The following is a 54935-nucleotide window of genomic DNA, read 5'->3' on the forward strand; positions in this document are numbered from 1 at the left end:
CAAGATGCCCGGCGAGCCGATGCGGGTGCAGCCGAGCCGGGCCAGGTCCGGCAAGGAGGAATAGACCACGCGCCCTGGCCGTGCGGCCGGCTCTTGGGAGACAAACGACGGCCGGCTGCGGCGCGCGGCCGGTGTGTCGTGACGGTCAGCGTACGAGGTGGTGCGGGACCAGCTCGCGCACCTCGCCCCTCTTCAGGTAGACGACCTTGTCGGACAGTCCGGCCTGCTCGATGTGGTGGCGGAAGTCGTCCAGCGGCGAGCTGAACACGGAGTAGTCGTCGTAGTGCACGGGCACGACGGTGTGCGGGTGGATCAGGTCCACCCAGGCGGCCCCCTGCTCGCCGTCCATGGTGACCAGCATCGTGCCGAGCAGCTTCGTGCCGCCCAGGTGCACGACGGCCAGGTCGATGTCGGGGAAGCGGCGCGGGATCGCGTCGAGGTGGCGGTCGAGCAGGGTGTCGCCGCTGATGTGCATGGTCAGCTCCACCCGCTCGTCCCGGTTGCAGAACTCCAGCATCGTGCCGATCACCGGCGGCAGCAGTGCCTCGGCCGGGCCTGGCGCGTGTTTGGCCGGCAAGGCGGTGATCTTCACCAGGCCGCCGGGGCCGTGCAGTTCGTGCTGCTGCCACTGCTCCAGCCCCACGCTCGCGCGGAAGCCGCCGCGGCGCAGCCGACGGGCCGCCGCGGTCGTCGTGATGACCGGCGTCGCCTTGTCCAGGCCCTTGCGTGCCACCCGGTCCCAGTGGTCGCCGTGCATGTGGGACAACACCACCGCGTCGAGCGGCGGCACATCCTCGATCTCGACGGCGGGGTCGGCGAGGCGGCGCGAGGCCAGACCGTAGCCGAGGTAGGCGAGCTGTCCCCGGTGCAGGAAGTTGGGATCCGTCAGCAGCGTGAAGCCGTTGTAGCGGATCAGCACGGTCGCGTTGCCGATGAACTGCAGGCTGCCCTTCACGGCGGCTCACCCCTGACCTTCGTCCCCTCGCGGCCTTCTCTCCTGCCACCTCAGGGACGGCCCAAACCCTCCGTGTCCGGTCGGTTTCACTTCGATCACACAACTTGACTCTCGATCTAATAGTTCGCAAGGCTCTCTTGTGTATCGGGGGACGTCCAACCGATCTTGGAGCCTTCACATGGCAAGAGCGCGACGTCTCGTGGCCGGCGCGATGACCGCCTTCGCGATCGCGGGCGCGAGCCTGGCAGCAGGCCTCAGCCCCGCTGCCGCCTCGTCCGACGATCTGCTGCCGGTCGAGCTGCCCACCTGCCTCCTCCCTCTGCCGGTCCTCTGCGACGAGCCCTCCGGCGATCCCGTGCCCGAGCCGGCGCCGGACGAGCACGAGTCCGAGGAGTCCTGGTCGCACGAGCCGAAACCGGCCGATTCCTGGCCGGGAACGGTGGAGTCCGGCGAACCCTGGCGTCCGGCCGCCGAACACGAGCACCGGGTTCCGGAAGGGCATCCGGAGACCGGTGGCGGAGCGCTCGCGTCCGGCGAGCCGGTGTGGCCGTTCGCCCTGGGCGGGACGGCGCTGCTGGCCGGAGCCGGGCTCGCCGGGCTCGCCATCCGCCGTCGCAAGGGTGTCGCCTAGGGTGGCCGGACCCGCCGGGGGCCGCGCGCCGGGACAGCGGACGATCGTGCTGGTCGCGACGGTCGTGTCGCTGGCCGGAGTGCTGCTGATCGGGCTCGGGCTCAGCGGCATCGTGGGCGGACGGCAGGAGCCCGCCGCCGTACGTCACGAGTCGCCGGCACCGACCAGCGGCGTGCCCCTCAAGGACGTGCCGCTGTCCAAGGTGGCCGAACCCATGCGGGCAGCCCGGCCCACGGCCGTCTACATCCCGTCCATCGGCGTGGCCGCCCCGCTCATGGAGCTGGGCCTGGACGCCGGCGGGGCCATCGAGAACCCGCCGTTCGACCCGCCGAACCAGGCCGGCTGGTACCGCTACGGGCCTGTCCCCGGCCAGCGCGGCGCGGCCGTGATCACCGGCCACCTGGACACCAGGACCGGCCCCGCCGTCTTCGCGAGCCTGAAGAAGGTCAAGCGCGGTGACCAGGTGCAGGTGCTGCGAGCCGACCGCTCGGTGGCCGTCTTCGTCGTCGACAAGGTCGAGCACACCCCGAAGCGCCGCTTCCCCGCGAAGAAGGTCTACGCCAGGCTCTCTTACCCGGGGTTGCGGCTGGTGACCTGTGGCGGGGCGTTCGACCGGCGGGCGCACAGCTATGAGGACAACACGATCGTGTACGCGCACCTGGCGGCGCCGTACTATCCCGCAGGCTGATCACGGCGAAAACCATTCGCGGCCGCCAGGCCACGACCGTTACCCTCGCTGCTGTCCTGACAGTGACGTCTGTGGGCCGCCGTGCCCGGGAAGCGGGGGATGAATGCCTGCCGTCGCGCCATGCGCGCCTCGCCGTACCATGGGCGGCTCCTGCTTCTGAGGTCTCCGCTGACCTGCCGGACCGCCTGCCGTATCCAGCGTGCCCGCGAGGCCCGCTTGGCGCACCTTGCTGCTCTTTCATGATTCATTCGGCAAGGAGTTCCCAGGTTGTCCACCCATCGTTCCATCACGACCACTGAGACGTTCCCGTGCGTACGCTGCGGCCTGACCGTGACCGCGAACGCGCCCGACGGCACCCGGCGCAACCACTGCCCGAGCTGCCTGCACTCGCAGCACGTGCTCGACCACGTGGAAGGCGGCCCGTCGGAGTGCGGGTCGAGGATGATCCCGATCTCGATCGCCGTCCTGCGCACCGGCGACTGGATGCTCATCCACCGCTGCACCCGGTGCGGTGAGCTGACGTCAAACCCCATCTGCGGGGACGACAACCAGCTCATCCTCATGCGCATGGCGGTACGCCCGCTGGCGCAGCCGCCGTTCCCGCTCGAAGCGTTCGGCGACCTCTGATGCCGCGCAGGAGAACGGACCGGGAACGGCCGCAGCGGCGCAAGGCACACCACCAGGCCCCCGGCGACGCGTTCCGCTGCGTCGGGTGCCGCCTTGACGTGCCGGTCATCGCGCCGGGCACCGCGCACCGCAACCACTGCCCGCACTGCCTGACCAGCCTGCACGTCGACCACCGGATCCCCGGCGACAGGCGGGCCGCCTGCCGGGGCCGGATGGCGGCGCTGAGCGTCAGCGTCCGCCAGGACGGGGAGTGGCTGATCATCCATCACTGCCAGTCCTGCGGCGAGCTCAGCGCCAACCGCATCGCGGGCGACGACAACGCGCTGGCGCTGCTGCGCATCGCCATCCGCCCGCTGTACGACACCCGCCTGCCGGTCAGCGCCCTGCTGGCTCTTTGACGGGTCCGCGATCAGGGCCTCCGTACCTCGTCCGTACGGAGGCCCGCTTTCTGCCGGCCCGTGACGGTGGGGGCAGGGTGTTCCGGAGGTGGGCGGGGTAGGGGCCGGGCATGGAGGTGCTGAGCAGCCGGATCCTGCTGCGGCCGAACGACCTCGACCGCAGCCGCCGTTTCTACGCCGAGACGCTCGGGCTGGCCGTCTACCGCGAGTTCGGCCCGCCCGACCATCCGGGCGTCGTGTTCTTCCTCGGCCAGGGATTCCTGGAACTGTCCGGCAGCGGGGGCACGGGCGCGGGGGCGGCGCTCTGGTTGCAGGTGCGCGACGTGGCGGCCGAGGAGCAGCGGCTGCGGCGGGCGGGAGTGACCGTCCTGCGCGAGGCCCGCACCGAGCCGTGGGGGCTCATCGAGACGTGGATCGCCGATCCCGACGGCCACCGCATCGTGCTGGTGCAGGTGCCGCCCGGCCATCCCCTGCGCCGCGACCCGCGCTGACCGGCTCGCTCGCCGCGGCCGCCGGCCCGGCTCAGTCGCCGAACTCCAGGTGCAGGGCCTGGGAGAAGTCGGCCACCGCCTCCTCGTGGCGGTCCAGCTCCTGCAGGATCTCGCCCCGCACCCGGTACGCCCAGATGTAGCCGGCGTCCAGCTCGATCGCCCGGTTCAGGTCCTTCAGCGCCGCCTCGTCGTCGCCCATCTCGCTCAGCACGGCACCCCGGCTGCCGTAGGCGCGGTCGTTCTCCGGGTCCAGCTCCAGCGCGCGGTTGAGGTCGGCCAGCGCCTCGTCGTACTGGTCGGTCATGCGGTACGCCTCGCCCCTCCGGCTCAGCGCGCGCACGTATTCGGGGTCGGCCTCCAGCGCCTTCGTGTAGTCGTCGATGGCCTCGGCGTACAGGTTGATCCGCTGGTAGAGGTCGCCGCGGGCCACCCAGGAGTAGGCCAGGTCCTCGTCCAAGGCGATGATCTTCGCGTGCTCGGCCAGGGCCTCGTCGGTCCGGCCCAGGCCCACCAGGGCGTCCGCCTTCGCCTCCAGGATCCACAACGAACCGGGGGAGAGGGTGAGCGCGTGCTCGAAGTCGGCCATGGCGTCGTCCAGGCGGTCGAGCGCGGCGTAGGTCTGGCCCCGCGAGCCCAGGGCGTACGCGCTGTCCGGCTCCAGCTTCAGCGCCTCGTCGAAGTCCTCCAGCGCGGCGTCGTACCGTTCGATGACGCGGTGGCTCTCGCCGCGCAGCCGCCAGGCGCGGGCGTTGTCCGGCACCAGCGTGATCGCCTCGGTCAGGTCCGCGATCGCGGCGTCGTGCCGCGACAGGGCGATGTACGACTCCGCGCGGCTGCGCAGCACCGACGCGCGCGACTGGGCGGCCGCCTCCGACAGCCCGGGCTCTTCCTTGATCCCCTCGCTCATGGGAGGTAAATCTATCCGACTAGATCTGGATAATGGCCGCCTTCTCGCGGGTGAACTCGAGCACCGAGTCGTGGCCGTACCCGCTGTCCTTCACGCCGCCGAAAGGGAGCCCCGGCGGCATCTGGCGGAAGGTGTTCACCCACACCGTGCCGCTGCGCAGATCGCGCACGAAGCGGTGCGCGCGGCCGAGGTCGCGCGTCCACACGCCGGCCGCCAGCCCGTACGGCGAGTCGTTCGCGATGGCCAGCGCCTCTTCGTCTGACCCGAACGGGATGGCCACCGCCACCGGCCCGAAGATCTCCTCCTGGCAGACGCGCAGCCCGTTGTCCGTGGTCGTGTAGAGGGTGGGCTCGACCCAGTAGCCGCCGGGCAGATGGGGCACCACGTCGGCGCCGGTCCGGCCGCCGAAGACGCGTTCGGCGCCTTCCTTCTCGGCCAGCTCGAGGTACGACGTCACGCGCTCGTACTGGCCGGCGGAGACGATCGGCCCCATCGTGGTCCGCAGGTCGAGCGGGTCGTCCAGGACGAGGCCCGCGCAGATGTGCCTGATCCGGGCGAGCATCTCGTCCCAGACCGAGTGGTGGACGAGGATGCGCGAGCCGGCCACGCACACCTGGCCGGCGTTGCCGGTGTACACGGAGTTCACGGTCACGCCCTGGGCGGCCGCGTCCAGGTCGGCGTCGGGGAAGACGATGTTGGGCGACTTGCCGCCCAGCTCGAACGTCAGCGGCTTCAGCGCGTCGGCGGAGGCGCGCGTGATCGCCTGGCCGGTTGCGGTCGATCCGGTGAGGCTGACCTTGCCGACGCCGCGGTGGCGCACCAGGGCGTCTCCGACGTCTTCGCCCAGGCCGCTGACGATGTTCAGCACGCCGGGCGGGAATACGTCCGCCAGCAGCTCGCCGAGTCGCAGTACGGAGGCGCTCGCCTGCTCCGCGGGTTTGACGATCACCGTGTTGCCGGCGGCCAGCGCGTAGGCGGCCTTGGCCGAGAAGGTCGAGATGGGGGAGTTCCACGGGATGATGCAGACCACCACACCGTAGGGCTCGCGCCGGGTCAGCCCGAGCGCGTCGGGGCCGAGCAGGACGGTGTCGCCCTTGACCGCGTCGAGGCACTGTCCGGCGGCGAGCTGCCACAGGTACGCCATGCCCGGCAGGTCACGTTCGAGGGTGTCGCGCAGGATCCGGCCGTTGTCGCGGGTCTCCAGCCGGGCCAGTTCCTCGGTGTGGCGGCCGAACAGCTCGGAGACCTTGCGCAGGACGTGCGCCCTGGCCGCCGCGGGCCGGCTCGACCAGGCGGGGAACGCCTGCGTGGCCGCCGCCACGGCGGCCTGCGCCTCGGCGGCGCCGCCGGCCGGGACGCGGGCCCACACCTCGCCGGTGGCCGGGTTGACCGAGTCGATCGTCCGGGTGGCGGCCACCAGCTCGCCCCCGATGAGATTCCGATAGTCAGGCACGTGACCAAGCATATGCTTGCTTGGATTTGAGGGCCAGCGCGACGGACGGAAGGCACGTACGCCAAAGATCACGTAAAGCGCTCGAAACTGGACGCATCAGGTCGTCACCGTGAGGGCAGAACGCCCGCAGGGTGGTGGAGATGACAAAAAAGTTGCTAGGCCGGCTGATGTACGGCAAACGGTACAACCGCGTTCCCTGGGGCCAGCGGGTCTATGTCCGGCCCGGGGAACGGCTGATCAGGGAGGTGCAGTGGAAGCGGCTGATCAGGAACGCCCCGATCATGCCGCTGGCCGACTATGAGCGCAGCAGGCCGCTGGGCGAGATCGAGGAATTCCTGACCTGCATGATGTGCGGGGAGTCCCGCCAGCAACCGCTCTTCGAGCCCACCGGAGGCAACGGCTGGCGCTATCACGTCGTCCGCTGCCCCTCCTGCGGCTTCCTCTACCGCAACCCGAACATCCGCCCCGAACGCCTCGGCGACCTGTACGCCAACGGCTACAACTCGTTCCTGACCGGCAAGTACGCCGCCAACCGGCAGCGTCGCTACGACCTGACCATGAAGGCGTTCTCGCCGGTCTTCGACGAGGGCAAGGAGCGGCGGCTGCTCGACTTCGGCTCGGGCGTCGGCCTGTTCCTCGAACTGGCCGAGCAGCGCGGGTTCGAGGCCTTCGGGGTGGACCTGTCGCCCGAGTCCGTCGCCCAGGCGAACGAGCGGCTGAGCAAGGCGAAAACCTTCCACGGCGCGCCCGAGGACGTGCCGGAGATCGCCGCGGGCGGGTTCGACGTGATCACCCTCTGGTCGGTGCTCGCGCACCTGCCCAGGCCGCTGGACGACTTCACGAAGTTCCGCGGCCTGCTCGCGCCCGGCGGGGTGCTGCTCATCCTGACCGTGAACGCCCGGTCGCTGCTGCTCAAGGCGTACGGGAACGGGTGGAGCGGCTTCACCAAGAACCACCTGATGTTCTACTCCTCCGAGACCGTGCCCACGCTGCTGCGCCGCACCGGCTTCGCGGGCGTCGCCTTCGCCCCGCACTACGGCGACACGATCGAGGCGGGCACCACCGCCCTCCCGGAGGACCTGCGCCGGCGGCTGCGCCGCAACGTGGAGCTCAGCGACGGCGGCAACATGATGCGCGTGCTGGCCTTCGCCGACGAGGAGGCGATCGGCCGCTGGGGCGGCGGCCCGCTCACGGTCCACCGGTTCGCCTGAACCCCCGCCGCACGACCACCGGCTCAAGACGCGCCGCTCGGGGCGCTCAGATCACCGGCACGCCCAGGTCGGCCGCGGGCCCGCCGACCGGCCGCCGCAGCTCGGGGTCGAGCTGCTCGATCAGCCGCCGCACCAGCGCCGCCCGGCGCACCCGCTCGCGGCCCAGCTCCTTCGGCACCACGCCGAGGTGCCCGCCCGACGGGTAGATGTTCGGTGCGTTCCGCAGCCCCATCTTGAGGTAGACCGGGGCCGCGGCGCGTACGATCTCGACCGCCTCGTAGAAGCGTACGAACCCGCCCTGGTCGTCGGGCACCTCCAGGTAGAGGTCGATCGGCAGCCGGGTGGCGGCCCTGATCTCGGCCAGCTGGGGCACGGTCAGGTCGGTGCCGACGTTGACCGTGGTCGCGCCCAGGCGCTCGTAGACCGCCGCGGTGGGCGCGTTCGTGAGCGGCATCAGCACGGACGTCTTCAGCACCAGGCCGGCCGGCAGCGTGCCGTCCTCCTTGAGCTCCCGCAGCACCTCCAGCACGCCCAGGTCGCCGACGAGCAGGCTGCGGATGCCGAGCGAGCAGGCCCGCAGGGCGTCGGCCACGCACGCCGCCACCATGGCGTTCCCGCGCGCCGCCGCGCTCACGGCCTGCGTCAGCTTGGCCTGCCCGCCCGTGTCCCAGGCGGCCCTCGGGCCGAGGAACAGGTTCACCTCCATGCCGCGCTCGGCGCCGATCCGCGCCATCCGCGCGATCTCGGCGTCGGTCAGCATCATCACGCCGCTGCCCTGCGAGGTCCTGGCGACCGGCACGCCGAGCCTGTCGGCCTCGGCGACGACCGCCTCCAGCACCTCGGGCCCCTCGACGCTGGGGATCTCGAACCGGTAGGGGGCGCCGTCCGCGAACCGGGACGCCGAGGGGAGGGCGGCCTGCACCACGGGGTGCCCGAGCCTGGCCATCAGCGCGTGCAGGTCGGCGAGGCTGGTCATCGGGGTCTCCTCCCGCGTAGCTCCGCGCCGGCCGGTGCCGCCCCGGCCTGTCCGCGGGTCCATGTGACCGGCCGCTCCACGGACGGGCGGCCGGTGCGCCGTGCCGGAGCATCCTCAAGGCCCGTACGCGCTGCCACGGTAGCTCACCTGCCGCGCGGGCGGCCGGCGCGTCCCTGCCTCTAAGATCGAGGCATGCTGCTGGCCCCTGGAGTGTATGTCGCCGTCACCGACCGGCACGGAGGGGTCAGTGCCCCGCCCTACGGTTCGCGCAATCTCGGCGGCATGGTCGGCGACGACCCGGCGGCCGTGCGGGCCAACCGCGCGGCCCTGGCAGCCGAGCTGCGGGTGCGCGCCGTCGTCTACATGCGCCAGGTCCACGGCACCGACGTCGCCTTCGTGAACGAGCCGTTCGGCGACGAGCCGCCCGCGCTCGACGGGGTGTTCACCACCGAGCCGGGGCTGGCGCTGGCCTCGCTCGGTGCCGACTGCCCGGCGGTGCTGGTGGCCGACCCGGCGGCGCGCCTGGTCGGCGCCGCGCATTCGGGACGCCCGGGCACCGAGGCGGGCATCGCGACCGCCCTGGTGGAGGCGATGGCGGGCAAGGGCGCCGACCCGGCGCGGATGGTCGCGCTGATCGGGCCCGGCGCCTGCGGCCGCTGCTACGAGGTGCCGGCCGAGCTGCGCGAGCGGGTGGCGGGGAAGGTGCCGCAGGCGTGGTCGACGACGTCGTGGCAGACACCCGCGCTCGACCTGCGCGCCGGGATCGAGGCCCAGCTGCGGGCGGCGGGGGTGGCGGACGTGCGCCATGACGCGCGCTGCACGATCGAGTCGGAGGAGCTCTATTCCCACCGCCGGGAGGCGCCCGGCGGCAGGTTCGCCGGGCTCATCTGGCTGGCCTAGCCCTTCTTGCGGGAGCCGTTGAAGATCGCGTTCACGATGATGATGCCGAGCCAGACCGGGATCAGATAGGACCCGCCGGAGTCTCCGGTCAGCACGAACACGAGGGTGAGCAGCGTGCCCAGGCTGAGCGACACGATCGCCAGGGCCAGCCGCTGCGCGTCGCTGGGTCCCGAAGCGGCGGCCGGCTGCCGGCCCTGCGGCGACGCGGCCAGGCGCTCGTCCACCCGCCGGTCGATCTCCTGGCCCATCTTGTCGAGGAACGACTCCACGACGGCGTCTTCGAAGTCAGGCCCGAGATCGCGGCGGGCGGACACGGCTGCCTTCAGCTCATCGCCAGTAGTCATGTATCGAGATATAACGGGATATCTGGCTAGCGAGCAAGGATGTCATCGAGGTTGTAACTAACCGGACGCTCAAGCTGCTCGTACGTGCACGAATCGGGCGTGCGATCGGGCCGCCACCGCCGCCACTGCGCGGTGTGCCGGAACCGGTCGCCCTCCATCTGGTCGTAGGCCACCTCGATCACCAGCTCCGGCCGCAACGGGATGAAGGACAGATCCTTCTTCGCGTTCCACCGCGACACCGCGCCGGGCACCCGCTGCCCGCCCGTCGCCGGCCCGGCGGCCGGCTGGCCGGCGTTGGCCGCCGCCTGCTCGGCCCAGTGGCCCCACGGATGCTCGCTCAGCTCCGCGATGTACGGTTTGAGCTCCTCGACCAGCTCGGCCCTGCGCGCCATGGGGAACGACGCCGCCACGCCCACGTGGTGCAGCCGGCCGTCGGCGGCGTAGAGGCCGAGCAGCAGCGAGCCCACGATCGGCCCCGACTTGTGCTCGCGGTAGCCGCAGATGACGACGTCGGCCGTGCGCTCGTGCTTGACCTTGAACATCGTGCGCTTGTCGGGGATGTAGGGCTGGTCACCCGGCTTGACGATGATGCCGTCGAGACCCGCGCCCTCGAACGTCTCGAACCACTCGTGCGCCTGCTCGTCGCTCGTGGTGACCGGGGTCAGCCGGATCGACCCGCCCTTCGCGGGGAAGAGGCCCTCCAGCCGGGCGCGGCGCTCGGAGAACGGCGCCTCCATCAGCGACTCGTCGCCCAGCGCCAGCAGATCGAACGCGACGAACTGGGCCGGCGTGCGCTCCGACAACATCGTCACCCGCGACTTGGCGGGATGGATGCGCTGCTGCAACGCGTCGAAGTCGAGCTGTGAGCCCATCGGCAGGACGATCTCGCCGTCGACCACGCACCGGTCGGGCAGCTCGGCCCTGGCCGCCTCGACCAGCTCGGGAAAATAGCGGGTGAACGGCCGCTCCTTACGGCTGCCCAGATAGACCTCGTCGCCGTCGCGGAAGATGATGCAGCGGAAGCCGTCCCACTTCGGCTCGTAGAACAGCGTGCCGTCCTGCTTCGGCATGGCCTTGACCGGCTTGGCCAGCATCGGCGGCACCGGCGGGCGCACCGGCAGGTTGGGCACCGGCTCCGGCTCCTCGGCCGCGCCGGCGCCGGCGGCCGGCCCGGTGGTCGGCTCAATTGGCTCGCTCATCAGTGCTCCTCGTGTACGTGCAGAAGAGTACGCCCTCCTCCTCCAGCACCTGGCTGAGATCGAGGGAAACCTCTGCGGGCTCGCCGTTGAGTATGCGGGCCGCGCCGCCCCCGACCAGCATCGGGCTGATCGACAGGCACAGCTCGTCGATCAGCCGGCAGGCCGAGAGCTGGGCGTTGAGGCGCGGGCCGCCCTCGCACAGGACCCTGGTCAGGCCGCGCTGGTGCAACTCGGCCATGGCCAGCGGCAGGTCGACCTCGTCGTCGCCGGCGATGACGAGGTCGCAGTGCCGGGACGCGGCCTTGCGCCGCTCGCGGGACGCGGCCTCGCAGGTGATCACGATCGTCCGGCTGGGCGCGTCGGTGAACAACTCGGCGTCGAGGTCGAAGCCGAGGCCACGGGTGATGACGGCGATCGGCGGCACCTCGGGCCGGCCCTCGCGGAGCTCGGCCCACCAGTCGCGCGGCGGCACCGGGCCGTAGCCCTCGGTGCGGACGGTCGCGGCGCCCGCGACGATCACGTCGGCCAGCCCGCGCAGGGTCTGGAAGATCCGCCGGTCGCCCTTGCTCGACAACCCTCGTGAGCGGCCCTTCAGCCAGGCCGCGCCGTCGGCGCTGGCGACCATGTTGACGCGCAGCCACGGCCGGTCGCCGGGGTAGGCGTACGCCTGCGCGATGTCCGGGTTGTCCTGTATGTCGGGATAGATGCGCCGCACTCCTCTACCTTGGCACACCCCACCGACAATCGGCTCACGGAGGTTTCCGCCCTCGTCAGGCGTGCCGGCGCGGCTGGCGGAGCACCTGGAGCGAGCGTGCCGTGACCGCCACCAGGTCGCCGGCCCGCCACTCGTCGGCGAACGGTTCCTCCACCGTGTCGTGGTTGGTGTCGAGCACCGGCAGCCATCCGCCGCCGAACTCCTCGCCGGGCAGCGTGAACGACATGTTCTCGTGGTGCGCGTTGATCAGCAGCAGGAACGAGTCGTCCACGATCCGCTCGCCGCGCGGCCCTGGCTCGGTGATCGCCTCGCCGTTGAGATAGACCATCAGCGACTTGGCGTAGCTGATGTGCCAGTCGCCCGCCGTCATCTCGCGGCCGCCGGGGGTGAGCCAGACCAGGTCGCGCTTGCCGTTGTCGGGGTGGCGGCCGTGGAAGAACCTGCGGCGCTGGAAGACCGGGTGCTCGCGGCGCAGCTTGGACAGAGCCCTGACGAAGTCGAGCAACTCGTGCTCGGTCTGCAGCAGCGACCAGTCGACCCAGGCCAGCTCGTTGTCCTGGCAGTAGGCGTTGTTGTTGCCGCGCTGGGTGCGGCCGATCTCGTCGCCGTGGGACAACATCGGCACGCCCTGCGACAGGAACAGGGTGGCCAGGAAGTTGCGCCGCTGGCGGCGGCGGAGCGTGACGATCTCCGGATCCTCGACCGGCCCCTCCGCCCCGCAGTTCCACGAGCGGTTGTCGTTGGTGCCGTCGCGGTTGTCCTCGCCGTTGTCGGCGTTGTGCTTGTGGTCGTACGAGACCAGGTCGGTGAGAGTGAAGCCGTCGTGGCAGGTGACGAAGTTGATCGAGGCGACCGGGCGGCGGCCGGAGGACTCGTAGAGGTCGGCGGAGCCGGTCAGCCGGGAGGCGAACTCCGGCAGCGCGGAATGGGTGCCCCTCCAGAAATCCCGCACGGTGTCGCGGTATTTCCCGTTCCACTCCGTCCACAGCGGCGGGAAGTTCCCGACCTGGTAGCCCCCCGGCCCCACGTCCCACGGCTCGGCGATCAGCTTGACCTGCGAGATCACCGGATCCTGCTGGATCAGGTCGAAGAACGCGCTCAGCCGGTCGACGTCGTGCAGCTCCCTGGCCAGCGCGGAGGCCAGGTCGAAGCGGAACCCGTCGACGTGCATCTCCAGCACCCAGTAGCGCAGAGAGTCCATGATCAGCTGCAGGGCGTGCGGCGAGCGCACGTTGAGGGAGTTTCCGCAGCCGGTGTAGTCGAGGTAGTAGCGCCGGTCACCGTCGTGCAGCCGGTAGTAGGCGGCGTTGTCGATGCCCCTGAACCCCAGGGTGGGGCCCATGTGGTCGCCCTCGGCGGTGTGGTTGTAGACCACGTCGAGAATGACCTCGATGCCCGCCTCGTGCAGCGCCCGCACCATCGCCTTGAACTCCAGCACCTGCTCCCCCCGCGTGCCGCCGCCGGAGTAGCGGCCGTGCGGCGCGAGGTAGGCCATGGTGTTGTAGCCCCAGTAGTTCGTCAGCCCGCGGGCCACCAGGAAGTGCTCGGGGATGTAGTGGTGCACGGGCATCAGCTCGACCGCCGTCACCCCGATGGACAGCAGGTGCTCGATGATCGCCGGATGCCCCACGGCCGCGTACGTGCCCCGCAGGTCCGGCGGCACGCCGGGGTGCCGCATGGTGAGCCCCCGCACGTGGGCTTCGTAGATCACGGTCTCGTGGTACGGCGTGCGCGGCGGCCGGTCGTTGCCCCACTCGAAGAACGGGTTGATCACGACGTTCTTGGGGAGGTAGGGGCCGCTGTCCTCGGTGTTGCGCCGGGAGGGATCGGTGAAGTAGTAGGGGAACAGCGCCTGGTTCCAGGTCAGCTCGCCGTCGATGGCCTTGGCGTAGGGGTCGAGCAGCAGCTTGGCGGGGTTGCACCGGTGGCCCTGCGACGGTTCGTACGGCCCGTGCACGCGGTAGCCGTAACGCTGCCCCGGCTGGACGCCCGGCAGGTAGCCATGCCAGACGAACCCGTCGACCTCGGGCAGGTCGACCCGCTCCTCGGTGCCGTCGTCGTGAAAAAGGCATAGCTCGACCCTGTCGGCGACCTCTGAGAACACCGAAAAGCTGGTGCCAACGCCGTCCCAGGTGGCGCCGAGTGGATAGGGCTCGCCCGGCCAGACCTCGCGCATGTGAACTGATTGTCGCACGTTGAAGCGGCCTTGGTCTTGCACTGAGCAGATCGCCCTTCGTACCGGGCCGGCCGGGCACGCGTCCGCGCCGCCGGCCGACCCGAGGCGGAGGCTAGAGCAGTTCGGCGTTGAGCGAGATCGTGGTGCCCGCCAGGGCCTTGCTGACCGGGCAGCCGGCCTTGGCCGTCTCGGCGGCCTGCTGGAACTGCTCGGCCGTGATGCCGGGGACGTGCCCCTTCACCGTGAGCACGATGCCCGTGATGCCCTCGCCGGGCTGGAACGTCACGTCGGCGCTGGTCTGCAGCGAGGCGGGGGGCGTGCCGGCGCCGGCCAGCCCGTGGGAGAGCGCCATCGAGAAGCACGACGAGTGGGCGGCCGCGATGAGCTCCTCGGGAGACGTCTTGCCGCCCGCCGCCTCGGCCCTGGACGGCCAGGAGATCTCGAAGGTGCCGGCGCCCGATGAGTCGAGCGAGACGCTGCCCGAGCCGTCGAGCAGAGCGCCCTTCCACTGGGTGGTGGCGGTGCGCGTGGTGGCCATGGTGGTGCTCCCTCCGTCGTGGATCTCCGAAGCTATCGCGCGCCGGATCGAGCCCCGAGGAGGCGCGCACCGGCACGGGGGACATTCGCTCGTCATCCAGCTCTACATTTCCTCCGAATAGTGACATGCTCGGGTCGCGGCGCACGTGCCGCCTTGGTCCGGATTCAAACGGGAGTGTGGTGCCAGTGGAGGCACCGTACGACGACCGCGTGCTGCACCAGCGGGTGGTCGGCGGCGACGAGTCCGCTCTGGGGGAGATCTACGACCGGCTCTCCTCGCTGATCTTCGGTCTCTCCCTCCGGGTCACCAGGGATCGGATGATCGCCGAGGACATCACGCAGGAGGTGTTCCTGGTCTTCTGGGAACGTCCACTGGCCTACGATCCGGAGCGCGGGCCCCTGCGCGCCTGGCTGGCCACGATCGCGCACCGGCGCGCGGTCGATCACGTGCGCGCGGAGGAACGGCGCCGGGTGTCGGCGCTGGGGCCGCGGTTGTTCGAACGCGAGCCCGCCAGGCCGGAGGACACCGTGCTCGCCGCCGACGAGGCCGAGCGGGTGCGGCAGGCCGTGACGTCGTTACCCGGGAGCCTGCGGGAGGCGCTCGAGCTCGCCTATTTCGGCGGCAGGACCTACCGGCAGGTCGGCGAGGAACTCGGCATGCCCGAGGGCACGGCGAAATCGCGCATCCGGCTGGCGTTACGGCGCCTGGCGGACGCGCTCGCGGAGGAAGAGGTGTGATGGACCCCGTCGAGCGTCTTTACCTGGACGCGCTGATGGCGGACCCGGCGGTGCCGGCCCACTCGTTGCGTCCCCAGCTCCTGGCCGGCGCGAGGGCCCGGCGCGGACCCGCGGCGCCCACCGCCGTCTGGGCGGAGCCGTACGCGGGCCGGGTCGCCGCCATGGACGCCCTGCTGGCCGAGGCGGCCGGCGACGACTGGTCGCGCGTGATCGTCGAAGGCTGGACCCTGCAGGAGCTCGTCGCCCACCTGGCCGCCAAGGACGGCCTGCTGGCCGCCTCCGTCGGAGCTCCCGTGCTCGGACCGCCCATCGGCACGACCGACTCGCTGGCCCGTACGCGGGATCTGCAGGCCTATGAGCGGTCACGCAGCCCCGAGCAAACGCGCAGGGACTGGCGCGCCCAGGCGGACGCGCTCTGCCGCCACCTGGCGGGCCTGGATCCCGCCACGGCGGCCACCCTCGACGGCCTGGAAATAGCACTGGGCGACCACATCCTCGGCCGGAGCCTGGAGACCTGGATCCACACCGCCGACGCCGCGGCGACGGCCAGGGTCCGCCTGCCCGACCCGATCGCGGAGCACATCCACCCGACCGCCGACCTGTGCGCCCGCCTGCTGCCCTGGACGATGCTCCTCTCGGGGATGGACGGCGGCGCGGGACACACCCTGCACCTCACCTTGACGGGCGACGGCGGCGGCGAGTGGCGCATCCCCCTGGGCGCGGAGGAGACGACCCCGGGCACTCCCGACGTCAGCATCACGGCGGACGTGGTGGCGTTCTGCTTCCTGCTCGGCGGCAGGGGAGACCCGGCCGCCTTCCCGGCGGAGCTGGGCGGTGACCTCGCCCTTGCCAGGGACGTGCTGACCGCCGCACCAGCTCTGTCCGGCCCGTAGCCGGGCTCGTCCCGGGCGGACGCGGCCCGGGCCTCAGAAGATCAGCCTCGTGCCATGCCCACTGGCGGGCAAACAACGGCGAAAACCTTGTTGAACGACCCCTCCTCCGGAGTCCTTTGATTTGACGCGTTGTTTGGGTTCATGGGGTTAAACGAGAATCCGTTCCTGGGTAAGTCTGCCTCTGTCCGGACACTCGATCATGATGGGTGCCGGATTTTCTGGGTCGATCTACCCATGGACGGAAAAGAATGCACGAGAATACAGAAAGTCGGCAACCGCGCGCGCCGAGAAAAAGGCGCATCATGTCGGTGGCTCTGGCCGGCGCGGCCGCCGGCGTCATGCTCCTTCCCGTGAGCCAGGGGATCGCCGGCGCGAGCGCAGGCGTTGCCGTCGTCCCGGCCGCGTTCGGGGTCGCCGCCGGAGAGAAGCCGGTGCTCGGCTGCAAGCGTCACTGCAACCGCTGGCCCAAAGGCCCCTGGTGGGGCGGTCGCCATCACCACGACCACGACGATCACTTCCACCACCGCAAGTTCCGTCACAAGCGCCACCATGACGACCGGCCGGTCCGGCCGCGCATCGTCGTGGTGACGCCCACGCCCACGGCCACGCCGGCCCCGACGCCTACGAAGACGCACTGGCCGCACCACGACGACAACGAGGGCGGGTTCGACTTCTTCGACTGGTGGCCGGTCGACCAGTAGCGCCCGCGGTGGGCGGTGTCGTCACCGCCTCCGAAGGAAAGGACGAATGCCGTGGCCGGATGGCCAGCCGCGGCATTCGTCTATTTATCCGAGGAAAGTGCTGGATAATACGGGCGCGGAGTGAAATATGGCCAAAGGTTGTTGCGAATCTGGTCGGACTCCATCATCCTGATTAATCCTTGGCGGGCGGCTCCGATCCAGACCTGCTGGCCGACCGGGCCCGCCGCGCACGACGAGAGGGGGCCACATGACCGACGACGTGATGGGAGACGTGACGGGCCTGGCCGGGCTGCTGTACGAGTTCGGGCTGCTCAAGCGCTACAAGAGGACCGGGTGGCTGGTCGCGGGCGTACGCGACCCCGAGAGCATCGCCGAGCACTCGTTCCGCGCCGCCGTCATCGCGGGCATGATCGCCAAACTGGAGGGCGCGAATCCGGAGCGGGCCGCGTTCATGAGCCTGTTCCATGACACGCAGGAGACCCGCATCACCGACATCCCCTACATCGGCAAGCGCTACCTCAAGGCGGCCTCCAACGAGGACGTCACCGCCGACCAGGTGCGGGGCGTGTCCGCGGAGGTGGCGGACATGGTGGGCGACGCGGTCGCCGAGTACGAGGAGAAGGCGAGCCTCGAGGCCGTGTGCGCACGCGACGCCGACAAACTGGAGTGCCTCATCCAGGCGGTCGAGTATCGGGAGCAGGGGCACCAGAACGTGCAGGGCTGGATCGACAGCTCGCTCGCGGCGATCAAGACCACGACGGGGAAACGCCTGGCGGAGGAGGCTTTGAGCACGGGGACCCTGGAATGGGTGACCCGCGTGCTCAACGGCGACTGACCGCGCTCACCCCGCCGCCGGCGGCCCGGTGACGAGGTTTCTGGCGTATTCGTCGTCGCTCTCGGCCAGCACCCGCTCCGCCCCCTGCGCCGCCCGCTCGTCGCCGCGGGTCGCGAGCCCGCGCGTGGCCTCGGCCACCGCACGCAGGTTCGTGTCGGTGAGCCGGGCCGCCAGCGCCTCCCGGATGACGGGCGTGTCGGCCGACAGGCCCGCGAGCCCGGCCGTGGCCCAGTCGCGGATGTCCGGGTCGTCGTCCTGGGTCATCTCGATGAGCAGGGCGAGACCCTCCTGGTGGTCCGGCGGCAGCACGTCGGCCAGCGCGATCGCGTCGGTCATCGTCCGCGTGCGCCCGGGACGCCCGAGGATGTCCAGCACGTACGGCAGCGCCCTCGGATCGCCCTGATGGCCGAGCGCGGCCAGGACCGAGCGCAGCACCTGCGGGTTGCCCTCCGTGGTGACCATCTTCGCCAGCAGCGGCAGCGTCCTGTCGGCGTAGGGCTTCTCGTCCTCGGTGACGCCGAACTGGGCGATGGCGTCCACGCCGAACTCGCGCTCCCTGGCGTCCTCGCTCACGCAAAGCCGGGACAGCGCCTCGTAGGTCTCCTCGTCTCCGCGCTTGGCCAGCGAGTCGGCGACGATCCACCACGTCTCGGCGTCCTCGTCGAGGTCGCGGTGCGCGACGGCCCGCGCCACGAGCCGGTCGACCGGCTCGTGGACGCCCGTCGCGTCCTCCAGCAGGGTCGCGACGGCCGCGTGGCCGCGCTGCGCCTGCACCTGCTCGGTCTGCGTGCCGTCGGGCGAGCGGCCGGTCACGGTGACCAGCTCGGTGCCGTCCTTGGTGTGCCGGCGGGTCACGGTGTGCTCCCAGCCCTCCTGCTCGATCTGGTCGAGCAGGGCGCTCTCCAGGTGCACTCCCACCCAGTCGGCCGCGATGTCGAGCGGCGTGTCGCCGTCGCCGTCGTACTTCTCGGCGTCGGCGTCCGCCTCCAGCAGCACCCGCACCACACCCAGCGCGCCGCGCCTGGCGGCCAGCGACAGCGGGGTGTCGCCGTCGTCGTTGGTCGCGTCGACCTCGGCGCCCGCCTCGACCAGCACCCTGGCGGTGGCGGCGTGCCCGTTGGCGGCGGCCCACAGCAGCGCCGTCCAGCCGCCGGTCTCCCTGCCGTCGACCTCGGCCCCGGCCGTCAGCAGCGTCGTGGCCACCTCGGTGCGGTCCCAGGCCGCGGCCGCACACAGCGGCAGGCCCTCCTCCTCGCCCTCGCTGGGCGTGTTGGGGTCGGCGCCGCCGGCCAGCAGCTTGCCCACGGTCTCGGAATCGCCGTTCAACGCCGCGCGGTAGAGCTGTTCCTCATGCATGACAGGGACCCTAGCCTGGTCCGGCCGCGCCCCGGACCATGCCAGGGCCCCGTGTCATGGCGTGGTACGCGTCCCGGCCTCCGGAGGTTCGAACTCCAGGGCGACGTGCATGGTCAGAGGCGAGACAGTTTCCTCCCGGAGAGCGCGATGCCGGACAAGACGCGATATGTTGCGAGTATGACTGATCCGGGTGAGGTCCGTGCGTCGGACGCCGAGCGTGAGGCCGTCGTCGAACAACTCCGTGTCGCCTCGGTGGAGGGCAGGCTCACGCTCGCCGAGCTGACCGACCGCACGGAGGCCGCGTACACCGCGACCACGCAAGCCGAGTTGGCCCTGCTCACCCAGGACCTCCCCACCGGCGGCGCGCCCGCCCCCGCGCCGCCCGCCGCCTCAGGACGCAAGCGGCGCTGGTTCGTGGGCATCATGGGCGACTCCAAGCGGCGCGGCACCTGGCGGATCGACCAGGAGCTCGGCGCGGTCGCCGTGATGGGGGACGTCGTGCTCGACCTGCGCGAGGCGGAGGTGCGGACCAACTCGGTCGACATCATGGCCGTCTCCGTGATGGGCGACGTGAAGATCATCGTGCCCGACGGGGTGAACGTGGACCTCGACGGCGTGGCCATCATGGGCGACAAGAAGGTGGACGTCCTGGAGGGCGCCCAGGGAGCGAACGTGCCCGTCGTGCGCGTGCAGGCGTACGCCGTGATGGGCGACGTCAAGGTGGTCGGCGACTCGCGCGCGAAGCCGATCAAGCGCAAACTGTCGGCCTGGCGGGAGCACTGGCGGATGTTGCACGGAGAGGACTGGCGCGAGCTGGGCAGGCAGCTCCGCCACGACACCCGCGAGCTGAACCGGCTGGTGCGTGACGAGACCCGCGAGCTGAACCGGCAGGTGCGCGACATGAACCGCGACCTCAACCGCGGTTACTGAACCCACCCACGGGACCGCGACCCCGGGGGCCGTCGACCCCGCCGCCCCACCACCGCCTCAGCCGGGCCGCGACGGGGCGGTGAGATCTCAGCCGGCGACGGGCACCGGCCGCCGCTGGGCCGCTTCGTACCGTTCCAGCAGCACGCCGACCAGTTCGGGAGCGGGCCCGAGCACGTCGGCCACGACCTCGGCGCCGGCCTCCAGCGTGGCCTGCCGTACCTTGTCGGCGAAGTAGCCGGGAGCCAGCAGATAGGGGGCGACGGCCACCCGCGGCGCGCCGGAGCGCAGCAGCGCGGAGACCGCCTCGGCAGGAGACGGATCGGCCGCGGAGGCGTAGGCGGCCGACACCGACCACCAGCCGGAGCGCCGCCACCCCCGGGCCATCCCGGAGACCACCGCGTTGGCCCTGGCGTCGCTGGAACCGGCCGACACCAGTACCACCGCCGTGTCCGGGTCGCCCGCGGGCACGCCCGCCCCGGCCAGCCGCCGCTCCAGCGCGGCCGGCAGCAGCGGGTGCGGCCCGAGCGTGGTGCCGTAGTGCACGCGCAGGCGCGGATGGCGCGCCCTGACCTCGTTGAGCGCCGCGGGCAGATCGACCCGGCTGTGGTACGCCTCGGTGAGCAGCAGAGGCAGCACCACGGCCTCGTCGAGCCCGGCCAGCGCCTGCCCGAGCGTGGGGGCGCAGTGGTCGAGATAGGCCACGCGTACGGGCACGTCGGGGCGCTCCATGCGCACCCGGTCGAGCAGCGCGGCCACGGTGGCGGCGGCGCGCGGGTCGCGTGACCCGTGCGCCACCGCCACCAGTGGCACGCGGCCGGGGGCCGCCCCGCCTGCCAACGGGACGGAGCCCCTGTCGGGGATCACAGGTGAATGCCGCATTCGACCTTCCCCAGGCCCGCCCAGCGACCGCTGCGCGGATCCTCACCATCCGCGACCTGCCGCGTGCAGGGGGCGCAGCCGATCGAGGGGTAGTTGTCGTAGTGCAACGGGTTGATCAGCACCCCGTTGTCGGCGATGTAGTTGTCGACGTCGTCCTGCGTCCAGGCGGCGATCGGATTGACCTTGACCATCTGCCGCTTGGCGTCCCACTCGACGACCCTGGTGTTCGTCCGGCTCGGCGACTCGTCGCGGCGGATGCCGGAGATCCACGCGAGGTACGGCTCCAGCGCCCGGTTGAGCGGCTCCACCTTGCGCAGGTAGCAGCAGAGGTCGGGGTTGCGGCCGAACAGGCGCGGGCCGAGCTCGCGATCCTGCTCGTCGACCGTCCGCGACGGCTTGATGTCGATCACATTGACGTCATAGACCTGCCGCACGGCGTCCCGCGTGCCGATCGTCTCGGCGAAGTGGTAGCCGGTGTCGATGAACAACACGTCGACGCCGGGTTTGACCCGGCTCACCAGATCGATGAGCAGCGCGTCGCTCATGGAGGAGGTCAGGCACAGACGCTCGCCGAAGGTCGCCGCCGCCCAGCGGATGATCTCGCGCGCGGGGGCGCCCTCCAGAGCGGTCGCGGCGGACTCGACGATGTCCGTCAGGTCGAGCACGCCGCGTTGATCTCTTAGGACGACCTCGAGGTCGACCAGCGTCATATCCTCACTCCGATCCCGAGAAACCTCAGCTTGAAAGCACGAGCGCAGGCACGGCAGTACCAGCTGCCGCCCGTGCCGTGCCCGGCGTCGTCGAGTTCGCCCTCGTAGGGTTCGAGGTCCTCGTCGCCGCAGTACGGGCAGTGGAAGGGAACCGCTCGTGTGGTCATTTCAGGTCGGCCTCGTCCGCTCGCTGCACCCAGTCGGCGAACGACTCGCCTTCCTTCTTCTGGTCGTCGTAGTGGGACACGACCCGCGCGACGTAGTCGGGCAGCGCCTTGGCGGTGGTCTTCAGCCCTCTGACCTTGCGGCCGAAGCCCGAGTTGACGCCCAGCGAGCCGCCCAGGTGGATCTGGAAGCCCTCGACCTGCTCGCCGTTCTCGTCGACCACGAGCTGGCCCTTCAGACCGATGTCGGCGGTCTGGGTGCGGGCGCAGGCGTTGGGGCAGCCGTTGACGTTGATGGTCAGCGGCTCGTCGAACGACGGCAGCCGGCGCTCCAGCTCGTCGATCAGGCCGGCGGCCGCCGACTTGGTCTCGACGATGGCCAGTTTGCAGAACTCGATGCCGGTGCAGGCCATCGTCTGGCGGCGGAACGTGGACGGCCTGACCCGCAGGTCGGCGGACTCCAGCTCGGCCACGAGGGAGTCGACCTGGTCAGGAGCGACGTCGAGGATGACCATCTTCTGCTCGATCGTCGTGCGGACCCGGCCTGAGCCGTGCCGCTCGGCGATGTCGGCGATCTGATGGAGCTTGTCGCCGTCGACCCGGCCCACCTTGGGGGCGAAGCCGACGTAGAAGGCGCCGTCCTTCTGCGGGAAGACGCCGACGTGGTCGCGCCGGCTGCCGCGGGGCGGCTCGGGGGCGGGCCCGTCGGGCAGCGGCTCCTTGAGGTATTCCTGCTCCAGCACCTCACGGAACTTCTCCACGCCCCAGTCGTTGACCAGGAACTTGAGCCTCGCCCTGTGCCGCAGCCGCCGGTAGCCGTAGTCGCGGAATATCCCGGTGACGCCCTCGTGCACGTCGCCCACCTGGTCGGGCCGGACGAACACGCCCAGCCGCTTGGCCAGCATCGGGTTGGTCGACAGGCCGCCGCCGACCCACAGGTCGTAGCCGGCCTCGCCGCGCTCGTTGACCACCCCGACGAACGCCACGTCGTTGATCTCGTGGACCGTGCAGTGGGCGGGGCAGCCGCTCAGCGCCGTCTTGAACTTGCGCGGCAGGTTGGAGTAGGCCGGGTTGCCGATGACGCGCTCCTTCAGCTCACGGATCTGCTCCGTGGCGTCCAGCACCTCGTCGGTGTCGATGCCGGCCAGCGGGCACCCGAGGATCACGCGCGGGGTGTCGCCGCAGGCCTCCGTGGTGGACAGGCCGACCGCCTCCAGGCGCTCCCAGATGTCCGGCACCGACTCGATCTCGATCCAGTGGAGCTGGATGTTCTGGCGGTCGGTCAGGTCGGCGGTGCCGCGGGCATATTCGTTGGCGATGTCGGCGATCGTGCGCAGCTGGGCCAGGTCGAGCTGCCCGCCGTCGATGCGCACGCGCAGCATGAAGTAGCGGTCGTCGAGCTCCTCGGGCTCGAGGATCGCCGTCTTGCCGCCGTCGATGCCGGGCCTGCGCTGGGTGTAGAGGCCGTACCAGCGCATGCGGCCGCGCAGGTCGGCCGGGTCGATGGAGTCGAAGCCCCGTTTGGAGTAGATGTCGATGATGCGCTGGCGGACGTTGAGGCCGTCGTCGTTCTTCTTGTTCTCTTCGTTCTTGTTGAGCGGCTCGCGGTAACCGAGAGCCCACTGGCCTTCGCCGCGCGGGCGCCGGTGATGGCGACTGGCGGGAGTGCGGCTGGCAGGAGTGCTCATTGCGCGTCCTTCGGATCATGGGCGCGCGCTATGGTCCTCCCGCCTCGTCATCGAGGGCAGGGGTGCAGGAGGGGATGCGACGCGCGCTCAGCGGCAAAAGAAAGATGGCGGTCAGCGGGCGTCGCAACAGATGGCACTGCGGACACGCAGCAGGTCGACGTGGCGTCGACCGACGAGCATGGGGTCCGCTGGCATACAACGAAGATACCCCGGCCGTTCGGGATGTCCAAGAAGGGGTCCAGAGTGTGGGATCGTTCAGCCCTGGCGCGGCCAGTCCAGCTCCGACTCCTTGGCCTGCTCCGCGGTCTGGTGCTGGCAGTCGCACCACGAGCCGCCGCGGCAGTCGTCGTGGCGCTTGTCCTTGCAGCTCTCGCAGATCACACCTGCATTATTCTCCTAGAAGGTTGTTCCGGTCAGGCTGGCGCGCGTGAACCTACCCAGCGCATCCATGTGCCGGACACCGCGCTGGAGATGGCGGGGCGCCCGGCGAGGGAATGGATGGAGATCGCGCAGGCGTTCGCGGGGCCTCCAGGAAGGGGCCGCGCGCCCGTCTCGGGGTGATCTCAGGGTCGATGCCGGATGACGCGAACGGCAGGGCCGGTGACATGCTGTGAGTATGCGCACAATCTTGAACGTCATCTGGCTCGTGTTCGCCGGAATCTGGCTGGCCATGGGCTACGCACTGGCGGGGATCATCTGCTGCATCCTGATCATCACGATTCCGTTCGGCATCGCCTCGTTCAGGATCGCCGCGTACGCGCTGTGGCCGTTCGGCAGGACCGTCGTGCGCGACCCCGACGCCGGGGTGTTCTCGTTGCTCGGCAACATCATCTGGTGCGTCGTCGCCGGGATCTGGCTGGCCATCGGCCACGTCATCACCTCGATCCCGCTGTTCATCTCCATCATCGGCATCCCGATGGGCGTGGCGAACATCAAGCTGATCCCCGTCTCCCTCCTCCCGCTGGGCGCGCGCATCGTCGACAACGACTAGCCACGGGCGGGGTGCGCGGCGTCTAATGGGGGTAACCGCCACCACGGTTTCGACCAGGCGCTCTGGTAGGGCGGCGGGCCGATGGGCAGCGACCATTGGCTAGGCTGTGCCGAAGAGTAACTGCGAATACCGTTGGGTGCCATGACGTCCACCGAAGCGCCTTCCCGGCCGAAAAGGGGGCTCGCCTCCAACGCCCGGGCCAGGCTGAGCTGGGTGCTCGACACCAAGTCGTGGGCGATCGTCCGTGCGTCGACCAACGCCGGGGTCAACTACCGGGTGACCGGCCTCGCGGGTGAGGCGGCGTTCTTCGCGCTGCTGTCGCTGCCGCCGTTCGTGCTGGGCCTGATCGGCGTCATCGGCAAGCTCGGCACCTGGCTGGGAGCAGGAGTGGTCGGTCAGGTCAGGGCCTGGGTGATCGCGCAGGCGAGCCTGCTGTTCACCGACGACGCCGTCACCAAGGTCGTCAACCCGCTCATCACCGACGTGCTCAGCGACGACGCCGGCAAGGTGTCGATCATCTCGCTGGGTTTCCTGCTGTCCTTGTGGTCCGGCTCCAGGGCCCTCTACGTCTACGTCGACCTCATCTCCGTCGCCTACGGGCTGGGCGAGGAGCGCGGCATCATCCGCACGAGGCTGATGTCGTTCGGCCTCTACGTCATCGGCCTGGTCATCGGCATCATCGTCATGCCGATCCTGGTCGTCGGCCCCACGCTGCTGAGAGACACGCTGCCCGGCGAATACGGCATCCTCATCGACGTGCTCTACTGGCCGGTCGTGATCGTCGGCTCGGTGTTGTTCCTGACCGTGCTCTACCACGTGAGCGTCCCGGTGCGCACGAAGTGGTACCGCGAGCTGCCCGGCGCCATCCTGGCGTTGTTCCTGTGGATCGTCTGCGCGGCGGTGCTGAGGGCCGTGCTGGCCGCGTGGTTCTCGCCCGTCTCCGTCTACGGTTCCCTGGCCGCGCCCATCGCCCTGCTGCTGTGGTTGTACATCACCGCGCTGGCCGTGCTCATCGGCGCCATCCTGAACGCCGAGGTCGACCGGCTCTGGCCCGGCGTGGGCCGTACGAACAACGCGTGATCCGCCGTCTCCGGCCATCCGTGACCGGGATCAGAAACGTGCAGATCACGCAGAAGTGAGAGCCCGCCGCATCCGCTATCGTCTAGGACGAGACGCGACTGGCGCATTGGGTGGGAACGACCACCGGGGAGCGAAAGGAGCGGAGGCCGTGCGCCTGGGTCTTCGCGGATTGTCACGATGACAGGAGAATCATGAGTTCTCTCTCTAGCGTCGACCCGCAGCTCGCCGAGCTCATCCGGGCGGAGGAGCGGCGGCAGGCCGACACCGTCAAGCTCATCGCGTCCGAAAACTACGTGTCCAAGGCCGTGCTCGAGGCCACCGGCACCGTCCTGACGAACAAGTACAGCGAAGGCTACGCGGGCAAGCGTTACTACGAGGGCCAGCAGGTCATCGACCAGATCGAGACCCTCGCCATCGAGCGCGCCAAGGCGGTCTTCGGCGTCGGCCACGCCAACGTCCAGCCCTACTCCGGCTCGCCCGCCAACCTCGCCGTCTACATGGCGTTCCTGCAGCCCGGCGACACCGTGATGGGCATGGGCCTGCCGTTCGGCGGCCACCTCACCCACGGCTGGTCCGTCTCGGCCACCGGCAAGTGGTTCAACCCGGTCCGCTACGGCGTGCGCAAGGACACCGGCCGCATCGACCTCGACGAGGTGCGGCAGCTCGCCCTGGAGCACCGTCCGAAGCTCATCTTCTGCGGCGGCACCGCGATCCCGCGCACGATCGACTTCGAGGGTTTCGCCTCGATCGCCCGTGAGGTCGGCGCCGTGCTGGCCGCCGACATCGCCCACATCGCGGGCCTGGTCGCGGGCGGCGCGCACCCGTCGCCGGCGGGCCACGCCGACGTGATCTCCACGACCACGCACAAGACGCTGCGCGGCCCGCGCGGCGCCATGCTCATGGCCGACTCCGAAGAGCACGCCAAGGCGCTCAACAAGGCCGTCTTCCCCGGCCTGCAGGGCGGCCCGCACAACCACACCACGGCCGCCATCGCCGTCGCGCTGCACGAGGCCGCCCAGCCGGCCTTCCGCGACTACGCCCACCAGGTCGTCGCCAACGCCAAGACCCTGGCCGACGAGCTCGCCTCGCGCGGGTTCGACCTCGTCTCCGGCGGCACCGACAACCACCTGATCCTGCTCGACCTCACGCCCAAGGGCATCGGCGGCAAGCCGGCCGCGCAGGCGCTCGACCGCGCGGGCCTGGAGACCAACTACAACACGGTGCCGTTCGACACGCGCAAGCCGTTCGACCCGTCGGGCATCCGCATCGGTACGCCGTCGGTCACCTCGCGCGGCATGGGGGAGGCGGAGATGCGCCAGATCGGCGCCTGGATGGACGAGGTCGTCACCGCCCTGGCCAAGGGCGACGCCGACGACGTCATCACGCGCGTCCACCACGAGGTGAGCGAGCTCACCGCGCAGTTCCCCGCGCCCGGTCTCTAGAAGCGAGCTCCGCGCGCGGTTCCTGGAGTCGCGGCGGAGCCAGGCGCGCGCGTGCCCGTCCCCGGTTCGCGAAGACCTTTCCGGTACGGCGGTGCCGGCGGCACGCCTGCCGCCGCACCTCGCTGAGGGCCTCCAGGGTGACGCCCGCTGACCCGCACGTGGCGGGCCGCCGTGACGGCGCTCCCTGGGCCATGGCCGTGGTCACAGCTCGGCCAGGACACCCTCCCTGACGGTGGCGACCGGGATCACGTGGCGGTCCGGGTGCGCGGTGCCGCCGCGCGCGTCCACGTAGGCGCGGCCCGGGGGAGCGGTGCCGGCCAGGCGGAAGATCGTGGCGTGGCGGATGGTGCCGTCGTCGCCGAGCCAGGGCTGGTCCATGCGCAGGATCCGGCGTGGCGTGGCCGTGACCGCCTCGATCGCCCGCTCCAGCCCCATGCCGCAGTGCAGCAGCTTGGTGAGCGTGGTGGCCAGGTCGTGCACCGGGCCGGCGATGTTGCGTACGTGGAGGTCGGTGCTGATCGTGTGCGGCGGGAAGCCGGCCGCCAGCGCGCGGGTGGCCACGCCGAAGCTGAAGCTGGCCGCGCCGTGCCCCACGTCCAGCAGCACGCCGCGATCGAGGGCGCGGGCCAGGGCCGGGGCCGGGGCGCCGCCGGCGAGCCACGGGGCGCCGGTCTTGCCGTGGTAGCAGTGGGTGACGACGTCTCCGGCGTCCAGGAGGTCGAGCACGTCGCCGATCGGCGGCGGGGCCTCGCCCACGTGCACCAGCAGCGGCAGGCCCGCCTCCCTGGCCACCAGGCGGCCGAGCTGGAGCGGCTGCAGGCCCATCGCGCCGACGATCGCGCCGCTGGAGCGCACCTTCACCCCGCACACGACGTCGCGGTGCCGGTCGATGGCCGCGAGCGTGGCGTCCACGTCGATGAACGCCGGGTCGGCGGTCTCGCACAGGTGGACCAGGCCGTGGGAGCCGATGTTGAGCCAGGCGCGCACCTGCGTCCTGGCCGCCGGGATGACGTAGCGGACGAGACCGTCGACGGTGGCCTGTCCCGCGCTGCCCGCGTCGGCGAGCACGTGCACGCCCGCGTCCAGGCCGGCCCGGTCGGGCGGCACGCTGATCTGCGTCACCGCGTCGTAGACGTGGGCGTGCAGGTCCACCCAGCCGGGGCCGATGCACAGCTCGCCTCCGAGGTCCGGAGCGGCGGCCGCCCCGCCGCCCGCTTCCCGAGGCGCGGACGCCTCCTCTCCCCGCTCCGGGAAGGTCAGGCGGGCACGGCCGTTCACCAGCGTCAGGCGGCCGGTCGCGCCGGCGGAGGCCGGTGCTCCGAGCACGCGCAGGGGCGTGTCGAGGGTTGCGGGGATCATGCCAGGGTCCTGGTGACGGCGGCGTTGTGGAACGTGCGGCGGATGCGGGCGATCCCGTCCGACGCCCGGCTCGGGTGCACGCGGTTGGTCAGCAGCACGGCGTAGAAGTCCAGCTCGGGATCCACCCACAGGCTCGTCCCGGTGAACCCGTCGTGCCCGTACGCCGACGCGGTGAGCAGGTCGCCGCCGCTGCTCAGATGGGGTTCGTGGCCCTGCCAGGCCAGCGCCCGGCCGCCGGTCCTGGCGCCGGTCATGACGGCCAGCGTGCGCGGCGCGATGACGCCGTCGCCGCCCCTGCACAGCGCCTGGCCCAGCCTGGCCAGGTCGTCCAGGGCGCCGAACATGCCCGCGTGCCCGGCGACGCCGCCGAGCACCTCGGCGTTCTCGTCGTGCACGGTGCCCTGCACGACGCGGCCCCGCCACGGGCAGTCCTCGGTGGCCGCCGCCCGGGCCCGGTCGTGCTCGGGAAGCAGGAAACGGGTGTCGTCCATGCCCAGGGGAGTGGTGACGCGCTCGCGTACGAGCTGGTCGAGCGGGACCCCGGCGGCGCTCTCCGCGACCAGGCCGAGGATCATGAACCCCTGGGAGCTGTACTCGACGCCCGTCCGCTCGCGCAGCGGCAGGCCGACGAGCGCGTCGAGCAGGTCCTCCCGGGTGGGGCATCGGCGGTAGAGCGGCTGCTGGCCGGGGATGCGCGAGGTGTGGGTGAGCAGCTCGAAGACGGTGATGCCGGCCTTGTCCGTGCCGGCGTAACCGGGCAGATGGGACTCGACGGTGTCGTCCAGGGTGAGCTCGCCCGACTCCACCAGCGCCATCACCGCGAGCCCGACGATCGGCTTGGTGAGCGAGGCGAGGTCCCACAGCGTGTCGTCGCCCACCGGGGCGCCGTCCCAGCGCAGCGTGCCGAGCGTGTCCCGCCCGACCGGCCCGGCGGACGTGCCGTAGGCCCAGGCCGCGCCCGAGAACTCGCCCTTGTCGCGGGCCCTGGCCAGAATGCGGCCGGCTGTCATACGTTCCTCCCCAGCGCCGCGGAGACCCGGGCGGCGGCGGCCACCACCAGCGGGCCGAGCAGCGGCACGTCGTTCTCGTCCAGATTGAGCGTCAGCCCCGCCACGCTGACCGCGCCCACCGCCGTCCCCGCCGCGTCGTGCACGACCGCTCCGACGCAGCGCACGTTCGGCTCGTTCTCCTCGTCGTCGACCGCGTACCCGCGCTGCCGCACCGCCTCCAGCTCGGCCACGAGCAGATCGGGGTCCGTGATGGTGGCGGGCGTGTTGCTGATCAGCGGCGCGGTCACCGCCAGCACCGCGCGTACCTCCTCCTCCGGCAGGTGGGCGAGGATCGCCTTGCCGATCGCGGTGCAGTGCAGCGGGATCTGCGTCCCGACCCGCGAGGCCATCCGGTACGGCTGTTGCGACTCGACCTTGGCGAGGTAGACGGCCGACGAGCCGCTGCGGATCGCGAAGTGCACGGTGTGCGAGGTGTTGCGCTGCAGGTTCTCCAGGATCGGCCGGACGAGGGTCGTCATGTCCCTGTCGGTGAGCGCCGCCCCGGCCAGCGCGAGGATGGCGGGCCCCGACGCGTACGTGCCGTCGCCGTGCGAGACGGCGTACCCCTGGGCGATGAAGATCTGCAGGATGCGGTGCACGGTCGTCTTGTTGATGCCGGTCCGCTGGGCGATGTCCGCCAGGCGGCGGGGTTGATCGTGGCTGGCCAGGGCTCCTAAGACGACGAGCGTCTTCTCCACTGAATTCATGGTGACTGTCCCAAAAGGGTTGACGGACATAACCGAAACGGGTCATATTCAACCACGTGATACGCCATTTCACCATGTGAAACGCAAGAAAGGGAGGCGGGGGCTTATGTTCGACCGTGCGTTGCTGGCCCGCCGGGACCTGTTCAAGATCGGCGGCCTGGCCGCGGCGACGGTTTCCCTCGGGGCCTGCGCCAGCACGAAGCCCTCCGGCGGCGGACAGGGAAGCGCCGGGACCGCCCTGCGGGTCTCGCTCGCCTCCGACGCCACCACCCTCGACCCGCAGAAGCAGGGCGACCTGCCCTCCATGAACGTGCTGATCAACATCTTCGACACGCTCACCGTCCGGGACACCGACGACAAGCTCGTCGGCGGCCTGGCCGAACGCTGGGAGTCCAAGGACGACAAGACCTGGCGCTTCCACCTGCGCAAGAACGTCACCTTCCACAACGGCGAGCCCTGCGACGCCGCCGCCGTGGCGTACAGCATCGAGCGCCTGATCAACCCGGACACCCAGTCGCCCATCGTCGAGCTGCGCCTGGTCACCGGCGCGAAAGTGATCGACCCGCACACGGTCGACCTGGTCACCAAGGAGCCGGACCCGATCCTGCCGGCCAAGCTGTCGTTGTTCGGCGGCGTGATCGTGCCGCCGAAGCACATCAAGGAGAAGGGCGAGAAGGCATTCGCCGAGCACCCGATCGGCACCGGCCCGTTCACGTTCGAGCGGTGGCAGCGCGACAGCCAGATCACGCTCAAGGCCAACCCCGACTACTGGAACGGCAAGCCCGCCGTCGAGCAGCTCGTCTTCAAGATCATGCCGGACCCGTCATCGTCGCTGGCCGCGCTCCAGTCGGGCGAGGTGGACATCGTGACCGGCCTGACCCCCGACGCCGCGCAGCAGCTCGGCGACGCCCCCGGCTTCAAGGTCGTCACCAGGCCGGGCGTGCGCACGTTCTTCGTCTCGCTCGACACCGAAGAGGGCCCGCTGAAGGACAAGCGGGTGCGCCAGGCGCTCAACCACGCGCTCGACGTGGACACCCTCATCACGTCGGTGCTCAACGGCGCCGCGGAACGCACCCCCACGTTCATCCCCAAGCAGGCGTTCGGCTTCGACCCCGCGATCCAGCCGTACCAGCACGACGTCGCCAAGGCCAAGAGCCTGCTCGCCGCGGCCGGGCACCCGGACGGGTTCGCGCTCAAGCTTTCGTCCTCCACGGCCGACAAGGACATCGCCCAGGCCATCTCCGGGCAGCTGGCCAAGGTCGGCGTCAAGGCCGAGGTGTCGCTGCTCGACCCGGCCACGTTCAAGGGCCGCCTGGTGTCGGACAATCGCAAGGCGCTCGGCGAGATGTACTTCGTCGGCAACTCCGGCTGGACCATGGACGCCTCCAGCAACCTGCAGTCGTTCGTCCGGCACGACCGGCGCCAGAGCCGCTGGAACAACCCGAAGGCCGACGCGCTCATCGACAAGGAAGAGCAGTCGGTCGACCCGGAGGTGCGCCAGGAGGCGTTCACCGAACTGCAGAAGATGCTGATCGAGGAGTCGCCGTTCCTCTACCTCTATCAGGCGAGCATCCTGTACGCGGTCAGCGACAAGGTGCAGTGGGAGAGCAACGCCAACGGCACCCTCGCGATGGCGAACGCCAAGCTCGCCACCTCATGACCGGATTCGTCCTGCGGCGGATCGGCCACACCCTGCTCGTGCTGTTCTGTGTGGCCACCGTCTCGTTCTTCATCGTCCGGCTGGCCGGCGACCCCGTGCAGCAGATGCTGCCCCCGGAGGCCACCGCCGAGCAGGAGGCCACGCTGCGGGCGAGCCTCGGCTTCGACCGGCCGCTGCCCGAGCAGTACGTCTCCTACATGACGGGCCTGCTCAGCCTCGACTTCGGCCAGTCGGTGTTCTTCCACCGCCCCGCGTTCGAGGTCATCGTGGAACGGCTGCCGCTCACGGTCGACCTGGCCGTGGCCGCCCTGGCGTTCACCCTGGTCGTGTCGATCCCGGCCGGGATCGTCGCGGCCGTCAAGCGGGGCAGCGCGACCGACACCTCCGTCATGGCGTCGGTGCTGGTCGGCCAGTCCACTCCCGCGTTCTGGGTGGGCATCCTGCTCATCCTCGTCTTCGCGGTCAACCTCCAGTGGCTGCCCGCCTCCGGCACCGGCTCGCCCGCCCACCTCGTGCTGCCCGCCATCACGCTCGGGCTCTACTCGGCCGCGATGATCGCCAGGCTGCTGCGCTCCTCGCTGATCGACGTGCTCGGCGAGGACTACATCCGCACCGCCAGGGCCAAGGGCCTGTCCGGGTTCATGGCCGTCACCTCGCACGGCCTGCGCAACGCGTCGCTGCCGGTCGTCACCGTCGTCGGCCTGGAGGTCGGCAGCCTGCTCGGCGGCGCGATCCTCACCGAGCAGGTGTTCTCCTGGCCGGGCATCGGGCGGCTGACCGTGGAGGCGATCACGTACCGCGACTATCCGCTCATGCAGGCCACGGTGCTGTTCCTGGCGGCCGTGTTCGTCGTCGTGAACCTCATCGTGGACCTGTCGTACGCCCTGCTGGATCCCCGGGTGAGGGTGAGCTGATGCCGACCGCAGTCCTGCGCGCGCTGCGCCGCAACCACGCCGCCAAGGTCGCCGTGGGCGTCATCGTCCTCGTCGTGTTCGTCGGCCTGTTCGCGCCGCTGATCTCCCCGCACGACCCGAACCTGCAGAACCTCGAGCTGAAGCTGCGACCGCCGTTCTGGATGAGCGGCAGCGAGCCCGGCTACCTGCTGGGGACCGACAAGCTGGGCCGCGACGTGCTCAGCCGCATCATGTACGGCACCCGCGTCTCCCTCCTCGTCGGCCTGGCGGCCACCGTGCTGTCCGGCCTGGTCGGCGCCGTGATCGGGGTCATCAGCGGCTATTACAGGGGCTGGCGCGAGCAGGTGTTCATGCGCCTGGCCGACGTGCAGCTCGCGTTCCCGTCGATCCTGCTGGCGCTGGCCATCATCGCGGTGCTCGGCCCGAGCCTGTTCTTCATGATCCTCGTGCTCGGCCTGACCGGGTGGGTGTCGTACGCCCGCGTGGTCCGCGCCGAAGTGCTCTCCCTGCGCGAACGCGAGTTCGTCACCGCCGCCAGGGCCATCGGCGACACCGGGCCGCAGATCATGGTCCGCCACCTCGTCCCCAACATCGTCGCCCCCCTGGCCACCATCGGCACCCTCCAGGTGGCGGCGATGATCGTCGCGGAGGCGTCGCTCAGTTACCTGGGGCTCGGCGTGCCGCCCAGCGTGCCCACGTGGGGCAGCCTGCTCGCCGACGGCCAGCTCTATCTGCGCAGCGCCTGGTGGATCGCGGTCTTCAGCGGTGCTGCCATCATGATGACAACACTCGCGATCAACGTCACCGGCGACCTCCTCCGCGACGTCGCCGACCCGAAGGCCTACACCCGATGAACCTCGCCACGCACTACAGGTGCGACGACTGCCACGCCACCTTCCCGCTGAAGAACCCCGCCCTGCTCTGCGAGGCGTGCGGCGGCCTGCTCGAGATCGAGTACGATCTCGGCCCCGCCAAGCCGCAGGACATCCTGGACAGCGCGGCGAGCCGCCGCCACCTGGGGTTGTGGCGCTGGTCGGATCTGCTCCCGCTGCCCGAGCACGCCGAACCCCTCCACCTCGGCGAGGGCGACACCCCGCTGATGCGCACCAGGAGGCTGGGCCGCCACATCGGCCTGCCCGGCCTGCTGGTCAAGAACGACACGCTCATGCCCACCGGCAGCTTCAAGGACCGCGGGTTCTCCGTCGCGGTCGGCTTCGCCAGGGCGCTGGGCGTGACGCAGGCGTTCACCTACAGCTCGGGCAACGCCGGCGCCTCGTTCGCCGCCTACGCGGCCAGGGCCGGCATCGAGGCCACGGTCCTGGTCGAGGACGTCGCCAACGAGTCCAAGATCGCGGCCATCAGCCTCAGCGGGGCCCGCGTGCTCCGCCTGCGCTACCGCTCCAGCCTGGAGATCTTCGCCGGGGTGAGCGCCCTGTCGGAGGCCGGGTTCTACTGCTTCGTCAACTTCATCAACCCCGTGCGCCACGAGGGCATGAAGACGTACGCGTACGAGATCTGCGAGGCGCTCGGCTGGCGCGCGCCCGACGTGATGGTGCACCCGGTCGGCACCGGCGGCGGGCTCTACGGCGCCTGGAAGGGCTTCCGGGAGCTGAAGCGGCTCGGGCTCATCGACCGGCTGCCGAAGATGGTGGGCGTGCAGCCGGCCGCCTCCGCGCCGCTCGTCCGCGCCTTCGCCGAGGGCAAGACGGTGGCCGGCCGCCACGGCGACGCGAACAAGACCGTCGCCCAGAGCATCGCCGGCGACGCCCCCATCCAGGGCGGCTCGCGGGTGCTGCGCGCCGTCTACGACTCCGGCGGCCGGGTCGTCGCCGTCGACGACAACGACCTGTTCGAGGCGATGCGGCTGCTCGGCGAGGAGGGCATCTCGGCCGAGCCGTCCGCCGCGGCCTCCACCGCCGCGCTGCTGCGCGCCCGCGCCCAGGGCTGGGTGTCCGAGAGCGACACGGTGGTCAGCGTGGTCACCGGGGGCGCGCTCAAGCAGCCGAGCGCCCTCGCCCAGGCCGCGCGCCCGCCCCAGGGGACGGTGCAGGCCGACCCCGCCGAGCTGCTGCGGATCTTCCGGGGAGGCACCGAGTGAGCCTGCTGGAGATCAACGACCTGCACGTGGAGTTCCGCCTGGACGCGGGCACGGTCGAACCGGTCAACGGGGTGTCGCTGTCGGTTGAGGCCGGCCAGACGCTGGCCGTGGTCGGAGAGTCGGGCAGCGGCAAGACCGCGACCGCCCTGTCGATCCTGCGCCTGCACCCCACGCCTCCCTGCCACTACACCGGCGGCGAGATCCTCGCGGGCGGCCGTGACCTGCTCAAGCTGCCCGAGCGGGAGATGCGCAGGATCCGCGGCAACGAGATCGCCATGGTCTTCCAGGACCCCATGACCAGCCTCAACCTGCTCAAGACCGTGGGCGCGCAGATCGCCGAGTCGCTCCGCCTGCACCAGGGCCTGTCCCGGTCCGAGGCCCGCGCCCAGGCCGTGGCGGCGCTGCGCGAGGTCGGCATCCCCCACCCCGAGCAGCGGGCCGGGGAATATCCGCACCAGTTCTCCGGCGGCATGCGCCAGCGCGTCATGATCGCGATCGCGCTCGCCTGCCGGCCCAGGATCCTCATCGCCGACGAGCCGACGACCGCGCTCGACGTGACGGTCCAGGCCCAGATCATGGAGCTGCTCGCGGCGCTGCAGGAACGGTTCGGCATGGCCATCGTGCTCATCACGCACGACCTCGGCGTGGTGGCCCGCTCCGCGGACCAGGTCCTGGTCATGTACGGCGGCCGCCCGGTCGAGCTGGCCGCCGTGGACGACGTCTTCGACGCGCCGCGCATGCCGTACACGAAGGCGTTGCTGCGCTCCATGCCCCGCTCGGACGTGCCGGGCGGCGCGCCGCTCGACCCGATTCCCGGCAGCCCGCCCAACCTGTTCGCGCCGCCCGGCGGATGCGCCTTCCACCCCCGCTGCGCGCTGGCCGTGCCCGAGTGCGCCACCCAGGTGCCGCCGCTGCTGGAGCGCGCGCCGGGGCACAGCGCCGCCTGCCTGCTCGAAGGGAGCCCGTAGATGGCCGAGCCGCTGTTGTCGCTGCGCGACGTGCGCAAGGAGTTCAGCTCGAAGGTGGTCGCCGTGGACGACGTCTCCTTCGACGTGCACCCGGGCGAGACGCTCGGCCTGGTGGGCGAGTCCGGCTGCGGCAAGACCACGCTGACCCGGCTCATCCTGCGGCTGGTCGAGGCCAGCGGCGGCGAGATCTGGTTCGACGGCAGGGAACTCCTCGGCCTGCGCCAGAAGGAGCTGCTGGCGGTCCGCGAGGACATGCAGGTCGTGCTGCAGGACCCGTACGCCAGCCTCAACCCCCGCATGCGCGTCGGCGAGATCGTCGCCGAGCCGCTGGTCACCCACGGCCGGGTGCGCCGCCGCTCGGCCGCCGCCCGGGAGCGCGTCGCCGAGTTGCTCGACGCCGTCGGGCTGGAGGCGGGCAGCCAGGACCGTTTCCCGCACGAGTTCTCCGGCGGCCAGCGGCAGCGGATCGGCATCGCCCGCGCCCTGGCGCTGGAGCCGAAGCTGGTCATCTGCGACGAGCCGGTCAGCGCGCTCGACGTCTCCATCCAGGCCCAGATCGTCAACCTGATGAAGCGGCTGCAGGCCGAGCGCGGTTTGACGTACCTGTTCGTCTCCCACGACCTGTCGATCATGCGGCAGATCGCCACCCGCGTCGCCGTCATGAACCTCGGCAGGATCGTCGAGCTGGCCGGCACGGAGACGTTGTTCACGGCGCCGCGCCACCCGTACACGCACAGCCTGCTGTCGGCCGCGCCCGTGGCCGACCCGAAGGTGGAGCGGACACGGCGGCGCATCGTGCTCAAGGGCGACCCGCCGTCGCCCGCCGATCCGCCGTCCGGGTGCAGCTTCCACACCCGCTGCCCGGCCGCCCGCGCGGAGTGCTCGGCCACCCGCCCGCCGTTGGCGCCCCAGGAGAGCCCCGGTCACACCGCGGCCTGCCTGTTCCCGGTGTCGGACGTGGCCGCCCTGACGTGACGCGGCGCCCCGCCGCACGGGCTCGGGGCGCGGCGGGGCGCCGGGGGGCGGGGCGGGCCGGAGTGCCCCGCCCGCCGCGGCGATGGTCAGGCCTCGATGGTGAGCAGTTTCCTGCCGGTCGAGGTGACCACCTCGAAGCGGTCGACGTCCTTCAGCGGCGTGGCACTGCCGCCGTGCATGTAGAGGGGGTCGGGCGAGCCCGGAACTCCGTACCCGGCTGGAGGCACGGACCATCCGGTCATCACCCGGCGCTCTCCCTTCTTGCCGACCGAGATCAGCTCGCACTCCAGCGGCCCTTTGACCCCGGCCAGCTTGAGCGCGGCGTGGGTGCCCCACGCCTTGGACTCCACGACCAGCCCGCCGGTCACCCCGCCGACGCCTTCGCCCTCGATGGGGGTGCCGCCGGCGAAGAACTGCTCGGCCGGGCCCATGTTCTCCGCCTCACCCTGCGCGACCGGTGGCTCGCCCGCGCTGAGCTGCGTGCCGATGGTCAGCCCGCCGGCGACCAGCGTGACGGCCGCCGCCATCCCGACGGCGAACGTCCCTTTGCGCTGCCGCCGGTGAGCCGCCTTCTTGCGCCGGAGGCGGCCGACCACGTCGCCCTGCCCGGTGAGGTCGCCGGAGGAAGGCGGGCGGAGGTCCTCGGGAAGAGGGCCGATGCCGTGCAGCACGCTCGCCACGCCGGCCAGGTCGGCCAGCTCGGACCGGCAGGCGGGGCAGCCGAGCAGGTGGGCCTCGAAGGCGAAGCGGTCGTCCTCCTCCAGCAGGCCGAGGGCGTAGGCGCCGACGTCGGTGTGCTCGACGCGGGAGGTCATGCCGTCATCCCCCGCTCCTCCAGCGCGATCCGCAGCGCGCGGACGGCGTAGTAGACGCGGGACTTCACGGTGCCCACGGGGATGCCGAGCGCCCGCGCGGCGTCGTTGACCGAGCGATCCCGCAGGATCGTCTCGTTGAGGATCTCGCGATGTGCCGGCGACAGCGCCTTCAGCGCCTCTGACACGACCACCTGGCGCAGCAGTCCCTCCATCTCGTCGGGCACGGACATGCTCTCCAGCTGACCGTCGCCCGACTCCTGCGGGCGGGCGTCCCTGCGCCGCCGGTCGTCGATCACGATACGTCTGGCGACCGTGGCGAGCCAGGGCATGAGCGAGACGGCGTCAGGGTCGAGCCGCTCCGCACTGCGCCAGGCACGGATCATGGTCTCCTGCACCACGTCTTCCGCCCACTGCCGATCGCCGGCCGTGAGCCTGATCACGAAGGCCAGCAGCGGCCGGTGATATTCCCGGTAGAGCGCGGACACGACCACCTCGTCGTCCGGCACCGCGCCATCGCGCGCGTCATCCGGTCGCACCCGCCGGAGCCAGTGTCGTAAGCGCGGCCTGCCCATCGGGAGGGCACCCTCGGCCGAGGGCGGGGGATACGTGCTGATCCGCATCATTCCCCTTTCTCGCGTCCGTCGGCAGGTGGTACGGCCGGCCGCCCTGGCACGGTTCAACAGATCGCGATACTTAATGTGATTGCGCACGTCGGGGCTGTGTGCGTAAAGTCGCAGAGGCAACCGATCGGGGAGGTGAGGACTATGCGGGTCGTTCTGGTCGACATGCCGTCCGTCCACCTCCGGGCCCTCGTCTGAGCTGCCCGGCTCCTTCTCGCATCAAAGGTTCACTGCGTTGTCATACGATCTTTCCCTGCTCGGCTGGAGCGATCAGCGCGCCGCCGAGCTGCCCACCGGCACCGTTCCCGCCCGCGTCGCCCGCGTCGATCGCGGCGCCGCCGAGGTGATCGCGGCCGACGGCCAGCATCACGCCAGATACGCCGCTCACGTGCGCAGAGCGGCCGCCGCCGACCCGGTGGCGCTGCCGTGCGTCGGCGACTGGGTCGCGCTGTCCTGGCTCGACGAGGGCCGCTACGAGCTCGACGAGGTCCTGCCGAGGACGACCGCGTTCATCCGGGGAGGCGTCGGCCGCACGTCGGTCGGCGGACTGTCAGGCGACGGCCAGGGCCAGGTGCTCGCGGCCAACGTCGACGTCGTCTTCGTGGCCGAGCCGTCCATGCACTCCACCGATTTCGCCGACCTGGGCCGCATCGAGCGGCTCGTCGCCCTGGCCTGGGAGTCCGGGGGCACGCCGGTCGTGCTCATCACCAAGTCCGACCTGTTCGAGCACGGTCTCGACCAGTTGCTCGCCGACGTTCGGGTGGCCGCGCCCGGCGTCGACGTGCACGCCGTCTCCTCGTTGAGCGGCGACGGCGTGCGGCTGGCCGGCGACTATCTCGAGGGCTCCCGTACGGCAGTCATCCTCGGCCCGTCGGGTGCCGGCAAGTCCACTCTGGTCAACGCCCTGGCCGGGGAGCCCGTCATGGAGACGCAGCAGGTGCGCGCCGCCGACGGGCGCGGCCGGCACACCACCGTGCACAGAGAGCTGATCCCGCTGCCGGGAGGGGGGCTGGTCATCGACACGCCGGGCATCCGCAGGATCGGCCTCTACGACATCGGCGAGGGCGTCGACCTCGTCTTCGCCGACATCGAGGCGCTCGCGGAGCGGTGCAGGTTCAGCGACTGCGGCCACGCGGGAGAGCCCGGGTGCGCGGTGCTGGCCGCCCTGGACAGCGGCGAACTGCCGGAGCGGCGCCTGGAGAGCTGGCGCAAGCTGCAGCGGGAGGCGGTGTGGATGGCGGCCAGGACCGACGCGCGGCTCCGTAAGGAGCAGCAGAACAAGTGGAAGGTCATCACGAAGGAGATGCGCCGCTCGGGCCGCAACCGTCCCTGACCCTCCGCTCGCGCCGCCACCCGGCCGGCCTCGCGGGGCCCGTGCGGCCTCGCCTGGCCGGCCCGCGCGCCGCCGGTCCCTGCCGGGGCGGCCGTTCGTCGCCCCGGGGGCGGGCGTGCGGAGGCGAGGAGACGGCGTCGGCGGGTAGGCAGCAGTCATGATGCTTTTCGCAGACCGGGCAGAGGCCGGTGCGCTGCTCGCCGAACGGCTGCGGGACGCCCACGACCCCGTGGTGCTCGCGCTGCCCCGCGGCGGGGTGGCGGTGGCCCAGCCCATCGCACGCCGGCTCGGCGCCAGGCTCGACGTGCTCGTGACCAGGAAGATCGGCTATCCGGGGCAGCCCGAGCTGGGCGTCGGCGCGGTGGCCGAGGGTGGTGAGCCCGTGTTCGACCTGGCGCTGCTGCACCGGCTCGGGCTGACCCCCGAGTCCGTCGCGGACGTGGCCGAGCGGGAGCGGCGCGAGCTGGCCCGCCGGGTGAGCGTCTACCGGGGTGACCGCCCGCTGCCCCCGCTGGAGGGACGCGAGGTGATCGTGGTGGACGACGGCCTGGCGACCGGCGGCACCGCGCGGGCCGCGCTCAGGGCGGTCGGCACGGCCAAGCCCGACAAGGTGACGCTGGCCGTGCCGGTCGGGGCGCGCGGCACCGTCGCGTCTTTGCGGGAGGAGGCCGACGAGGTGGTCGTACTCCTGACGCCGGTCGACTTCAGGGCGGTCGGCCAGTGGTACGAGCGCTTCGACCAGCTCAGTGACGGCGACGTGCTCGAGCTGCTCCGTGAGGCGGGATCACGGTGAATGACGTACGCCGATGAGCGGCGCAGCCGACCGGCGAGGGCGGCCCAGACGGGTTCGCACGCGGCCGGGTCACCCGGCGAGGACGGCCCAGACGAGCTTGCGCGAGCCACCGGGGGAGAGCCAGCCCCAGGTGGAGCAGAGGGCGTCCACCAGCCGCAACCCTCGCCCGAACTCCGAGAACACGTCGGGCGCGGCGGCCACCGGCACGGTGTGGCTGTGGTCGGCCACCACGCAGGCGAGCTCCGCGCCATGAGACAGCAGGCGCAGCTGGGCCACCCCGCCGCCGTGCCGCATGGCGTTGGTCACCAGCTCCGAGACCACGAGCTGCGCGTCGAAGGACACGTCCATCACGTCCCACGCGGTGAGCGTCTGGTCGACGAACCGCCGGGCGGTCGCCACACACGAAGGCTCGAGGCGCTGGTGGAAGGGGAAGACGGCGTCGCACTCACCGGCATGACCGTCCACCAGGACGGACGAGAGCCATCCTGGAGGCCGGGAACCGATGGCGGCTTGCGGCCGAGCGTCGAAAGTCGTCATTCAGGCCCCCGAAGCGCGGTCTGGTGATCCAATGCCCATCTTTACGGGGAGCGCTTACCGATGCAAGACTTTTCGTAGTTTACGGATGCGAATCGCATCTGCACGTGCAGATGATCTAGGAGCGGTGCGTGAGCGCACAGAGCGCGGAGGGAAGGCTGCTCAGCCATGCCCCCGGAAGCCCGACGGTGCTGCGGATCCTGCTCGGCACCCAACTCCGCAGGCTCCGCACGGAGAAGGGTATCTCGCGCGAGGACGCGGGGTACTCGATTCGCGCATCTCACGCCAAGATCAGCCGGCTGGAGCTCGGGCAGGTCAGCTTCAAGCAGCGCGACGTGGCCGATCTGCTCACCCTCTACGGCGTCACCGACCCCGCCGAGCGTGAGCCGCTGCTCGCCCTGGCCGAGCAGGCCAACGCCCCCGGCTGGTGGCACAAGTACGGCGACCTGCTGCCGTCATGGTTCGAGGTCTACATCGGCCTGGAGGGCGCCGCCTCCAGCATCCGCACCTACGAGAACCAGTTCGTCCCCGGGCTGCTCCAGACCCCCGCCTACGCCAGATCGGTCATCGAACTGGCCCACGAGAAGGCCGCGCGGTCGGAGCTCGACCGCCGGGTGGCGCTGCGCGTGGCCCGGCAGAGACGGCTGGACAGCGGCCTGACGCTCTGGGCGGTGATCGACGAGGCCGTCGTGCGGCGCACGCTGGGCGGCCCCGAGACGATGCGGGAGCAGATCGCGTTCCTCCTCGACATCACGGCCGAGCGCAACGTCACCGTGCAGATCATGCCGTTCGACCGCGGCGGGCACGCGGCGGCCGGCGGCTCTTTCAGCATCCTGCGCTTCCCCGAGCGCGAGCTGCCCGACGTGGTGTATATGGAGCAGCTCACCAGCGCCCTCTATTTGGACAAGCCCGCCGATTCCGACCACTACATGGAGGTCATGGACCGGCTCAGCATCCAGGCCGAGGAGCCCAAGGCGAGCCGGCGCTTCCTGGAGCGGCTTATTTCCGGCTGAGCTGCTGATATCCCTGTGATCCACGGCATACCAGGATTTTTGGTCGTCCGGTATATGTGCCGCGGCGTGCTGTCGTATTGTCAACTCGCAAGCGCGGATGCACGTGCATCCGTAAGATCGCGAGGAGCCGCCTCCATGCACGAGTTCCGCAACGGAACGCCCGCCGGCCGCCTTCCCGTCGTCTGGCGCAAGAGCAAGCAGAGCAACCCCAACGGCAACTGCGTCGAGGTCGCCGGCCTGCCCACGGGGGAGATAGCGATGCGCAACTCACGTTTTCCCGACGGCCCCGCACTCGTCTACACGCAGGCTGAGATCACCGCGTTCGTGCTCGGAGCGAAGGACGGGGAGTTCGACGACCTGATCGTCTGAGGGGTGTTCGTCGCCGGGCAGGCCGGGTTACGGTCTGCCCGGCGATGCATTTCGGTCACTCGACCGTGGGCGTGGCAGAGGCGCCCCTTGGAGGGGGCGGCGTAACAGGGTGGGCCGGCCCGATCACTGGGAGAGACCGTCGGCCGGTGGGGTGGGGGCGGTGGGTGAGGGACCGCGGGAATCGCCGTGCGGGCCGGTGCGGCCGTGTGATGAACAACGCCGGCGTGAGACCGGACCGGCGAAAAGGGCCGCCGGCGCGGAGAACGTGGTCGCCGCAGGGACCGGTGAAGATGCCGGTGCGGGCGAGGATCGCCGCGGGTCCTGGCCGGGATGTCGCCCGGCCGGACCGTTGGGTGAAGCTGTGGATGGTGCCAGGTGAGGATGCCTGATCAGGCAGTTGTCCCGACCGGGTTCGCCAGGGCCTGGACATGGAGGGCCAGGCTCTGGTTCATCGGGACAACTGCGTGATCACGCGGGGCTGATGACGTGGCCGGGTGTGTGTCAGGCGGCGGAGATGCCGGCGCTGGCCGCGCGGCGCATACGACGGCGACGCTCGCTCGCGCGCTCGTCCTCGTTGAGACCGCCCCACGTGCCGTACTTCTCGGGCCGGGACAGCGCGTAGTCAAGGCACTCGGTGCGGACGGGGCACTGGGCGCAGATCGCCTTCGCCTTCCGCTCACGTACGTCACGCTCGGGCTGCCGCTCCCCGTCGGGGCCGAAGAAGAGCACGAGGTCCTCACCCCGGCACGCGGCATCATCCTGCCAACCCCAGCTGGGGCGCGGGCGGGCGAGCTGCCGACGTACCTGAGACATGAGAAAACCACCTTCGTGAGAGGTATTTCGGAATTTGAGCCGCATTGGACGCTTTTGGCGTCACTGTTCCAACGCAAGGTAGGGCCGTGATGTTCCCTGGTCAGGCGAGAGCGGGCGTCGCGTACCGCACAGGCGTGAGCCTGTCCAGCGAAACCAGCCGGTAGGTGGTGATCGTCTCGGCGCAAGCCGTACCACACGGCGCGGTGAACGCCGATGGCTCGATCACAACCTGGAACCGGACGTCGCCGCAGCGCACGATGGCTTCGGTGACGTCGCCGTCCGACCTGGAGGATTCCACGGCCACCGCGCCGACGGAACACTCTCCCGTATGGGCTCGGGCGAAGTGTTCCACGGCTTGCAATGGCTCAGGGATGCCTGCGCGTCCCCGGTAGCGGTCGAGAATGATCTCGCCCGACCGGTACGCGTTAGCCGCTGCCAGTGCAGCAGCCTGAGACATGCTGCCGTAGAAAATTCCGTGTGGCAAGCACACGAGGTTGGCGGCGTAGCGATCGCCGCCAACGTGTGACGTTTCCCACACTCTGTCCGGCAAAGATTCGGCCAGTGACCGAGCGAGGGGCAATCCAATGCGGGCGCAGCACACATTGCGCTTGGCGTGCGTGCAGACCAGAAATACCGGCTCGTCTTCAAGTATGCAGGACTCCGGGACCACTCCGGCCACGAAAGCGTCCAGGTCAAGATCGTCAGGACCTGCGACGACGCCCCCTGCGAGCCATGGACGATCACCGGCCGCGTGACCCAGTAGCACACGGATCCCCTGCTCCCGCGGGCGGGTCCGCTTTCCCGGGCGGCGGATCAGCTGGGGCCTGATACCGCGTTCGAGCGCCCGGCGGACGAGTTCGGAGATTTCTTGAGGAAGTTCGAAGTTTTCCAGGCGCGAGGGCCAGGCGCCGGTGTATTCGATGAGCAGCCAGAGCCTGGCTCCCACGGTCGCGCTCGCCAGTGTGGGCACCCCGCCCGTGTGGCACCCGATGGGATGCTCGCAGCCCGTCGCCAACGCCCGTACCCCTTCCCCGATCAGATTAGGTAAGCCTAATCTAACGGCTTGGCGCCATCAGGCGTGGGGTGTTCCGCGCAGTACGTCCCGTGTCGCGGGCAGCGCGCGCTCCCTGTCCCGCCTGACCAGGCCGATCCTGGTCCGCCGGTCCAGCAGGTCGCCCTCGTCGAGCGCGCCCTCGTGCAGGACCGACCACAGCAGCTCTCCCTTGGTGATGCCGAGCCCGACCTCCTCGGGGTGCGCCTTGACGAGCTCGTGCACGGCCCGCGCCTCGGCGCCGTACCGCTCGGCCAGCCGCATGGGCACCCCGGACGGCTGCGGGCCCGCCCCCACGAGCGGGATCTTCTTCGTACGGCTCCGGCCGCCCGGCAGCCTCCTGTCCGAGACCGCTCGATCCACCGCGTCCTCGGCCATGCGGCGATATGTCGTCAGCTTGCCCCCCACGACCGTGACGACGCCGCCGCCGGACAGGACCGCGTGCCTCCGGGACAGGTCGGCCGTCCTCCCGTCGGCCGCCAGGAGGGGCCTGAGGCCCGCGTACGCGCCCGCGACCGCCTCTCTGGTCACCGGGGCCTCAAGAACGCCGTTCAGCACCTCCAGGAGCGTTCTGACGTCCTCCTCCGGGGCTTCGGGGACGTCCGGCACCGGCCCGTCCACCGGCTCGTCCGTGAGCCCGACGTAGACGCGGCCGTCGTGCTGGGGGAGCACGAGCGCGAACCGGTCGCTCTCTCCCGGGACGGGCACGTGCAGGCCCGCGATCAGCCCGGGCAGCGTGCCGGGGGAGAGGACGAGGTGGGTGCCGCGTGACGGACGCAGCCTCACCTGCGGGTCCAGCGATCCCGCCCACGCTCCCGTCGCGTTGATCACCGCTCCGGCCCGGATGGTGAACTCCTCGCCCGTCAGCTCGTCGCGTACGTCCGCGCCCTCTTCCGAGAGCCGCAGCGCGCGGCAGCGGGTCAGCACGCGGGCCCCGCGCGCGGCGGCGGTCCTGGCGATCGCCACCACGAGCCGCGCGTCGTCGAGCAGCCGGCCGTCCCACGACAGCAGCGCGCCGCGCAGGCCGTCGCCGCCGAGCACGGGCGCCAGGGTGCGGGTACGGGCCGCCGTGAGCCGCGTGGGGCCGGGCAGCAGGCGGCGCGGCGTGCGGGCGGCGGCCCGCAGCGCGTCGCCCATCCGGTAGCCGGCCGCCACCATGGCCGCCTGCCGCCGCGAGACCGCGGGCGTCAGCGGCAGCACGTACGGGTGCGCCTTGACCAGGTGCGGAGCCGTCGTGCGGAGCAGGATCCCGCGCTCGGCCGCGCTCTCGTAAGCCACGTCGACCTGCCCCCTGGCGAGGTAGCGCAACCCGCCGTGGACGAGCTTCGAGCTCCACCTGGACGTGCCGAACGCGAGGTCGTGGGCGTCGATCGCGGCCACGCTCAGCCCGCGGGACGCGGCGTCGAGCGCGGCGCCCGCGCCGGTCGCGCCGAGCCCCACCACCAGCACGTCCACCCGCTCCTCGGCTGCCCGGCGCAGCTCGCGGGCCCGTCTGCGGGCGTTCAGCGAACTCCCTGGGTCGGCCGCGCCCATCAGCCCGCCGTCCTTCGTGCGCGCGGGGTGAGGGCCGCGGCGGCGGCGCGGTCAGCGGCTCTCTCGTCGGTCAAGGTATCCCTCCAGCAACGCGGTGAGTTCGTCGTCGAGGTCGTCCACGGTCACGGGGCCGAGCATGGTCGGAGCGGACAGCAGGAACGACTGGGCCACCAGCAGCACCGCTCTGGCCTTGCGCGGATCGCCGAAGCCCCGCTCCAGCACCTCCAGCACGGCCTCGTGGGTTGCCCCACGCCGGTCGAGCAGGTAGGGGAGGAGCAGCTCGGGATCCGCCTCCACGATCTTGCGCCACAAGGGGTGCGCGCGCAGCCCCCGCACGCCCGCGACGACCGCGCGGACCGGATCGGACATGTCCAGCTCAGCGATCACCCGCACCCACTCCCTGGTCATCACGTCGGCGACCAGCGTGCGCACGTCGGGCCAGCGGCGGTAGATCGTCATCCGTGACACCCCGGCCCTGCGCGCCACGTCCGTGAGGGTCGTCCTGCGCACTCCGTAGGCCAGCACGCAGTCGCGGGCGGCGTCCAGCATCCCGTCGTTGTGACGAATCGACGTCATGTGTCACAGTGTACCCATGCCTGGAGAACCCATGTCGTGGTCGGGATGGGGCGACCCCGCCCGCGCCCGGGAGCTGCCCGAGCAGATCCGCACGCTGCTGCACGACCTGCTCGGCGTGCGCGCGCCCGCCGTCCCCGCCGTCGCGCTGGAGGAGGTGCGGGTCCCGCCGGTCGCCCTGCCGGGGCCGCTGGTCGAGGCGCTGGCCGGGGTGGCCGGCGCCGAACACGTCCTGACCACGCACGAGGCCCGCGTGCGGCACACGCGCGGAAAGTCCACCCCCGACCTGCTGCGGATGCGCGCGGGCGACGGCTCCGACGCGCCCGACGCCGTGGTGCTGCCCGGCTCGCACGAGGAGGTGGCCGAGCTGCTGCGGCTGTGCTCGGCCGAGCGGATCGCGGTCGTGCCCTTCGGCGGCGGCACCTCGGTCGTGGGCGGTCTCGCGGCCGCCCGCGCCGGATTCGCCGGAGTCGTCGCGCTCGACCTGGCCAGGCTCGACCGGCTGCGGTCGGTGGACACGGAGTCGATGGTGGCCGAGTTCGAGCCGGGTGCGCGGGCCTCCGAGGCCGAGCGGCTGCTCGCCGCGCGCGGGCTGACGCTCGGGCACTTCCCCCAGTCGTTCGAGTACGCCACGCTCGGCGGCTTCGCGGCCGCCCGCTCCAGCGGCCAGGCCTCCGCCGGATACGGGCGCTTCGACGACATGGTGATGGGCCTCACCGTCGCCACCCCGGCGGGCACCCTGGACCTCGGCCGCGCCCCCAAGTCGGCGGCCGGGCCCGACCTGCGGCAGCTCGTCCTCGGCTCAGAAGGCGCTTTCGGCGTCATCACGTCGCTGCGCCTGCGGGTGCGCCGCGCGCCCGCCGAGCGCCGCTACGAGGGGTGGCGGTTCGCGTCGTTCGCGGCCGGCTCCGCGGCCGTGCGGGCGCTGGCGCAGGAGGGGATCATGCCGGCCGTGCTGCGGCTGTCCGACGAGACCGAGACCATGGTCGGCCTGGCCGAGCCGGACGCCATCGGCTCGGGCGGCTCCGGCTGCCTGCTGATCGCGGGCCACGAGGGCGCCGCGGACACCGGTCGGCGGCCGGCCGTCTCCGCCGTGCTGGCGCGGCTGGGCGGCGAACCGCTCGGCGCGGGTCCCGGTGAGGCGTGGGAGCACGGCCGGTTCTCGGCGCCGTACCTGCGCGACTCGCTGCTCGCTGCCGGCGCCACCGTCGAGACGCTGGAGACGGCCGGGTTCTGGGCGAACCTGCCGCGCCTCTACGACGCGGTGCGGCTCGCGCTGCTCGGGGCGCTCGGCTCGCCGCTCGTCATGTGCCACATCTCCCACGCGTACGAGACCGGCGCCTCGCTGTACTTCACCGTCGTGACCCCGCAGGACGCCGACCCGGTCGCCCAGTGGGAGCGGGCCAAGACGGAAGTGAACGCGGCCATCGTCGAGGCGGGCGGCACCATCACGCACCACCACGGGGTCGGCCGCGACCATCGCGACGCGTACGCGGCCGAGCTGGGTCCCGTCGGTGTGAGCGTCCTGGACGCGGTCAAGGCCCGGCTGGATCCCGCGGGCATCCTCAACCCTGGCGTGCTCGTCCCGCCGGTCGAACCGGCGTGAAGCCCTTGCTGGACGCGGCGCCACTCCCGGCCGCGCAGCCGGGGCTGAGAACGGGTGCGCCCGTTCTCCGGGCTGTACCCGTTCTCCGGGGTGTGCGGCCGGGCGGGTGACCGGCCGGGAGGCGGCGTGCGCCGGGGGCGGACGGCGTGGCGTGTGCCGGGGGCGGACGCCGGCGGTGGTCAGCCGGGCGGGAGGAGTTGGTCCGCCTCCGCCACGAGCGCGGCGGCCTCGCTGTAGCGGTGGAGGGCCTCCAGCACGGCGGCGAGCCGGTACAGCGAAGCCACCAGCGGGGCGCCGCCCGCCGAACGGGTGAGCGCCACCGCCTCCTCGGCCAGCGGCAGCGCCTCCGCGGGCCGCCCGCGCGCGAGCAGCAGCCTCGCTCCCGTAATCAGGGACCGGGCCAGCAGGCCCGAGTATTCCTCCGGCGACTCCCCGAACAGAACCCGGCTCCTGGCGATGGCTTCGCTCAGGCTCTTGACCGCCGATCCACCCCACCGGGGTCGAGTCTGGGCATAAGCCAGTAAACCCTCAATGGCGTCCACTTCGGATGTGCCTCTGCGAGTCGCGTCGTCAGGGCCGTTACGGGTCATGGGAGCCTCCCCTCGGCGGTCCCAACCGCTTGCTTGGGGTGGTGAGGGTACACCATGGTGCACCCTCCGCGTCCCTGGCTGTACGGAGCGTTGAAGATGCGTGATCGGTAGATCACCGTAAAGATGTGGCCATGGTGGATGTCGCGGCCGAACGCGCAAAGCAGCTTTCCTCGCGGGCGTCGGAGGCGGGCGCCGGGTGGGCGTGCCCGCAGGTGGGGACGTTCGCGCAGCTCAGACCGCACAGGCGAGGTTTCAGCTGGCTCAATCTGCGGACGTTGTGGCGCTCGCGTAACGAGGTGCTCGCGGGGTTGTTCGGCGATCCGTCCGGGCAGGTGCGGGCGCAGTGGGTGGCCGCTCAGGAAGCGCGCGGGATTGATCCGGAATTTCGTATCAAGGCACCTGCCGCGAGGAATTTCAGTTTCCTGCTGCTCGGTGATACGGGGGAGGGAGACGCTTCTCAGTACGCCGTTGTTCCGGGGATGTTAAAACTCGGGCAGGGAACGTCGTTCGCGGTCATCGCGAGCGATGTGGTCTATCCGACGGGATCGGGCAACGAGTACGGCGACAAGTTCTTCCGTCCGTACAAGGACTATGACGCCCCTATTTACGCCATCCCCGGCAACCACGACTGGTACGACGGACTCGGCGGGTTCATGCGGGTCTTCTGCGACGCCGAGCTCAAGCCGAAGCCCGACCGCGGGATCCGCGGACTGCTGTGGCGCAGACCGGAGCCGATCGACGAGGAGCGGCTGGCCGAAGCGCGGCAGCTCAGGGGAAGGCCGTCCCAGCAGGCGAGGCAGCCGGGGCCGTACTGGGCGATCGAGAGCGACGACCTGCTCGTCGTCGGCGTCGACACCGGCATCAGGAACACCATCGACAAGGGGCAGACCGCGTGGCTGCGGCGGGTCTCGCTCGACCCCCGGCCCAAGATCCTCGTGACGGGCAAGCCCATCTACACCGCCAACGCCTACAAGCCGTCACCGCTGGAGGAAGGCGGCACGATCGACGACATCGTGCGCGACCCCGCACACCGGTACGTCGCGGCCATCGGCGGCGACGTGCACAACTACCAGCGCTATCCGGTCAAGGTGGGGGACCGGGTGATTCAGTACATCGTCTCAGGGGGCGGCGGCGCGTTCATGCACGCGACGCACACCATCGAGCGGGTCGACGTGGCCGGCGTGCACGAGGACGACTTCAGGTGCTACCCGCTGCGCGGCGACTCGCTGTCGTTCTACAGCCAGCTCTACGCCACCAGGCTGCGGATGAAGTGGCTCTACCTCACGCCCGCGGAGGCCGCGTGCGTCATGTCGGAGCACGTCAAGAACCGGCCGGTCAGGACCCCGGAGGGCACCGTCGCGATCACCCGCAGGATGCGGTGGGCGGCGCGGCTGCTCGGGGCCTGGCCGTGGCCGTTCAGGCTGCCCGTGGACAAGGTGTTCCACCACTACCTGTCCGAGCTGTCCGACTGGGACACCCCGCCCTTCTTCAAGCAGCTGATGCACGTCACGGTCACGCCGGGCGAGCTGACCCTGCGCTGCTTCGCCGCCACCGGGTGCCTGGCGCAGGAGCTGGATCCGCCGCTGGAGGACGAGGTGCGCATCAGCCTCGCGTGAACCGGTCCCGGCCCGGTCCCGGCCCGTTCCCGGCCCGTTCCCGGCACTGTCGGAGGCGTTTGGCACTCTTGACCACGTGCATGTCGTGGTCGCGGGAGAGACGCTGCTCCCCGTCGGTGGCTCTCCTCGCCGTCCCGCCGATCTGGCGCGGGCCGTCGCCGAGCTCGAGGCGGCCGAGCGTCCGCGCTGGGTCTGGGCCGACGCCAGGGAGGACTACACGCCTCTGGTGGCGGCCGGTGTGCGGGTCGCGCGCTGCCACGACATCGCGCTCACCGAGGGGCTGTTGCTGGCGCACGAGGGCCGACACGGCGAGGCCCGATCCGCCAGGGCCGCGCACGCCAGGCTCCACGGGCTGGTGGTGCCCGATGACGAGCCGAGCGCGCCCGGCACGCTGTTCGCGCCCGAGCCGCTCGGTGCGGAGGCGGTGGCGGAGGTGCTGGCAGGCCAGCTCGGGCGCATCGCCGCGCTGCCCGAGCCCGGGAGGTTCCGGCTGCTGGTCGCCGCGGAGTCCGCGGGGGCGCTCATCGCGGCCGAGATGGCGCACGACGGCATGCCCTGGCGCGCGGACGTGCACGACGAGCTGCTGACCGAGCTGCTCGGCCCGCGGCCCGTGCACGGCATGCGGCCGGCCAAGCTGCAGGCACTGGCTTCGGAGGTGGCGGCGGCGTTCGGCCACCCGGTCAACCCCGACTCGGTGCAGCAGCTGGTCAAGGCGTTCAAGGGCGCCGGGGTGACGCTCAAGACGACCAGGTCGTGGGAGCTGAAACGCGTCGACCACCCCGCCGTGGCGCCGCTGCTGGCCTACAAGGAGCTGGCGAGGCTGTTCAGCGCCCACGGGTGGGCGTGGGCCGACCAGTGGGTGCGCGACGGTCGCTTCCGCCCGGAATACGTGGTGGGCGGGGTGGTCTCCGGGCGGTGGGCCACCAGCGGCGGCGGGGCGCTGCAGATCCCCAAGGTGATGCGGCGGGTGGTGGTGGCCGACGAGGGGTGGAGCCTGATCGTCGCCGACGCGGCCCAGCTGGAGCCGCGGGTGCTGGCGGCGATGGCCGGTGACGGGGGGCTGGCCAGGGCGGCGGGGGAGATCGACCTCTATGCGGCGCTGGCGCAGTCGTTCGGAGGCGAGCGGGCCAACGCCAAGATCGCGATGCTGTCCGCCATGTACGGCGGCACCAGCGGCGACGCGTCCAAGCTGCTCACGGTGATGCGGCAGCGCTTCCCCAAGGCGTACCAGTTCGTCGAGGACGCGGCGAAGGCGGGCGAGGAGGGGCGGCTCGTGCGCTCCTGGCTCGGGCGCACCTGCCCGCCCCCGTCGGCGCGGTGGAAGGAGCTGGTGTCGGGGCCCGAGGGCGGGCGGGCGGCCAGGGACCGAGGGCGGTTCACGCGCAACTTCGTGGTGCAGGGCACGGCCGCCGAGTGGGCGCTGGCGCTGATGGCGGTGCTGCGGGGGCTGCTGCCCGAGCCGGCCCGGCTGGTGTTCTTCCAGCACGACGAGGTGATGGTGCACTGCCCGCTGGAGCAGGCCGACGAGGTGATGGCGGCGGTGTCCGCGGCGGCGGCCGAGGCGAGCAGGCTGCTGTTCGGGCGGACGCCGGTGCGCTTCCCCATGGAGGCCGTGGCGGTCACCTCCTACGCCGACGCCAAATAGGCGCGTCCCCTTCTCGCGGGGCTTTCCCGAGCGGGTGGCTGTTCCCGAACAGACGGTCGGCAGGGAGCGCCCGCGATCACCGGGCTCGGCGGACTATCCGGCAGAGGAGACGGCGGGGGTGCGGCGCCAGATGGTGACGAGCCACAAGCCGGCCAGGGCGACCATGACGCCGACGACCAGGCCGAGCATGCCGTACCCGAGCAACCCCACGATCGCCCCGGCGACGATCGTGCCCGTGGCGCCGCAGACGTTCATCAGCAGGTCCGACAGGCCCTGAACGGCCGGGCGGCGGGATAGCGGGACGGACTCCGTGACCAGGGCGGAGCCCGACACCAGGCCGCACGACCAGCCCAGCCCGAGCAGCACCAGCGCCGCCGTCACCTGCCACACCCGGTGCCCTGCCGTGCCCGCCAGCGTGGCCGCGCCCAGCAGCAGGGCCATGCCGAGCACCAGCACCGGCAGCTTGCCCGCCCTGTCGGCCAGCCAGCCGACGACCGGTGACAACACGTACATGCCGGCGATGTGCAGGCTGATCACGACGCCGATGACGTCCAGGTTGGAGCCGTCGTGGTGGAGCTTGACCGGGGTCATCGACATGACCGACACCATCGCGGTGTGGCTGATCGCGATCATGATCAGCGCCGTGCGGGCCATCGGGGTCGTACGCAGCGTCTCCCAGGCCGTCCTGATGGTCCGGTTGCGGCCGGGTGCGGGCTTGTCCTGCGTGCCGTCCAGCAGGCCGCGCGCCAGCTTGAGCGGGTCGGGCCGGAGCAGCACGAGGATGATGACCAGGGCCAGGGCGAACGCCAGCGCGGCGAACGCGAACGGCCCCGCCTTCTCCGCCATCCCCAGCCGCATGCCGATCTCGTCGGCAGGCTCGGCCAGGTTCGGACCGGCCACGGAGCCGATGGTGGAGGCCCAGACGACCAGCGACAGGTGCCGGGCGGAGCGGCCCTTCGGAGAAAGGTCGGTGGCGGAGTAGCGCGCCGCCAGGCTGCCCGCGCTGCCGCCGCCCACCAGCACCAGCCCCGCCAGCAGCAGCGGCCACGAGCCCAGGCTGATGGCGGCCACGGAGATCGCGCAGCCGGCCAGCGCCGCCAGATAGGCGAGCGACAGGCCGGCACGACGCCCGCCGCTGCCCGATGCCCTCGCCGTCGGCAGGGCCAGCAGTGCCGCACCGGCCACGGTGGCCGTGCCGGCGAAGCCGCTGATCACCGTGGATCCCGACAGTTCGTCCACGACCACCGAGCTGAGCGCCAGCCCGACCGCCACGCCCACGCCGCCCACGATCTGCGTCGCGGAGAGAACCGCCAGGGTGCGACGCTGAATGCTCGGGATCCGGTCAGAGGGCAGCGTCGCGGGCTGGATGGGGGCACTGGTCACCAGTGAAGTTTGACATAACCCCCCAACACCGCCACAAAGACGACAACATCCCTATTTCCGCGATCAATCAGAGGATCGTGACGGCGTCGCCCACAACGATGCGCCCAGGCCCGTCGGGGATCAGATTGATCCCGAACCAGACCTTGCCGTCCCACTTGCGATGCCTGGCCAGCGTCCTGAGGGGCTCCTTGCCCTTGGTGTACGTGGCGGTGTCGACCGTGGTCAGCACGCAGCGGTCGCAGCCCTTGGTGACCCGGAAGCCGACGTCCCCGATGCGCAACCGCTTCCACTCGTCCTCGGCGAAGGGCCTGCCGGCCCCGTCGATCACCACGTTCGGCCGGAACCTGTGCATGGGCAGCGGGGCGGGCGGCTCGTCGCCGTGTTCGAGCGCCGTCTCCGCGATCCAGTCGTTGAGCTGGGCGAGCGAGGCGCTGGTGGTGAGCAGCAGGGGAAAGGCGTCCGCCAGGCTCACGCGGTCCTCCGGCCGTCCGTACGCCGGATTGACCGGGCGTCGGGTCGGGTCGTCGAGCCACTTGAGCCGGACGGGCTGCCCGGCGAGCTCCGACAACCACCGGGCCGCGTCGTCGCCGCAGTCGGTGAGCTCCACCGGGGTGCCCCACACGTCGACCGTGGACATCGCGGCAGGAGCCGCGGTGGACGCCCTGGTGGCCGGGGTGACCTGCAGCGGGGCGGCGTGCGGGCCGGTCAGCGTGAGAGCGTCGCCGTCGAGCTCGGCCAGGCAGGCCAGCAGCGCCGGTTCCTCGCGCGCGGTGAGGATGTCGCCGTTCGTGTCGGTGATGAGGTAGCGCCGGTCGCCTGCCAGGCCCCACGGCTGCACCTCGGCCTCATCGACGTCATGACCCGCGGTCGACTTGATGGGATAAAAGCGAATACTCCCCAGCTTCATACGGCAGACCGTATCTCACTGATCGGCGCGGTCCGCGGGGACGCGCTCCTGCGGTGCCGGGACGCGGCCAGCGCGACCGCGCCGAGCGCGGCAATCCCGATGGCGGCGCCGATCCAGGCGACGGACGGGTAGCCGAATCCCGCGCCGATGGACAGCCCGCCCAGCCAGGGGCCCACGGTGATGCCGACGTTGAAGGAGGAGACGTTCATCGCGGCGGTCAGCGTGGGGGCGGCCTTGGCGAGGGCGAAGGGGCGGGCGTTCAGCGCCGGGTTGGTGCCGAATCCGAACGCGCCGAGCAGGAAGACCAGCACGATGGTGAGGACGGGCACGGCCGCGGACGCGGCCAGGGCGGCGGAGGTCGCGATGAGGCCGGTGACCCCGGTGAACAGGACGAGGAACGGCCGCGCGTCGGCGGTCCTGCCGCCGATCGTGATGCCGATCAGAGCGCCGACCCCGTACAGGGCCAGGACGGCGGGAACCCAGGCGGGCGCCAGGCCCGTGGTGCCCGTCAGCAGGACGCTGAGGTAGCTGAAGGAGGACAGCAGGGCCGCCGTGGTCAGCATGATCGTGCCGTAGGCGATCCAGAGTTGCGGGTTCAGCATCGCCCGCAGCTCGGCCCGTACGCGGGGCCGCTCCCCGGCCTCGGACCGGCCGCCGGGGATGGTGGCGAACACGCCCACCGCGGCGAGCACGGACAGCCCTGCCACCGCCCAGAACGCGGCCCGCCAGCCGAGGTGCTGGCCGATGACGGTGCCCGAGGACAAGCCGATGATGGTGGCGACCGTCAGCCCGCCCACCAGGATGCTCATCGCCTTGCCACGGGAGTTCGCGGGCACGAGGCCGATCGCGGTGCTCGCCGCCACGGCCCAGAAACCGGCGTACACGAAGGCGCCGGCCACGCGGGTGGCGAACACGACGGCGTAGTCGGACGTCAGCGCGCCCGCGACGTGTGTGAGGGCGAAGACCAGCATGAACGTCAGCAGTGCCGTACGGGGTGGCCAGCGCAGCGTGGCGACGGCCAGCACGGGAGCGCCGACCAGCATCCCGATGGCGAACGCCGAGATCAGCAGCCCTGCCTCGGGGACGGACACGTGCAGGTCGCGGGCCATCTCCGGGAGCAGCCCGGCCAGCATGAGCTCCGACGTGCCCTGCGCGAATATCGACAGGCCCAGTATGTAGACCGCCAGGGGCATGGCGATTCCTCCACAATTTTAGATTGATCAGTACAAAATTAGGGAACAAAAAACTCAGAACGCGTCCAGCGCGGTTCGCGCGACGGACGCGAGGGTCTCGCGGCCGGCGCCGCCGCAGGCGGCCACGCGCATGCCGCTGACCGTGGCGACGACGAAGTGCGCCAGGGCGAGCGCGTCCTTGCCCGCGTCGATCTCACCCTGGG

General features: G+C 71.2%; 57 protein-coding genes and 1 riboswitch (1 of these 58 cut by a window edge). Of the genes, 28 read left to right on the forward strand and 29 right to left on the reverse strand.

The features are described from left to right. Window positions 1-145 precede the first annotated feature (145 nt). Window positions 146-955, reverse strand: coding sequence for an MBL fold metallo-hydrolase (locus ABGA98_RS11090; RefSeq protein ID WP_347618118.1), 810 nt, complete (start codon window positions 953-955; stop codon window positions 146-148). Window positions 956-1133: 178 nt separating this feature from the next. On the opposite strand from ABGA98_RS11090, the gene ABGA98_RS11095 reads away from it, so the two are divergent. From ABGA98_RS11095 to ABGA98_RS11115, 5 genes are all read left to right on the forward strand, one after another. Then, complete coding sequence (locus ABGA98_RS11095; protein ID WP_347618119.1) at window positions 1134-1586, forward strand: hypothetical protein; 453 nt, start codon at window positions 1134-1136, stop codon at window positions 1584-1586. A gap of 1 nt (window position 1587) precedes the next feature. Next, window positions 1588-2274: a class F sortase gene (locus ABGA98_RS11100; protein WP_347618120.1), complete on the forward strand. Its 687-nt coding sequence runs from the start codon at window positions 1588-1590 to the stop codon at window positions 2272-2274. 267 nt (window positions 2275-2541) lie between these two features. Then, entirely contained in the window at window positions 2542-2901 is a 360-nt protein-coding gene (locus tag ABGA98_RS11105) for an RNHCP domain-containing protein (RefSeq protein ID WP_347618121.1), read from the forward strand. Beyond that, on the forward strand, window positions 2901-3299 hold the full coding sequence (locus tag ABGA98_RS11110; RefSeq protein WP_347618122.1) for an RNHCP domain-containing protein: 399 nt from the start codon (window positions 2901-2903) through the stop codon (window positions 3297-3299). The genes ABGA98_RS11105 and ABGA98_RS11110 overlap by 1 nt, the downstream gene beginning before the upstream one ends. Before the next feature lie 110 nt (window positions 3300-3409). After that, window positions 3410-3790: a VOC family protein gene (locus tag ABGA98_RS11115; protein ID WP_347618123.1), complete on the forward strand. Its 381-nt coding sequence runs from the start codon at window positions 3410-3412 to the stop codon at window positions 3788-3790. A gap of 31 nt (window positions 3791-3821) precedes the next feature. Here the strand turns inward: ABGA98_RS11115 and ABGA98_RS11120 are convergent, their stop codons facing one another. Both ABGA98_RS11120 and ABGA98_RS11125 read right to left on the reverse strand, forming a co-directional pair. Then, window positions 3822-4697, reverse strand: coding sequence for a tetratricopeptide repeat protein (locus ABGA98_RS11120; RefSeq protein WP_347618124.1), 876 nt, complete (start codon window positions 4695-4697; stop codon window positions 3822-3824). Window positions 4698-4716: 19 nt separating this feature from the next. Further along, window positions 4717-6150 (reverse strand): aldehyde dehydrogenase family protein, encoded by a 1434-nt coding sequence (locus tag ABGA98_RS11125; RefSeq protein ID WP_347618125.1) that lies wholly within the window; start codon window positions 6148-6150, stop codon window positions 4717-4719. Window positions 6151-6290: 140 nt separating this feature from the next. Here ABGA98_RS11125 and ABGA98_RS11130 point away from each other — a divergent pair, with 140 nt between their 5' ends. Then, the gene (locus tag ABGA98_RS11130) at window positions 6291-7361 is read left to right on the forward strand and encodes a class I SAM-dependent methyltransferase (protein ID WP_347618126.1); all 1071 of its coding nucleotides are present in this window, start codon (window positions 6291-6293) and stop codon (window positions 7359-7361) included. A 46-nt stretch (window positions 7362-7407) separates the two neighbouring features. Here the strand turns inward: ABGA98_RS11130 and ABGA98_RS11135 are convergent, their stop codons facing one another. Then, on the reverse strand, window positions 7408-8337 hold the full coding sequence (locus ABGA98_RS11135) for a U32 family peptidase (protein WP_347618127.1): 930 nt from the start codon (window positions 8335-8337) through the stop codon (window positions 7408-7410). Window positions 8338-8529: 192 nt separating this feature from the next. Between ABGA98_RS11135 and pgeF the strand changes: the two genes are divergently transcribed. Beyond that, the gene (pgeF, locus tag ABGA98_RS11140; protein ID WP_347618128.1) at window positions 8530-9237 is read left to right on the forward strand and encodes a peptidoglycan editing factor PgeF; all 708 of its coding nucleotides are present in this window, start codon (window positions 8530-8532) and stop codon (window positions 9235-9237) included. Here the strand turns inward: pgeF and ABGA98_RS11145 are convergent. From ABGA98_RS11145 to ABGA98_RS11165, 5 genes are all read right to left on the reverse strand, one after another. After that, complete coding sequence (locus tag ABGA98_RS11145; RefSeq protein WP_347618129.1) at window positions 9234-9581, reverse strand: hypothetical protein; 348 nt, start codon at window positions 9579-9581, stop codon at window positions 9234-9236. The genes pgeF and ABGA98_RS11145 overlap by 4 nt on opposite strands. 26 nt (window positions 9582-9607) lie before the next feature. Next, the gene (locus tag ABGA98_RS11150) at window positions 9608-10780 is read right to left on the reverse strand and encodes an ATP-dependent DNA ligase (RefSeq protein WP_347618130.1); all 1173 of its coding nucleotides are present in this window, start codon (window positions 10778-10780) and stop codon (window positions 9608-9610) included. Continuing rightward, entirely contained in the window at window positions 10764-11495 is a 732-nt protein-coding gene (locus ABGA98_RS11155; protein ID WP_347618131.1) for a pyrimidine reductase family protein, read from the reverse strand. Before ABGA98_RS11155 ends, ABGA98_RS11150 begins: the two co-directional genes overlap by 17 nt. Window positions 11496-11550: 55 nt before the next feature. Next, window positions 11551-13671, reverse strand: a complete 2121-nt coding sequence (gene glgX / locus ABGA98_RS11160) for a glycogen debranching protein GlgX (protein ID WP_347618132.1) — start codon at window positions 13669-13671, stop codon at window positions 11551-11553. A 112-nt stretch (window positions 13672-13783) separates the two neighbouring features. After that, window positions 13784-14209: an OsmC family peroxiredoxin gene (locus tag ABGA98_RS11165; RefSeq protein WP_347618133.1), complete on the reverse strand. Its 426-nt coding sequence runs from the start codon at window positions 14207-14209 to the stop codon at window positions 13784-13786. 185 nt (window positions 14210-14394) lie between these two features. On the opposite strand from ABGA98_RS11165, the gene ABGA98_RS11170 reads away from it, so the two are divergent. The 4 genes from ABGA98_RS11170 to ABGA98_RS11185 all read left to right on the forward strand — a co-directional run bounded on the left by ABGA98_RS11170 (window position 14395) and on the right by ABGA98_RS11185 (window position 17375). Beyond that, window positions 14395-14946, forward strand: coding sequence for a sigma-70 family RNA polymerase sigma factor (locus tag ABGA98_RS11170; protein ID WP_347618134.1), 552 nt, complete (start codon window positions 14395-14397; stop codon window positions 14944-14946). Beyond that, the gene (locus ABGA98_RS11175; protein WP_347618135.1) at window positions 14946-15839 is read left to right on the forward strand and encodes a maleylpyruvate isomerase family mycothiol-dependent enzyme; all 894 of its coding nucleotides are present in this window, start codon (window positions 14946-14948) and stop codon (window positions 15837-15839) included. Before ABGA98_RS11170 ends, ABGA98_RS11175 begins: the two co-directional genes overlap by 1 nt. A gap of 302 nt (window positions 15840-16141) precedes the next feature. Beyond that, window positions 16142-16540 (forward strand): hypothetical protein, encoded by a 399-nt coding sequence (locus ABGA98_RS11180; protein ID WP_347618136.1) that lies wholly within the window; start codon window positions 16142-16144, stop codon window positions 16538-16540. A 247-nt stretch (window positions 16541-16787) separates the two neighbouring features. Beyond that, a complete protein-coding gene (locus ABGA98_RS11185) occupies window positions 16788-17375 on the forward strand; it encodes an HD domain-containing protein (RefSeq protein WP_347618137.1) in 588 nt (195 codons plus the stop codon). 6 nt (window positions 17376-17381) lie between these two features. Here ABGA98_RS11185 and ABGA98_RS11190 read toward each other — a convergent pair whose 3' ends face one another. Continuing rightward, a complete protein-coding gene (locus ABGA98_RS11190) occupies window positions 17382-18731 on the reverse strand; it encodes an ankyrin repeat domain-containing protein (protein ID WP_347618138.1) in 1350 nt (449 codons plus the stop codon). A 177-nt stretch (window positions 18732-18908) separates the two neighbouring features. Here ABGA98_RS11190 and ABGA98_RS11195 point away from each other — a divergent pair, with 177 nt between their 5' ends. After that, window positions 18909-19661 carry a DUF1707 domain-containing protein gene (locus tag ABGA98_RS11195; RefSeq protein WP_347618139.1) on the forward strand — a complete coding sequence of 251 codons (753 nt, stop codon included), beginning with the start codon at window positions 18909-18911 and terminating at the stop codon, window positions 19659-19661. 87 nt (window positions 19662-19748) lie between these two features. On the opposite strand, the gene ABGA98_RS11200 is transcribed toward ABGA98_RS11195, so the two are convergent. From ABGA98_RS11200 to ABGA98_RS11215, 4 genes are all read right to left on the reverse strand, one after another. Beyond that, window positions 19749-20540, reverse strand: a complete 792-nt coding sequence (locus ABGA98_RS11200; protein ID WP_347618140.1) for a sirohydrochlorin chelatase — start codon at window positions 20538-20540, stop codon at window positions 19749-19751. Continuing rightward, window positions 20522-21250: a phosphoadenylyl-sulfate reductase gene (locus tag ABGA98_RS11205; protein ID WP_347618141.1), complete on the reverse strand. Its 729-nt coding sequence runs from the start codon at window positions 21248-21250 to the stop codon at window positions 20522-20524. Before ABGA98_RS11205 ends, ABGA98_RS11200 begins: the two co-directional genes overlap by 19 nt. A gap of 163 nt (window positions 21251-21413) precedes the next feature. After that, window positions 21414-23102, reverse strand: a complete 1689-nt coding sequence (locus tag ABGA98_RS11210; RefSeq protein WP_347618142.1) for a nitrite/sulfite reductase — start codon at window positions 23100-23102, stop codon at window positions 21414-21416. A gap of 255 nt (window positions 23103-23357) precedes the next feature. Continuing rightward, a complete protein-coding gene (locus ABGA98_RS11215; protein WP_347618143.1) occupies window positions 23358-23483 on the reverse strand; it encodes a hypothetical protein in 126 nt (41 codons plus the stop codon). 235 nt (window positions 23484-23718) lie between these two features. Between ABGA98_RS11215 and ABGA98_RS11220 the strand changes: the two genes are divergently transcribed. From ABGA98_RS11220 to glyA, 3 genes are all read left to right on the forward strand, one after another. Beyond that, on the forward strand, window positions 23719-24093 hold the full coding sequence (locus ABGA98_RS11220) for a YccF domain-containing protein (RefSeq protein WP_347618144.1): 375 nt from the start codon (window positions 23719-23721) through the stop codon (window positions 24091-24093). Window positions 24094-24234: 141 nt separating this feature from the next. Continuing rightward, window positions 24235-25173 carry a YihY/virulence factor BrkB family protein gene (locus ABGA98_RS11225; protein WP_347618145.1) on the forward strand — a complete coding sequence of 313 codons (939 nt, stop codon included), beginning with the start codon at window positions 24235-24237 and terminating at the stop codon, window positions 25171-25173. An 84-nt stretch (window positions 25174-25257) separates the two neighbouring features. Next, window positions 25258-25340, forward strand: a riboswitch (ZMP/ZTP riboswitch). 24 nt (window positions 25341-25364) lie between these two features. Next, the gene (glyA, locus tag ABGA98_RS11230) at window positions 25365-26615 is read left to right on the forward strand and encodes a serine hydroxymethyltransferase (protein WP_347618146.1); all 1251 of its coding nucleotides are present in this window, start codon (window positions 25365-25367) and stop codon (window positions 26613-26615) included. 201 nt (window positions 26616-26816) lie between these two features. On the opposite strand, the gene ABGA98_RS11235 is transcribed toward glyA, so the two are convergent. Genes ABGA98_RS11235 through ABGA98_RS11245 form a run of 3 tightly spaced genes read right to left on the reverse strand, consistent with a single transcriptional unit; the run spans window position 26817 to window position 29721 of the window. Further along, window positions 26817-27974 (reverse strand): hypothetical protein, encoded by a 1158-nt coding sequence (locus ABGA98_RS11235; protein WP_347618147.1) that lies wholly within the window; start codon window positions 27972-27974, stop codon window positions 26817-26819. Further along, window positions 27971-28984, reverse strand: a complete 1014-nt coding sequence (locus ABGA98_RS11240; RefSeq protein WP_347618148.1) for a serine hydrolase domain-containing protein — start codon at window positions 28982-28984, stop codon at window positions 27971-27973. Before ABGA98_RS11240 ends, ABGA98_RS11235 begins: the two co-directional genes overlap by 4 nt. After that, entirely contained in the window at window positions 28981-29721 is a 741-nt protein-coding gene (locus tag ABGA98_RS11245) for an IclR family transcriptional regulator (protein ID WP_347618149.1), read from the reverse strand. The genes ABGA98_RS11240 and ABGA98_RS11245 overlap by 4 nt, the downstream gene beginning before the upstream one ends. A 115-nt stretch (window positions 29722-29836) precedes the next feature. Between ABGA98_RS11245 and ABGA98_RS11250 the strand changes: the two genes are divergently transcribed. The 6 genes from ABGA98_RS11250 to ABGA98_RS11275 are packed head-to-tail and all read left to right on the forward strand — an operon-like array spanning window position 29837 to window position 36345. Further along, complete coding sequence (locus ABGA98_RS11250; protein WP_347618150.1) at window positions 29837-31390, forward strand: ABC transporter substrate-binding protein; 1554 nt, start codon at window positions 29837-29839, stop codon at window positions 31388-31390. Beyond that, window positions 31387-32304 (forward strand): ABC transporter permease, encoded by a 918-nt coding sequence (locus ABGA98_RS11255; RefSeq protein ID WP_347618151.1) that lies wholly within the window; start codon window positions 31387-31389, stop codon window positions 32302-32304. The genes ABGA98_RS11250 and ABGA98_RS11255 overlap by 4 nt, the downstream gene beginning before the upstream one ends. Next, on the forward strand, window positions 32304-33158 hold the full coding sequence (locus ABGA98_RS11260) for an ABC transporter permease (protein WP_347618152.1): 855 nt from the start codon (window positions 32304-32306) through the stop codon (window positions 33156-33158). The genes ABGA98_RS11255 and ABGA98_RS11260 overlap by 1 nt, the downstream gene beginning before the upstream one ends. After that, window positions 33155-34402 carry a threonine synthase gene (locus tag ABGA98_RS11265; protein ID WP_347618153.1) on the forward strand — a complete coding sequence of 416 codons (1248 nt, stop codon included), beginning with the start codon at window positions 33155-33157 and terminating at the stop codon, window positions 34400-34402. The genes ABGA98_RS11260 and ABGA98_RS11265 overlap by 4 nt, the downstream gene beginning before the upstream one ends. Next, a complete protein-coding gene (locus tag ABGA98_RS11270; RefSeq protein WP_347618154.1) occupies window positions 34399-35370 on the forward strand; it encodes an ABC transporter ATP-binding protein in 972 nt (323 codons plus the stop codon). The genes ABGA98_RS11265 and ABGA98_RS11270 overlap by 4 nt, the downstream gene beginning before the upstream one ends. Further along, window positions 35371-36345, forward strand: coding sequence for an oligopeptide/dipeptide ABC transporter ATP-binding protein (locus tag ABGA98_RS11275; protein ID WP_347618155.1), 975 nt, complete (start codon window positions 35371-35373; stop codon window positions 36343-36345). Window positions 36346-36431: 86 nt separating this feature from the next. On the opposite strand, the gene ABGA98_RS11280 is transcribed toward ABGA98_RS11275, so the two are convergent. Both ABGA98_RS11280 and ABGA98_RS11285 read right to left on the reverse strand, forming a co-directional pair. Then, window positions 36432-37160: a zf-HC2 domain-containing protein gene (locus ABGA98_RS11280; protein WP_347618156.1), complete on the reverse strand. Its 729-nt coding sequence runs from the start codon at window positions 37158-37160 to the stop codon at window positions 36432-36434. Beyond that, on the reverse strand, window positions 37157-37645 hold the full coding sequence (locus ABGA98_RS11285) for a sigma-70 family RNA polymerase sigma factor (RefSeq protein WP_347618345.1): 489 nt from the start codon (window positions 37643-37645) through the stop codon (window positions 37157-37159). The genes ABGA98_RS11280 and ABGA98_RS11285 overlap by 4 nt, the downstream gene beginning before the upstream one ends. A 370-nt stretch (window positions 37646-38015) precedes the next feature. Between ABGA98_RS11285 and rsgA the strand changes: the two genes are divergently transcribed. Both rsgA and ABGA98_RS11295 read left to right on the forward strand, forming a co-directional pair. Next, complete coding sequence (gene rsgA / locus ABGA98_RS11290; RefSeq protein WP_347618157.1) at window positions 38016-39113, forward strand: ribosome small subunit-dependent GTPase A; 1098 nt, start codon at window positions 38016-38018, stop codon at window positions 39111-39113. 157 nt (window positions 39114-39270) lie between these two features. Continuing rightward, entirely contained in the window at window positions 39271-39906 is a 636-nt protein-coding gene (locus ABGA98_RS11295; RefSeq protein ID WP_347618158.1) for a phosphoribosyltransferase family protein, read from the forward strand. 69 nt (window positions 39907-39975) lie between these two features. Here ABGA98_RS11295 and ABGA98_RS11300 read toward each other — a convergent pair whose 3' ends face one another. Continuing rightward, window positions 39976-40305 (reverse strand): ATP-binding protein, encoded by a 330-nt coding sequence (locus tag ABGA98_RS11300; RefSeq protein WP_347618159.1) that lies wholly within the window; start codon window positions 40303-40305, stop codon window positions 39976-39978. Window positions 40306-40571: 266 nt separating this feature from the next. Here ABGA98_RS11300 and ABGA98_RS11305 point away from each other — a divergent pair, with 266 nt between their 5' ends. Beyond that, on the forward strand, window positions 40572-41453 hold the full coding sequence (locus tag ABGA98_RS11305) for a helix-turn-helix transcriptional regulator (RefSeq protein ID WP_347618160.1): 882 nt from the start codon (window positions 40572-40574) through the stop codon (window positions 41451-41453). Window positions 41454-41588: 135 nt separating this feature from the next. Beyond that, entirely contained in the window at window positions 41589-41822 is a 234-nt protein-coding gene (locus ABGA98_RS11310; protein ID WP_132631172.1) for a DUF397 domain-containing protein, read from the forward strand. Window positions 41823-42323: 501 nt separating this feature from the next. Here ABGA98_RS11310 and ABGA98_RS11315 read toward each other — a convergent pair. From ABGA98_RS11315 to ABGA98_RS11330, 4 genes are all read right to left on the reverse strand, one after another. Then, a complete protein-coding gene (locus ABGA98_RS11315) occupies window positions 42324-42635 on the reverse strand; it encodes a WhiB family transcriptional regulator (protein WP_101784355.1) in 312 nt (103 codons plus the stop codon). A gap of 100 nt (window positions 42636-42735) precedes the next feature. Next, a complete protein-coding gene (locus ABGA98_RS11320) occupies window positions 42736-43581 on the reverse strand; it encodes a sucrase ferredoxin (protein WP_347618161.1) in 846 nt (281 codons plus the stop codon). Window positions 43582-43707: 126 nt separating this feature from the next. Then, window positions 43708-45219, reverse strand: coding sequence for an FAD-dependent oxidoreductase (locus ABGA98_RS11325; protein WP_347618162.1), 1512 nt, complete (start codon window positions 45217-45219; stop codon window positions 43708-43710). A 51-nt stretch (window positions 45220-45270) separates the two neighbouring features. Further along, window positions 45271-45795, reverse strand: a complete 525-nt coding sequence (locus ABGA98_RS11330) for a helix-turn-helix domain-containing protein (protein WP_347618163.1) — start codon at window positions 45793-45795, stop codon at window positions 45271-45273. Window positions 45796-45826: 31 nt separating this feature from the next. Between ABGA98_RS11330 and ABGA98_RS11335 the strand changes: the two genes are divergently transcribed. Then, entirely contained in the window at window positions 45827-47398 is a 1572-nt protein-coding gene (locus ABGA98_RS11335) for an FAD-binding oxidoreductase (RefSeq protein WP_347618346.1), read from the forward strand. 179 nt (window positions 47399-47577) lie between these two features. Here ABGA98_RS11335 and ABGA98_RS11340 read toward each other — a convergent pair whose 3' ends face one another. Further along, the gene (locus ABGA98_RS11340; RefSeq protein WP_347618164.1) at window positions 47578-47940 is read right to left on the reverse strand and encodes a tetratricopeptide repeat protein; all 363 of its coding nucleotides are present in this window, start codon (window positions 47938-47940) and stop codon (window positions 47578-47580) included. A 179-nt stretch (window positions 47941-48119) separates the two neighbouring features. Between ABGA98_RS11340 and ABGA98_RS11345 the strand changes: the two genes are divergently transcribed. Then, window positions 48120-49604 (forward strand): metallophosphoesterase, encoded by a 1485-nt coding sequence (locus ABGA98_RS11345; RefSeq protein WP_347618165.1) that lies wholly within the window; start codon window positions 48120-48122, stop codon window positions 49602-49604. Window positions 49605-49689: 85 nt separating this feature from the next. After that, the gene (locus tag ABGA98_RS11350) at window positions 49690-51249 is read left to right on the forward strand and encodes a bifunctional 3'-5' exonuclease/DNA polymerase (RefSeq protein ID WP_347618347.1); all 1560 of its coding nucleotides are present in this window, start codon (window positions 49690-49692) and stop codon (window positions 51247-51249) included. A 93-nt stretch (window positions 51250-51342) separates the two neighbouring features. On the opposite strand, the gene ABGA98_RS11355 is transcribed toward ABGA98_RS11350, so the two are convergent. From ABGA98_RS11355 to ABGA98_RS11370, 4 genes are all read right to left on the reverse strand, one after another. Next, window positions 51343-52632 carry an MFS transporter gene (locus ABGA98_RS11355; protein ID WP_347618166.1) on the reverse strand — a complete coding sequence of 430 codons (1290 nt, stop codon included), beginning with the start codon at window positions 52630-52632 and terminating at the stop codon, window positions 51343-51345. Between the two features lie 67 nt (window positions 52633-52699). Next, window positions 52700-53539 carry an MOSC N-terminal beta barrel domain-containing protein gene (locus tag ABGA98_RS11360; protein ID WP_347618167.1) on the reverse strand — a complete coding sequence of 280 codons (840 nt, stop codon included), beginning with the start codon at window positions 53537-53539 and terminating at the stop codon, window positions 52700-52702. Further along, on the reverse strand, window positions 53536-54732 hold the full coding sequence (locus ABGA98_RS11365) for a Cmx/CmrA family chloramphenicol efflux MFS transporter (protein WP_347618168.1): 1197 nt from the start codon (window positions 54730-54732) through the stop codon (window positions 53536-53538). Before ABGA98_RS11365 ends, ABGA98_RS11360 begins: the two co-directional genes overlap by 4 nt. A 54-nt stretch (window positions 54733-54786) precedes the next feature. Continuing rightward, window positions 54787-54935: the final stretch of a TetR/AcrR family transcriptional regulator gene (locus ABGA98_RS11370; RefSeq protein WP_347618169.1), read on the reverse strand. Its footprint extends 424 nt past the window's final position; 149 of the gene's 573 nt are visible here — the last part of the coding sequence; its start codon lies off the right edge, out of view; it ends in the stop codon at window positions 54787-54789.

The organism is Nonomuraea sp. B1E8, from assembly GCF_039871515.1.
GTDB lineage: Bacteria > Actinomycetota > Actinomycetes > Streptosporangiales > Streptosporangiaceae > Nonomuraea.

Excerpts from the sequence above, each read along its gene's own strand:
- ABGA98_RS11240 (WP_347618148.1), bottom strand. The coding sequence starts at position 28,984 with ATGACAGCCGGCCGCATTCTGGCCAGGGCCCGCGACAAGGGCGAGTTC.
- ABGA98_RS11130 (WP_347618126.1), top strand. The coding sequence starts at position 6,291 with ATGACAAAAAAGTTGCTAGGCCGGCTGATGTACGGCAAACGGTACAAC.
- ABGA98_RS11205 (WP_347618141.1), bottom strand. The coding sequence starts at position 21,250 with ATGACGCTGGTCGACCTCGAGGTCGTCCTAAGAGATCAACGCGGCGTG.
- ABGA98_RS11365 (WP_347618168.1), bottom strand. The coding sequence starts at position 54,732 with ATGCCCCTGGCGGTCTACATACTGGGCCTGTCGATATTCGCGCAGGGC.
- ABGA98_RS11225 (WP_347618145.1), top strand. The coding sequence starts at position 24,235 with ATGACGTCCACCGAAGCGCCTTCCCGGCCGAAAAGGGGGCTCGCCTCC.
- ABGA98_RS11280 (WP_347618156.1), bottom strand. The coding sequence starts at position 37,160 with ATGACCTCCCGCGTCGAGCACACCGACGTCGGCGCCTACGCCCTCGGC.
- ABGA98_RS11095 (WP_347618119.1), top strand. The coding sequence starts at position 1,134 with ATGGCAAGAGCGCGACGTCTCGTGGCCGGCGCGATGACCGCCTTCGCG.
- ABGA98_RS11120 (WP_347618124.1), bottom strand. The coding sequence starts at position 4,697 with ATGAGCGAGGGGATCAAGGAAGAGCCCGGGCTGTCGGAGGCGGCCGCC.
- ABGA98_RS11165 (WP_347618133.1), bottom strand. The coding sequence starts at position 14,209 with ATGGCCACCACGCGCACCGCCACCACCCAGTGGAAGGGCGCTCTGCTC.
- ABGA98_RS11265 (WP_347618153.1), top strand. The coding sequence starts at position 33,155 with ATGAACCTCGCCACGCACTACAGGTGCGACGACTGCCACGCCACCTTC.
- ABGA98_RS11255 (WP_347618151.1), top strand. The coding sequence starts at position 31,387 with ATGACCGGATTCGTCCTGCGGCGGATCGGCCACACCCTGCTCGTGCTG.
- ABGA98_RS11235 (WP_347618147.1), bottom strand. The coding sequence starts at position 27,974 with ATGATCCCCGCAACCCTCGACACGCCCCTGCGCGTGCTCGGAGCACCG.
- ABGA98_RS11250 (WP_347618150.1), top strand. The coding sequence starts at position 29,837 with ATGTTCGACCGTGCGTTGCTGGCCCGCCGGGACCTGTTCAAGATCGGC.
- ABGA98_RS11335 (WP_347618346.1), top strand. The coding sequence starts at position 45,827 with ATGTCGTGGTCGGGATGGGGCGACCCCGCCCGCGCCCGGGAGCTGCCC.
- ABGA98_RS11220 (WP_347618144.1), top strand. The coding sequence starts at position 23,719 with ATGCGCACAATCTTGAACGTCATCTGGCTCGTGTTCGCCGGAATCTGG.
- ABGA98_RS11175 (WP_347618135.1), top strand. The coding sequence starts at position 14,946 with ATGGACCCCGTCGAGCGTCTTTACCTGGACGCGCTGATGGCGGACCCG.
- ABGA98_RS11145 (WP_347618129.1), bottom strand. The coding sequence starts at position 9,581 with ATGACTACTGGCGATGAGCTGAAGGCAGCCGTGTCCGCCCGCCGCGAT.
- ABGA98_RS11310 (WP_132631172.1), top strand. The coding sequence starts at position 41,589 with ATGCACGAGTTCCGCAACGGAACGCCCGCCGGCCGCCTTCCCGTCGTC.
- ABGA98_RS11260 (WP_347618152.1), top strand. The coding sequence starts at position 32,304 with ATGCCGACCGCAGTCCTGCGCGCGCTGCGCCGCAACCACGCCGCCAAG.
- ABGA98_RS11330 (WP_347618163.1), bottom strand. The coding sequence starts at position 45,795 with ATGACGTCGATTCGTCACAACGACGGGATGCTGGACGCCGCCCGCGAC.
- ABGA98_RS11210 (WP_347618142.1), bottom strand. The coding sequence starts at position 23,102 with ATGAGCACTCCTGCCAGCCGCACTCCCGCCAGTCGCCATCACCGGCGC.
- pgeF (WP_347618128.1), top strand. The coding sequence starts at position 8,530 with ATGCTGCTGGCCCCTGGAGTGTATGTCGCCGTCACCGACCGGCACGGA.
- ABGA98_RS11185 (WP_347618137.1), top strand. The coding sequence starts at position 16,788 with ATGACCGACGACGTGATGGGAGACGTGACGGGCCTGGCCGGGCTGCTG.
- ABGA98_RS11135 (WP_347618127.1), bottom strand. The coding sequence starts at position 8,337 with ATGACCAGCCTCGCCGACCTGCACGCGCTGATGGCCAGGCTCGGGCAC.
- glgX (WP_347618132.1), bottom strand. The coding sequence starts at position 13,671 with ATGCGCGAGGTCTGGCCGGGCGAGCCCTATCCACTCGGCGCCACCTGG.
- ABGA98_RS11315 (WP_101784355.1), bottom strand. The coding sequence starts at position 42,635 with ATGTCTCAGGTACGTCGGCAGCTCGCCCGCCCGCGCCCCAGCTGGGGT.
- ABGA98_RS11345 (WP_347618165.1), top strand. The coding sequence starts at position 48,120 with ATGGTGGATGTCGCGGCCGAACGCGCAAAGCAGCTTTCCTCGCGGGCG.
- ABGA98_RS11360 (WP_347618167.1), bottom strand. The coding sequence starts at position 53,539 with ATGAAGCTGGGGAGTATTCGCTTTTATCCCATCAAGTCGACCGCGGGT.
- ABGA98_RS11275 (WP_347618155.1), top strand. The coding sequence starts at position 35,371 with ATGGCCGAGCCGCTGTTGTCGCTGCGCGACGTGCGCAAGGAGTTCAGC.
- ABGA98_RS11200 (WP_347618140.1), bottom strand. The coding sequence starts at position 20,540 with ATGCGGCATTCACCTGTGATCCCCGACAGGGGCTCCGTCCCGTTGGCA.
- ABGA98_RS11195 (WP_347618139.1), top strand. The coding sequence starts at position 18,909 with ATGACTGATCCGGGTGAGGTCCGTGCGTCGGACGCCGAGCGTGAGGCC.
- ABGA98_RS11295 (WP_347618158.1), top strand. The coding sequence starts at position 39,271 with ATGATGCTTTTCGCAGACCGGGCAGAGGCCGGTGCGCTGCTCGCCGAA.
- ABGA98_RS11150 (WP_347618130.1), bottom strand. The coding sequence starts at position 10,780 with ATGAGCGAGCCAATTGAGCCGACCACCGGGCCGGCCGCCGGCGCCGGC.
- ABGA98_RS11180 (WP_347618136.1), top strand. The coding sequence starts at position 16,142 with ATGTCGGTGGCTCTGGCCGGCGCGGCCGCCGGCGTCATGCTCCTTCCC.
- glyA (WP_347618146.1), top strand. The coding sequence starts at position 25,365 with ATGAGTTCTCTCTCTAGCGTCGACCCGCAGCTCGCCGAGCTCATCCGG.
- ABGA98_RS11325 (WP_347618162.1), bottom strand. The coding sequence starts at position 45,219 with ATGGGCGCGGCCGACCCAGGGAGTTCGCTGAACGCCCGCAGACGGGCC.
- ABGA98_RS11110 (WP_347618122.1), top strand. The coding sequence starts at position 2,901 with ATGCCGCGCAGGAGAACGGACCGGGAACGGCCGCAGCGGCGCAAGGCA.
- ABGA98_RS11190 (WP_347618138.1), bottom strand. The coding sequence starts at position 18,731 with ATGCATGAGGAACAGCTCTACCGCGCGGCGTTGAACGGCGATTCCGAG.
- ABGA98_RS11115 (WP_347618123.1), top strand. The coding sequence starts at position 3,410 with ATGGAGGTGCTGAGCAGCCGGATCCTGCTGCGGCCGAACGACCTCGAC.